Source organism: Mesorhizobium sp. M0029 (assembly GCF_040323735.1).
In the GTDB taxonomy this organism is placed as follows: domain Bacteria; phylum Pseudomonadota; class Alphaproteobacteria; order Rhizobiales; family Rhizobiaceae; genus Mesorhizobium.
The window spans coordinates 560758-617057 of record NZ_JAMYVF010000001.1; the positions used below are offsets into that span (position 1 = coordinate 560758).

At 60.9% G+C, this 56300-nt stretch carries 57 protein-coding genes (2 of these 57 only partly in view); 27 read left to right on the top strand and 30 right to left on the bottom strand.

All coding sequences use genetic code 11. From position 1 onward, the window contains the following. On the top strand, nt 1–399 hold the 3' end of the coding sequence (locus NKJ76_RS02745; protein ID WP_023681048.1) for a type I secretion system permease/ATPase. Its footprint begins 1314 nt before the window's first position; only the last 399 of its 1713 coding nucleotides appear in the window; its start codon lies off the left edge, out of view; it ends in the stop codon at nt 397–399. Nucleotides 400–470: 71 nt separating this feature from the next. Continuing rightward, nucleotides 471–1766, top strand: a complete 1296-nt coding sequence (locus NKJ76_RS02750; protein ID WP_352536764.1) for an HlyD family type I secretion periplasmic adaptor subunit — start codon at nt 471–473, stop codon at nt 1764–1766. 289 nt (nt 1767–2055) lie between these two features. Here the strand turns inward: NKJ76_RS02750 and NKJ76_RS02755 are convergent, their stop codons facing one another. Then, entirely contained in the window at nt 2056–3486 is a 1431-nt protein-coding gene (locus tag NKJ76_RS02755) for a coiled-coil domain-containing protein (RefSeq protein ID WP_352536733.1), read from the bottom strand. Between the two features lie 481 nt (nt 3487–3967). Between NKJ76_RS02755 and NKJ76_RS02760 the strand changes: the two genes are divergently transcribed. Next, complete coding sequence (locus NKJ76_RS02760) at nt 3968–4255, top strand: aminotransferase class I/II-fold pyridoxal phosphate-dependent enzyme (RefSeq protein WP_084013535.1); 288 nt, start codon at nt 3968–3970, stop codon at nt 4253–4255. A gap of 14 nt (nt 4256–4269) precedes the next feature. Continuing rightward, nucleotides 4270–4437, top strand: coding sequence for an aminotransferase class I/II-fold pyridoxal phosphate-dependent enzyme (locus NKJ76_RS02765; protein WP_352536734.1), 168 nt, complete (start codon nt 4270–4272; stop codon nt 4435–4437). 1134 nt (nt 4438–5571) lie between these two features. Here NKJ76_RS02765 and NKJ76_RS02770 read toward each other — a convergent pair. Next, nucleotides 5572–6084 (bottom strand): response regulator, encoded by a 513-nt coding sequence (locus tag NKJ76_RS02770; RefSeq protein ID WP_352536735.1) that lies wholly within the window; start codon nt 6082–6084, stop codon nt 5572–5574. 96 nt (nt 6085–6180) lie between these two features. On the opposite strand from NKJ76_RS02770, the gene NKJ76_RS02775 reads away from it, so the two are divergent. The 9 genes from NKJ76_RS02775 to NKJ76_RS02815 all read left to right on the top strand — a co-directional run bounded on the left by NKJ76_RS02775 (nt 6181) and on the right by NKJ76_RS02815 (nt 16968). Further along, nucleotides 6181–6561 carry an ATP-dependent DNA ligase gene (locus tag NKJ76_RS02775; protein ID WP_050596043.1) on the top strand — a complete coding sequence of 127 codons (381 nt, stop codon included), beginning with the start codon at nt 6181–6183 and terminating at the stop codon, nt 6559–6561. A 68-nt stretch (nt 6562–6629) separates the two neighbouring features. Next, nucleotides 6630–6779: a hypothetical protein gene (locus NKJ76_RS02780; RefSeq protein ID WP_245260474.1), complete on the top strand. Its 150-nt coding sequence runs from the start codon at nt 6630–6632 to the stop codon at nt 6777–6779. Between the two features lie 1503 nt (nt 6780–8282). After that, the gene (locus NKJ76_RS02785; RefSeq protein WP_156942341.1) at nt 8283–8426 is read left to right on the top strand and encodes a hypothetical protein; all 144 of its coding nucleotides are present in this window, start codon (nt 8283–8285) and stop codon (nt 8424–8426) included. A 1531-nt stretch (nt 8427–9957) separates the two neighbouring features. After that, the gene (locus tag NKJ76_RS02790; protein WP_023739588.1) at nt 9958–10674 is read left to right on the top strand and encodes a pentapeptide repeat-containing protein; all 717 of its coding nucleotides are present in this window, start codon (nt 9958–9960) and stop codon (nt 10672–10674) included. Nucleotides 10675–10818: 144 nt separating this feature from the next. Beyond that, a complete protein-coding gene (locus NKJ76_RS02795; RefSeq protein ID WP_023739587.1) occupies nt 10819–10974 on the top strand; it encodes a hypothetical protein in 156 nt (51 codons plus the stop codon). A gap of 202 nt (nt 10975–11176) precedes the next feature. After that, nucleotides 11177–12364: a magnesium transporter gene (locus NKJ76_RS02800; protein WP_352536736.1), complete on the top strand. Its 1188-nt coding sequence runs from the start codon at nt 11177–11179 to the stop codon at nt 12362–12364. A 531-nt stretch (nt 12365–12895) separates the two neighbouring features. Then, nucleotides 12896–14113, top strand: a complete 1218-nt coding sequence (locus tag NKJ76_RS02805; protein ID WP_352536737.1) for a tetratricopeptide repeat protein — start codon at nt 12896–12898, stop codon at nt 14111–14113. After that, complete coding sequence (locus tag NKJ76_RS02810; protein WP_352536738.1) at nt 14110–14934, top strand: FecR family protein; 825 nt, start codon at nt 14110–14112, stop codon at nt 14932–14934. The genes NKJ76_RS02805 and NKJ76_RS02810 overlap by 4 nt, the downstream gene beginning before the upstream one ends. A 15-nt stretch (nt 14935–14949) precedes the next feature. After that, nucleotides 14950–16968: a CHASE2 domain-containing protein gene (locus NKJ76_RS02815; protein WP_352536739.1), complete on the top strand. Its 2019-nt coding sequence runs from the start codon at nt 14950–14952 to the stop codon at nt 16966–16968. 114 nt (nt 16969–17082) lie between these two features. Here NKJ76_RS02815 and NKJ76_RS02820 read toward each other — a convergent pair whose 3' ends face one another. The 4 genes from NKJ76_RS02820 to NKJ76_RS02835 all read right to left on the bottom strand — a co-directional run bounded on the left by NKJ76_RS02820 (nt 17083) and on the right by NKJ76_RS02835 (nt 20255). Then, entirely contained in the window at nt 17083–18057 is a 975-nt protein-coding gene (locus NKJ76_RS02820; protein ID WP_352536740.1) for a L,D-transpeptidase family protein, read from the bottom strand. A gap of 313 nt (nt 18058–18370) precedes the next feature. Continuing rightward, complete coding sequence (locus tag NKJ76_RS02825; protein WP_023699977.1) at nt 18371–18625, bottom strand: hypothetical protein; 255 nt, start codon at nt 18623–18625, stop codon at nt 18371–18373. 224 nt (nt 18626–18849) lie between these two features. After that, nucleotides 18850–19053 carry a hypothetical protein gene (locus NKJ76_RS02830; protein WP_023667962.1) on the bottom strand — a complete coding sequence of 68 codons (204 nt, stop codon included), beginning with the start codon at nt 19051–19053 and terminating at the stop codon, nt 18850–18852. A 290-nt stretch (nt 19054–19343) separates the two neighbouring features. Beyond that, nucleotides 19344–20255 (bottom strand): LysR family transcriptional regulator, encoded by a 912-nt coding sequence (locus tag NKJ76_RS02835; protein ID WP_023691455.1) that lies wholly within the window; start codon nt 20253–20255, stop codon nt 19344–19346. A 176-nt stretch (nt 20256–20431) separates the two neighbouring features. Between NKJ76_RS02835 and NKJ76_RS02840 the strand changes: the two genes are divergently transcribed. The 5 genes from NKJ76_RS02840 (at nt 20432) to NKJ76_RS02860 (ending at nt 26364) form a co-directional block, all read left to right on the top strand. Continuing rightward, nucleotides 20432–21682, top strand: coding sequence for an MFS transporter (locus tag NKJ76_RS02840; RefSeq protein ID WP_352536741.1), 1251 nt, complete (start codon nt 20432–20434; stop codon nt 21680–21682). A 250-nt stretch (nt 21683–21932) separates the two neighbouring features. Next, nucleotides 21933–22760: a transporter substrate-binding domain-containing protein gene (locus tag NKJ76_RS02845; protein ID WP_023691453.1), complete on the top strand. Its 828-nt coding sequence runs from the start codon at nt 21933–21935 to the stop codon at nt 22758–22760. 144 nt (nt 22761–22904) lie between these two features. Continuing rightward, a complete protein-coding gene (locus NKJ76_RS02850) occupies nt 22905–24185 on the top strand; it encodes an NAD(P)/FAD-dependent oxidoreductase (protein WP_352536742.1) in 1281 nt (426 codons plus the stop codon). Nucleotides 24186–24204: 19 nt separating this feature from the next. Beyond that, nucleotides 24205–25176, top strand: coding sequence for an amino acid ABC transporter permease (locus NKJ76_RS02855; protein WP_023712239.1), 972 nt, complete (start codon nt 24205–24207; stop codon nt 25174–25176). Nucleotides 25177–25800: 624 nt separating this feature from the next. Beyond that, the gene (locus tag NKJ76_RS02860) at nt 25801–26364 is read left to right on the top strand and encodes a sigma-70 family RNA polymerase sigma factor (RefSeq protein ID WP_023667968.1); all 564 of its coding nucleotides are present in this window, start codon (nt 25801–25803) and stop codon (nt 26362–26364) included. On the opposite strand, the gene NKJ76_RS02865 is transcribed toward NKJ76_RS02860, so the two are convergent. The 11 genes from NKJ76_RS02865 to NKJ76_RS02915 form a co-directional block, all read right to left on the bottom strand. Further along, nucleotides 26365–26541, bottom strand: coding sequence for a hypothetical protein (locus NKJ76_RS02865; RefSeq protein WP_023704587.1), 177 nt, complete (start codon nt 26539–26541; stop codon nt 26365–26367). A 142-nt stretch (nt 26542–26683) separates the two neighbouring features. Further along, nucleotides 26684–26881 carry a hypothetical protein gene (locus tag NKJ76_RS02870; RefSeq protein ID WP_352536765.1) on the bottom strand — a complete coding sequence of 66 codons (198 nt, stop codon included), beginning with the start codon at nt 26879–26881 and terminating at the stop codon, nt 26684–26686. A 78-nt stretch (nt 26882–26959) separates the two neighbouring features. Then, nucleotides 26960–27967, bottom strand: a complete 1008-nt coding sequence (locus NKJ76_RS02875) for a class I SAM-dependent methyltransferase (protein ID WP_245262843.1) — start codon at nt 27965–27967, stop codon at nt 26960–26962. Continuing rightward, nucleotides 27867–28844, bottom strand: coding sequence for a GNAT family N-acetyltransferase (locus NKJ76_RS02880; protein ID WP_352536743.1), 978 nt, complete (start codon nt 28842–28844; stop codon nt 27867–27869). The genes NKJ76_RS02875 and NKJ76_RS02880 overlap by 101 nt, the downstream gene beginning before the upstream one ends. Nucleotides 28845–28852: 8 nt before the next feature. Next, nucleotides 28853–29980: a glycosyltransferase family 4 protein gene (locus NKJ76_RS02885; RefSeq protein ID WP_352536744.1), complete on the bottom strand. Its 1128-nt coding sequence runs from the start codon at nt 29978–29980 to the stop codon at nt 28853–28855. Nucleotides 29981–30016: 36 nt separating this feature from the next. Beyond that, nucleotides 30017–30949: a glycoside hydrolase 5 family protein gene (locus tag NKJ76_RS02890; protein ID WP_352536745.1), complete on the bottom strand. Its 933-nt coding sequence runs from the start codon at nt 30947–30949 to the stop codon at nt 30017–30019. Beyond that, on the bottom strand, nt 30942–31703 hold the full coding sequence (locus NKJ76_RS02895) for a TIGR04290 family methyltransferase (protein ID WP_023687791.1): 762 nt from the start codon (nt 31701–31703) through the stop codon (nt 30942–30944). Before NKJ76_RS02895 ends, NKJ76_RS02890 begins: the two co-directional genes overlap by 8 nt. Before the next feature lie 3 nt (nt 31704–31706). Further along, nucleotides 31707–32510, bottom strand: coding sequence for a sugar phosphate nucleotidyltransferase (locus NKJ76_RS02900; RefSeq protein ID WP_352536746.1), 804 nt, complete (start codon nt 32508–32510; stop codon nt 31707–31709). Further along, complete coding sequence (locus tag NKJ76_RS02905) at nt 32510–33610, bottom strand: CgeB family protein (protein WP_023699986.1); 1101 nt, start codon at nt 33608–33610, stop codon at nt 32510–32512. The genes NKJ76_RS02900 and NKJ76_RS02905 overlap by 1 nt, the downstream gene beginning before the upstream one ends. 14 nt (nt 33611–33624) lie before the next feature. Further along, nucleotides 33625–34221, bottom strand: coding sequence for a histidine phosphatase family protein (locus tag NKJ76_RS02910; RefSeq protein ID WP_023667978.1), 597 nt, complete (start codon nt 34219–34221; stop codon nt 33625–33627). Then, on the bottom strand, nt 34218–35321 hold the full coding sequence (locus tag NKJ76_RS02915) for an inositol-3-phosphate synthase (protein WP_352536747.1): 1104 nt from the start codon (nt 35319–35321) through the stop codon (nt 34218–34220). Before NKJ76_RS02915 ends, NKJ76_RS02910 begins: the two co-directional genes overlap by 4 nt. Before the next feature lie 14 nt (nt 35322–35335). On the opposite strand from NKJ76_RS02915, the gene NKJ76_RS02920 reads away from it, so the two are divergent. Beyond that, complete coding sequence (locus NKJ76_RS02920; protein ID WP_352536748.1) at nt 35336–37222, top strand: hypothetical protein; 1887 nt, start codon at nt 35336–35338, stop codon at nt 37220–37222. An 8-nt stretch (nt 37223–37230) separates the two neighbouring features. On the opposite strand, the gene NKJ76_RS02925 is transcribed toward NKJ76_RS02920, so the two are convergent. The 9 genes from NKJ76_RS02925 to NKJ76_RS02965 all read right to left on the bottom strand — a co-directional run bounded on the left by NKJ76_RS02925 (nt 37231) and on the right by NKJ76_RS02965 (nt 46449). Then, nucleotides 37231–37416, bottom strand: coding sequence for a hypothetical protein (locus NKJ76_RS02925; protein WP_023667982.1), 186 nt, complete (start codon nt 37414–37416; stop codon nt 37231–37233). 94 nt (nt 37417–37510) lie between these two features. Then, complete coding sequence (locus NKJ76_RS02930) at nt 37511–38551, bottom strand: UDP-glucuronic acid decarboxylase family protein (RefSeq protein ID WP_023681096.1); 1041 nt, start codon at nt 38549–38551, stop codon at nt 37511–37513. A gap of 23 nt (nt 38552–38574) precedes the next feature. Further along, nucleotides 38575–39678 carry a CgeB family protein gene (locus NKJ76_RS02935; protein ID WP_352512445.1) on the bottom strand — a complete coding sequence of 368 codons (1104 nt, stop codon included), beginning with the start codon at nt 39676–39678 and terminating at the stop codon, nt 38575–38577. Next, complete coding sequence (locus NKJ76_RS02940; protein ID WP_352536749.1) at nt 39675–40769, bottom strand: CgeB family protein; 1095 nt, start codon at nt 40767–40769, stop codon at nt 39675–39677. The genes NKJ76_RS02935 and NKJ76_RS02940 overlap by 4 nt, the downstream gene beginning before the upstream one ends. Then, nucleotides 40766–41896 (bottom strand): CgeB family protein, encoded by a 1131-nt coding sequence (locus tag NKJ76_RS02945; RefSeq protein WP_352536750.1) that lies wholly within the window; start codon nt 41894–41896, stop codon nt 40766–40768. Before NKJ76_RS02945 ends, NKJ76_RS02940 begins: the two co-directional genes overlap by 4 nt. Before the next feature lie 2 nt (nt 41897–41898). Beyond that, nucleotides 41899–42999 carry a glycosyltransferase family 4 protein gene (locus tag NKJ76_RS02950; RefSeq protein ID WP_023681099.1) on the bottom strand — a complete coding sequence of 367 codons (1101 nt, stop codon included), beginning with the start codon at nt 42997–42999 and terminating at the stop codon, nt 41899–41901. Further along, nucleotides 42984–44276 carry a TIGR04295 family B12-binding domain-containing radical SAM protein gene (locus NKJ76_RS02955; RefSeq protein ID WP_023824775.1) on the bottom strand — a complete coding sequence of 431 codons (1293 nt, stop codon included), beginning with the start codon at nt 44274–44276 and terminating at the stop codon, nt 42984–42986. Before NKJ76_RS02955 ends, NKJ76_RS02950 begins: the two co-directional genes overlap by 16 nt. Continuing rightward, nucleotides 44273–45346 carry a GDP-mannose 4,6-dehydratase gene (locus NKJ76_RS02960; RefSeq protein ID WP_023691444.1) on the bottom strand — a complete coding sequence of 358 codons (1074 nt, stop codon included), beginning with the start codon at nt 45344–45346 and terminating at the stop codon, nt 44273–44275. The genes NKJ76_RS02955 and NKJ76_RS02960 overlap by 4 nt, the downstream gene beginning before the upstream one ends. Then, on the bottom strand, nt 45343–46449 hold the full coding sequence (locus NKJ76_RS02965; protein ID WP_023733216.1) for an NAD-dependent epimerase/dehydratase family protein: 1107 nt from the start codon (nt 46447–46449) through the stop codon (nt 45343–45345). The genes NKJ76_RS02960 and NKJ76_RS02965 overlap by 4 nt, the downstream gene beginning before the upstream one ends. Nucleotides 46450–46666: 217 nt before the next feature. Between NKJ76_RS02965 and NKJ76_RS02970 the strand changes: the two genes are divergently transcribed. Beyond that, entirely contained in the window at nt 46667–46942 is a 276-nt protein-coding gene (locus NKJ76_RS02970; RefSeq protein ID WP_023667991.1) for a hypothetical protein, read from the top strand. Nucleotides 46943–47157: 215 nt separating this feature from the next. On the opposite strand, the gene NKJ76_RS02975 is transcribed toward NKJ76_RS02970, so the two are convergent. The 4 genes from NKJ76_RS02975 to NKJ76_RS02990 all read right to left on the bottom strand — a co-directional run bounded on the left by NKJ76_RS02975 (nt 47158) and on the right by NKJ76_RS02990 (nt 50485). Continuing rightward, nucleotides 47158–47484, bottom strand: a complete 327-nt coding sequence (locus tag NKJ76_RS02975) for a low affinity iron permease family protein (protein ID WP_023681103.1) — start codon at nt 47482–47484, stop codon at nt 47158–47160. Nucleotides 47485–47594: 110 nt separating this feature from the next. After that, nucleotides 47595–48077, bottom strand: a complete 483-nt coding sequence (locus NKJ76_RS02980) for a DUF2269 family protein (RefSeq protein WP_023733215.1) — start codon at nt 48075–48077, stop codon at nt 47595–47597. After that, a complete protein-coding gene (locus NKJ76_RS02985; RefSeq protein ID WP_352536751.1) occupies nt 48077–49363 on the bottom strand; it encodes an SDR family oxidoreductase in 1287 nt (428 codons plus the stop codon). The genes NKJ76_RS02980 and NKJ76_RS02985 overlap by 1 nt, the downstream gene beginning before the upstream one ends. Before the next feature lie 165 nt (nt 49364–49528). Continuing rightward, nucleotides 49529–50485, bottom strand: coding sequence for an NAD(P)/FAD-dependent oxidoreductase (locus NKJ76_RS02990; RefSeq protein ID WP_031214590.1), 957 nt, complete (start codon nt 50483–50485; stop codon nt 49529–49531). Nucleotides 50486–50673: 188 nt separating this feature from the next. Here NKJ76_RS02990 and NKJ76_RS02995 point away from each other — a divergent pair, with 188 nt between their 5' ends. The 7 genes from NKJ76_RS02995 to NKJ76_RS03025 all read left to right on the top strand — a co-directional run. Further along, nucleotides 50674–51015 (top strand): DUF768 domain-containing protein, encoded by a 342-nt coding sequence (locus NKJ76_RS02995; protein WP_023696361.1) that lies wholly within the window; start codon nt 50674–50676, stop codon nt 51013–51015. A gap of 156 nt (nt 51016–51171) precedes the next feature. Continuing rightward, nucleotides 51172–52206: an ABC transporter substrate-binding protein gene (locus NKJ76_RS03000; RefSeq protein WP_031193032.1), complete on the top strand. Its 1035-nt coding sequence runs from the start codon at nt 51172–51174 to the stop codon at nt 52204–52206. Between the two features lie 10 nt (nt 52207–52216). Continuing rightward, nucleotides 52217–52984: an ABC transporter permease gene (locus NKJ76_RS03005; RefSeq protein ID WP_023741839.1), complete on the top strand. Its 768-nt coding sequence runs from the start codon at nt 52217–52219 to the stop codon at nt 52982–52984. Further along, the gene (locus NKJ76_RS03010) at nt 52984–53655 is read left to right on the top strand and encodes an ABC transporter ATP-binding protein (RefSeq protein ID WP_023668000.1); all 672 of its coding nucleotides are present in this window, start codon (nt 52984–52986) and stop codon (nt 53653–53655) included. The genes NKJ76_RS03005 and NKJ76_RS03010 overlap by 1 nt, the downstream gene beginning before the upstream one ends. Next, nucleotides 53652–54827, top strand: coding sequence for a lanthanide ABC transporter ABC transporter substrate-binding protein PedA1 (locus tag NKJ76_RS03015; protein WP_352536752.1), 1176 nt, complete (start codon nt 53652–53654; stop codon nt 54825–54827). Before NKJ76_RS03010 ends, NKJ76_RS03015 begins: the two co-directional genes overlap by 4 nt. Then, complete coding sequence (locus tag NKJ76_RS03020; RefSeq protein WP_023729523.1) at nt 54815–55777, top strand: PQQ-dependent catabolism-associated beta-propeller protein; 963 nt, start codon at nt 54815–54817, stop codon at nt 55775–55777. Before NKJ76_RS03015 ends, NKJ76_RS03020 begins: the two co-directional genes overlap by 13 nt. Beyond that, nucleotides 55774–56300: the 5' portion of a lanthanide ABC transporter ATP-binding protein PedB/LutE gene (locus NKJ76_RS03025; RefSeq protein ID WP_023754472.1), read on the top strand. 199 nt of this gene lie beyond the right edge of the window; 527 of the gene's 726 nt are visible here — the first part of the coding sequence; its start codon is at nt 55774–55776; the stop codon falls past the right edge of the window. Before NKJ76_RS03020 ends, NKJ76_RS03025 begins: the two co-directional genes overlap by 4 nt.

The window sequence follows — 56300 nt, forward strand, 5'->3', positions numbered from 1 at the left end:
CTGCGATTGCCGAACGGTTTTCAAACACGCATGGGCGAGGGAGGAACAGCCTTGTCGGCTGGACAGCGGCAACTCGTAGGGCTTGCCAGGGCACTTTACGGCGATCCGTTTCTCGTCGTTCTGGACGAGCCGAATTCAAATCTGGACGTCGATGGCGATACCGCCTTGGCCGGCGCGATCCTGGCAGTGCGCAGACGTGGAGGCATCGTCATCGTAGTTGCGCACCGTCCTTCTGCCCTTACCAACATCGACAGGGTACTCGTAATGTCCAATGGGATGCTTCACGCCTTCGGCTCACGCGAGGAGGTCCTGGCCAACGTCATCCGCCCCTTTGCTGCGCCTGTTGAACGCCCGGCAGCGGCCGTCGCGATGCACAAAGGGGTGAGCGGTCACGCATGAGGAATATTTTTTTGTCTGAGGCGACGATGGCTCCATCGGCCCCGATCGGCAATGGGAGCCGGCGCAACGCGATGATTTCGGGCACGCGCGATGGAATCGGGGCCAACCTGATCCTGGGTGCGGCGGTCACGGTTATGTTGCTTGCCGGCGGCGGGCTCTGGCTCGGACTGACCAAGATTGCTGGCGCGGTAATTGCGCCGGCGACCGTGGTGATCGAGAGCAACATAAAGAAGGTCCAGCATCTGACGGGCGGCACGATAGGGGGCATCTTCGCGCAAGATGGGGATCATGTACGGGCCGGCGATGTGATGGCACGATTGGACGACACGCTGACACGGGCCAATCTGCAGATAATTAGCAAGGATCTTGATCGGGCAACGGTTCGGCTTGTGCGGCTGGAGGCAGAGCGGCAAGGCCTGTCGGAGATGCAGCTTCCGTTCAGCCTTCAAGCGCGAATGGGCGAGCCGGAGCTGGCTGCGCTGGTGGACGGTGAGCGCACGCTGTTCGACAGCCGCGCTACGGCCCTCAACGGGCAGAAGGCACAGTTGCAAAGCCGCTCAAAGCAACTCGAACGCCAAGTTGAGGGCCTCAAGGCGCAACAGACCGCGGAAGAACAATCCGTGGTCCTGCTGGATGGCGATCTTGTCGATGTACAGGCGCTTTTTACAAAGAAACTGGTGTCCAAAGAGCGACTTAGCAACATCAGACTGGATGCCACCCGGGCGCACGGAGAATCAGGGCGCCTCGCGGCGGCAGTTGCCGAGGCGCAGGCCCGGATCAGCGAGACCGAATTGCAGATTCTTCAGCTCGATGAACAAAGGCGTAGTGACGTGACGAGCGAACTTCGTGAAACGGAAGCCAAGCAAACCGAACTCAGCGAGCGCAAGGTTGTGGCACAGGACGAACTGGCCAAAACCACCATCCGCGCTCCGCAATCGGGAACGGTACAGGAATCTTCCATTCACACGATCGGCGGCGTGATTGCCGCGGGCGAGGTTCTCATGATGATTGTCCCTGACACCGGCAACCTTGTCGTCGACGCGCTGATTGCGCCGTCGCGCATAGATGACGTTCGTCCAGGTCAGCGGGTCTCGATCCGGTTTCCGGCTTTCGACGCCGGCACTACGCCTGCCTGCCAAGGGTCTGTCAAGCGCATCTCGGCGGACCTGATAAAAGATCAACAGCGCCAGCTTTCTTATTTCTCGGCGCGCATCAATGTCGAAGACAAGTCCACCTGTCTGACCGATGCCAAAGTGCTCAAACCCGGTATGCCAGCGGAGGTTCACATAAGTACGGACGAACACAGCGTCTGGTCTTATCTGCTGAAGCCGCTTACCGACCAGATGTCGAGGGCTTTCCGGGAATGACATGGCGGCTGTGAGCGGTCGACCGCGGGAACACGGCAGGCGTGCTTGCTGACATATTAGGGTAGGCGACGTGATGCCACAGGGGTGACGCCTGCGGCCGACGCGCGAGGCTCGTCTGGGACATTGTCCCGGCTACAAGGATGCCCCAACAGGATTTTCCTGGCCGCCTCACCAAGTCCTGCCCCGACAACAGCGTTAGTGTCCTGTCATCTTTTGCGCAACAAACAGCGCATACCGTTCCACGATCATCGAGATGAGCAATTGCCTCACGAGGAGAGGTTCTTTGCTCCTACGACGCGGCGAGGGCCCTGCGGCGGACACGGCGTGCGGCATGCACCGTTCGGTCTGCAGTCACCGCTACATTTGCCACGTCAGATGTATGCGGCAAGGCGTTCGCGCTTCCATGCGACCTCTTGTAGGGCAGCAATTCCCTGACCCGAGCATTGACCGAGGCAATTTCGACCCGCAGGTCCTCGCATTCCTGCCGTCTCACATCGAGTTCAATCTGATCGGACGCCTGCTGCATGGACAGCTGTGCAAAATCTGCGGCGATCTTCGAAAGGTTCACCTTGTTGGTTTCGGCCTCCTCGGTGAGTGCGGCCAACCTTTCGTCGGTCACCTGTTTTTCGGCCAGGGCGTCGCTCCATTGTAGCTGGAGCCTGGCGATCTCGGCCGCGGCCTCGTTGTTTGCGTTTGAGGCGAGTTCGAAGCGCGATTGGAGACTTTGAATTTCTGAGCGCAATCCTCGGTTCTCAGCCTGGCAGCGTTTAAGCTCGCCATCCATGTCCGCCTGCATAATCCTGGCTGCTTCGGTCACCTCCCATAGCTTCGCCTGCGCAACCTCGAGTGAGGTGTGCAATTTGATTGCCTCTTTTTCGCTCTTGCCGAGCGCACTCAGCATTTCGGAATTTCGCGCAGCTTCGTTGGCATGGATCGTGGAGAAGGCATCCAGCCTATGCCGTGCCTCTTCCTCCCGCTTCATGGCCTTTTCCAGGTCAATAGACAGGCTCACATTCTTTTCACGCAGCTGTTTGTTCTCTCGGGAGCGCCTGTCGGCCTCGACATTTGCGGCGGCAAGCATGTTCGTGAGGTCGCCAAATTCCGCTTCGTTCTTTGTGGTGGTGTTCGCCGCTTCGACCAGCTCCAGCCTTGCCGCGGCCAACGCGCCACGGAGCACTTCACACTCCTGAACAAGGCTTGCCTGGCGCTGCTGCAATGTCTCGATGGTGCCTTGACGCTCACAGTACCGTCTGTTCAGGTCATTGAGTGTTTCCGACAAGTTCCTTTGATCTGCGATCAGATTTTGATTCGCCAGCTCCAGTTCGTTCGCACGGAGAATGTCCGCGTGAAGGATGTGAAAAAACTCGAACGTCAGTTGACATGTGCCCGTAATTTCGGAGATTTTTGCGTTGATCTCCTCGAAATGGAGCTTGGCATCATGGAACAAGCCGTTGAACGAGCTCACGGCAGCAATTCGGCTCTGCGTGTGTGAGGTCAGCCGATGCGCTGGTATCGGCGAGCTATCATCGTCGTCGCCGGCACCGCCCTCACTCCGTACGCTGTCATCCTGTTCGTTGTTGTCGCCTGCCATGTTTGGCACGTCGGCCCCATCCTCCAAATCGAGGCACTGGTCGACAGCGTTAGCCAAGTCAGCTTCGAGATCGTCGAACGACCTCTCCACATTGTCCTCGGCGCGTCTGATCAAATCCCTGAACTTCATGACTTCATCCCCTGCAGCCGCATGCCCGGAACCATTGAGGCACGAGGACTGAGATGCTTTTGTATCGAGAGCTCAACTCAGCGTCTTCGTTCAATCAAACGATGCCAGGGCGCCGGCGTCGCGAGGAGCCGAGAGCTGCGATTGGAAGGCCCTACATCGGTCTAGGTGCCTGCTGACTTATTCTTGAGGACTGCGCGACTCCCCTTCTTGCCATCGTCTTGGCGTCAATGGTGTGTTGCCTGGGCACATTAACGCTCAGGTGCAGAAGCCCCGACGAACGGCCCGGCACAGCCTCTTGTGGGGCGCATCAGGCGGCCGGGCCTAACCGGCGGTTGAGTGTTTTGGTTTGCCGGCTGACTCACCATGCGACCTTGGCGAGGCAAGCGCATCATTCGAACGAATTGGGGACCGGCCGCCTGGCCGCCCAATCACACTAAGCTTCCGTTGCCGGAGCTGGCGACGAGGTGCTTTGCCTTGAGCCTTGGTATCTACATACGAAGCGGCAATACGCGCCGGTGGAGCAGTGGTCCGACCCGTCAAACAATCGCTGCAAAATGCACGACAGAAAATATCCGAGTACATTCTCAGTGCAGCGGTAGGAGATCGAACGCGGGCGATCTTGCTGAATTCCCCAAACAATTTCGGCGGATATGAGTTCGGCAGGGACGATCTGGAAACAATTGCCACATTTGCCGAGCGGCACAATCTATGGATCATCAGCGATGAGGTTTACCGCAGCACAGTGTTCGACGGCGAGTTCCCTCAATAGCATCCATTCCCGGAATGAGAGAGCGGACGATAATTGTGAACAGCCTGTCGAAGTCTCATGCAATGACCGGCTGGAGGCTAGGGTGGACGTTGGGCCGGTCTCGGCATCAGGTCATTTGGAAAATCTTGCGCAATGCATGCTCTTCGGATCGCCGACCTTTATTCAAGATGCCGCAGCGGTGACTCTCGATGAGGCGGTGACGCAGATAGGCGTTTCTTTTCGGACGCCCTTCTGCCGTTGATGTTGACCATTGCTGTGCGGATGTTCGCCGGGATATGCGTGAACCTTATCGTCCGCTGCGGCGCTCAATTTGCTTGGGGTTCTTGGAACCGTTCCGAACTTTCTCCTTGCGCCTCCGATCGAGTTGCGCGTGCTCATGCGGGGCGCTGAGGTGTCTCGATCCGCAGTGGCGCGGCCATTATGCGACGAAGCCTATTAGCTTAGTTGAAATTTGTCCCCAGCGGACGGGAACGACGCTTGGCCGTGTTAGTTGATGTGAATGGAGCAGCTAAGAAAAGATCTGGCATTGCTTACGCGACCCGGCTTCTGGATAGCTTTCGGCATTTTGTTGCTGCTTTACGGGATTCAGGTCTTTTTTCTAATTCGGGCATGCCAATGCCTTTAGCCTGGAACATCGATCGCCCTAGCTGGAACGCGGTCTGTCCATCTCCCGGCGGCTGCGCCGATAGCGTTGATCAACGATATATTTATTTATAAGCCTGCTATTCCCGGGGATGCCGAGGTTGGCAGCGCCTGCATCGTTGATTACGCACGTGGCGCTCCCCTCAAGGTAGGTGGTTACCATTCTCGCGCTGCCGGTGAGCATTGGAGCCCCGCACTGTGTTCGACGTGCGCTCATGCGTCGGGAAATTTCTTATAGACAGGGGAGGGTCTGTCAGGCTGGAAAATCACAAGCTGCCCCGCGAATGAGGAAGCAAAAAAGGTGCAAGACCAGATCGATTTCTTCCGGGCAACTCGGTCCTCGCATCATCGCCGATCAGCGGCCGTGCCGTCGAGAACCAAAATGCGCACGATCTCAGCCGGTCGGCTTCGACAAAACATGCGGACTACCGGACGGGACAGTCGGTGCCGCGTCCCGTTCTGTGGCCGGCGCTATGCTGACGCTCCTACGGTATCCCGTTCACCGCCCGCGGCAGGAAGGCGAATTTCCTCCGTCCTGCGCGCGACAACCGTCCACTGTTGCGGCCGCACGCAGGACTGCGGCTTATACGCCGTTCTTCCTTTGAGCGGCGTCCAGTTCGCAGGGCTAAATCACCATTGGTATGCAGACGAGCCTCTCGGCGTCTGGACAGAGATCAATTGCGCTTTGCACCAGGGTTCCTGGATCGTAAGCTCCAAACACGCTGCAGTCGCCTGATATGGTCCACTACGTTGGCCGGCTCATACGGCTTCGCAAGGTGCGGGCCTTCCTGACAACGGTCGCCCGCCGCGATCGCAGTTCGTTCTACTGCGGCAGAAAGCACTATTTTGACCTCGGGCTTGTTCTCGCGAACCCACTTCGACAGTTGGAACCCGTCCATGTTGCCCGGCAGGTCAACGTCACACAAGACGGTGTCCACACCGAACTCCGCATAGTTCAACGCTTGTTGCGCCTCACGTGCGAAATGGGCCTCAATCACCCTGTAGCCACAGTGGCGGAGATAGTCCGCGATGACGCATCGGGCGATGACGTCGCCGTCAACCACGAGGATCGTTTGGCTCTGTTGGTTCGGGGCTTCCATTGACGGAGAACGGTCAGCAACCGGCAGGGTTCCACGCATCATGACCTGCGCGGGATGCCGACCGAAGATCGCGGCGAGATCCTGCACGAAATGATCCCTGCCGGCGGGCGCATTCAATTCAGAGGAGCGATGCCGCACTGGTGACGCCGTTTGCCACCTGGTCGACGAGACGGGCTAGAAGGCATGGTCTCGAAGCTCAAGGGGCAGTCCATATCGCAGCGGCAAACGAGCGCTTGGCGCAAGATCAAGTGCTTTGAGGAAAAGGAAATGCAAATCATCGGTGCACAGCGCGAGCGCGGCAAAGCTACCCAGGTGATCATGGCTGAAAAGGGCCTCTACAAAGGCGGCGCACTCGTCAACTTCAATGCCGCTGAGCGGCAAGCGCTTTGGGATCGTGTCCAGGGCAAGGTTGGCGGCCCGGTCCCGAAGGGACATAAAAAGGAAAAGGCCGAGTGGCTGAAGCCCGGACTGGTTGGCTGGGTCGAGACCCTCAAAGGCGAAGAGAAGCTGCGGCACGCAAGGCTGCTGGATTTCCGGGAGAAGAACGGAAATGGCCGTAGCTAAAAAGGACCAGGAGCGCGTCACCTATGCATGGATGTACGGTGCGCAGTCGCGCAAGGATGGCAAGGAGCGTGAGGTGCCATTACTGGCAGGAATATGCGGAAGCATGGCTGCAGGGCTTTGACGGTGTGGCGATGGACGGTTTTGGCAAGACCAAAACCGTCAACGACGAGATGGAGGCCGAGGTCGACGAAGCCGCCGTCGAGCGGCCCGACGAATAGCCATTTTGCCATGTGCCGTATGTTCGTTTTTGATTGAAGAAAGGGTTTCGGCGGGCCTATAAAGATTGCGTTTACCATTGCCTTTTTTGGGAGGATGCGATGGTTGCAACGCCCATAGATATCGCTCAAGCGGCCACTGCGACTACGGCTACCTTGCTGAAGTGGCAGAAGTCCATGGAGGAACGCGCCACGTTTCGCCAGAAATGGATCAATCGCGCAGGGCGATTCAAGCCTCACGCGATTTGCTGAAGCGCCTTCGCCAACGTCATCGCGACGACATGGCGGAAAGTTCGGAAAATGCCGACCCGTCTACTGCGCCGATATCGCAACGCGCCGGCAGCTAGCGGGAGGCGACCAGAGCCGATGTGATGGGGAAAGTTTCACTGGCCGTTCCTTGGGGGGCAGGCAAGTTAAACTTTGTCAACGAGCGGCCTTTTTCGCGCTCGCGGAAGCGCCACGTGGCTTTCGACCAGGCGCACGTGCTCGGCCTCGACAGTCACCAATGGCCGGAGGCTGACGGTTACCTTGTTCCCGTCGATGCGTGTATAGGGCCGATCAATTCCATATGCTGGCCAATCACAGCCTTCGAAGCCGAATCGACAACAGAATGCGGGAAGTCGTAGGAGGGGATCGTGACGCTTATGCGATCGGGCGTCACCCGGCCGCGCACAATCGCCGTGACTGCGACCTCGTCGCCAACTTTGATACTTCCCCGAGCCATGCCCAAGACTTTGGAGCAGCCGGCACCGGCGTCAAGATGAGGGGGAGCTAATAAAACCCCTCCGCGCCGCGATTGTGACGCGAGGCGATCCGATCGCTGCCAGCGACTTAGCAGACCAATTGACGACGGCGGCCGAGAAGCCTGGCATCCCTGCCGACCAAATCAACGGCGAAATCGAAAGCGTCTTCGAACTGCTCTTAGAGGTGATGCGGCGCGAGAGTTGCGCGAGGACAACCAGCCCGGAGGCTTCTCCGGGGTTGTGCCGGTCCTGTCCCGTTCCAGCGGATGAACTGCGCCTTCTGGCCGGTGACCGTCTCAATCGACTTCAACAGGGGTCCATGGGCCTCAGGTAGAGCTTGGCAGTGCTCCCTGTGGTACGCCAGGAGCGGCCCGGCGATGCTCTTGTGCAGCGCTTCGGCTGCCGCCAGGAAGCGCTCGATTTCAGCCCGGGAAAGCTGTTCGGAAGGTTTGTTCTGGCCATTGGCGCTCTCCATTGAGGGCGTCGCCGCGACGAGGACCATAATCCTACATGCCAGGCCGTCTGACAAGCGCCTCGCCGGCCTTACCTGAAGGAAGACGCAGGGCCACGGCGCCAAGCGGAGCCATCAGGAGCAACCCGCAAAGATGAGCAACGGCAGGCCCGGCGACCTCCTTTGGCACATGGGACAAACAAGAAGGGCGCCGAGCCTTACCGGCGCTGCTTTGTGAGGGTGACGACGCCGGATGATGAGAGTATGCGATAATGCTAATGTCTGCGAACCATGCGAATGAAGGAAAGCCGCGTGGCAGTGCCAATCAACGACATTGAGACCAAGGTCGGCGGGTGCGATCAGGTTCGGACCATGATGACGGGCTGGTGGGCCTGCACATGGTGGTGGCTACCGCGCTACCGCCTTGCTTTGCGCCAGCCGGCGGCCCATGCCTAGCCTCGCTGCACAACCAGCGCTCGCTGTACTGAAACTGATCGTCGTCTGGCAGTAATGCTCCTGCCCTGGAACGTGATAAATCGCTCGTCGGTACTGGTGGAAATGTTGCCCTTGATATCGCAGCTCCCCGCGCCGGCCGTGCGGGTGCCACTCAGCCAGCCAGCTGGGATGAGCCCGACGAGCTTGTCGAGAGCTTGGGTTCACTTTGAAAACCGGTCAGGGAACCATCACCAGCGCCGGCAGATATTGCCGTCGCCACATCCACCGCCCCTTTGCGTTCTTGCGCCAGCGGTCGGCCTGATCCGCACCTTGATGACGCTGGACTTTGCCCACGCCCTCTCCCCCGAGTGCAGAATGCTTCCAAAGCGGTAGCGAGTCCAGACCGAAACATTAGCGCCGACTAACGGTTATTTCGGCAGTGTTCCGAACCGTGATTGGTAGAGCGTTGGTGGCGCCCTCCTAAAATATGTGGTCGGACGTGCTTTAGAAAGCTTCGCCCCAGCAGGGGCGTGCTTGACGATTTCGGCGAACAGAAAAAGTCGCCGGCTCCGCCCGACCAGGCCGGGAGGCGGTCTTCATGGACAAGCCTAAGGCCATGCGCGAAATGATCTTGCGCGAATGCAATGACGCGGCAATGAGCAAGCCCTACGCCGAGTTCTGCGCCGACGTGAATTCCCTCCGCGGAATGCAGTAGGTCATTCACGGCGCCGCGCAGTTTGACGACGATGGTGGGCAAATTGCCCTCATCACAATGACTGTCAGCTTCCGCAGGCAACAGCGTAGCCAGCGGTGACCGACGCCGGCCCAGAGACTCCCCAGGCCGCTCCTCGCCAGCCTACAGGCGAGCAGGCCGGCATCGGTCAGTAAGGTCCCGTAGGTGTGCAATATATCGTTCACGCCACGAATTGCGGACGTTCGAAACCGGTGATTGGCCATTTCGTGTGACCAAATTCCGCGACTGTTTACTTGCGATCACAAGGCCCCGCAACCTGGAGGTTCCGAAGCGCCATACTGGAGTACCATTGGCGTGGTCACGCGATTTGAACCCGACAACGGTGCTTGAACCAGACCAGGTTAAACATCCGTTATCGTTTTGCGCCAGAAGCGGCCAGTCAGCTTCCGGCCAAATGCGGCAGCGCTCATATTACCATGGTCAAATACAGCTCGCATGAAACTAGTTGTCTTCTTGGTCCTTTGGTTCGCCAGACCATACGAGAGAATACGAGAGAAACGGCTTGGCGAACTATGAAATCCAACGGATCTACGCTCCCCGTCATTTCCTTCGCGAGCGTCAGACGCTCCTCCAGGCGCTGCTCACGCTCCGTTCGTGCACTTGAGGCGCTCATGCGCGTCTGCGAAAAGGCACTCTGCCGTCAAAGCCTTTCCCCACTCTCGATAATTTCCGCAAGCTGCCGCTGGCTATCGGCGGTTCGTTGATGCGCAAACTGTGACGGCGGTCGTTACCGTGGCTCGAGTGTCAGCAGATGTGGTAAGGCTGATTGTCGACGAGTAGCAGAGGGGTCCAGCAACAATGACTTTGAGACGAACCAGAGCTTACGGCGGATCCGGCTTGGTTCTGGCGGTTTGCACTGTATTGGCTTGGCAAAACGCCTCCGCCGCTCAAGATTGCTACGCAGCCGCGACGCCTGGCGTCAATTGGCAGGAGTGTGACAAAAAGCTTCTCATCCTAGAAGGACAGGACCTGAGCGGGGCAAACCTGTTCGGTGTTGATTTCACTTCGACCGACCTCAGGAACAGCAATCTCCTTGCGGCAAATTTTGAGAAGGCAACGCTTGTGCGCGCTTCCCTGGCCGGCTCGACCGCCAAAGGCGCCCGGTTCGACAAAATCGAGGCTTACAGGACCGACTTCAGCCATATGGACGCGCAGGGCGCTGTGTTTGCGGGCGCGGAAGTGCAGCGCTCGAATTTCCAGGACGCCAATCTGGTCAATGTTGATTTCACAAAGGCGGAATTGGGGCGTGCACAGTTCCATGACGCCGATGTCAGCGGCAGCCACTTTTCGTTTGCCAATCTCGCGCGGGCGGACTTCCGAGGAGCGAAGTTCACCGCACCGATAGACTTTGACGGCGCTTTTTTCTTTCTGACCCGTATCGAGGGCCTCGATCTGTCCAATTCGGCGGGTCTGTCCCAGTGGCAGCTCAACATGGCTTGCGGAGACGCCCGGACCGAGTTGCCTTCTGGCATGACGAGGCCAGAAGATTGGCCCTGTCAATTCCAGCAGGAATAGCCTGCCCGTCCGCTTCCGGCCCAAAGGCTGCCGGGCGGCAATGCGCCTCAATGCAGTCCTCGGCCGCGGGTCAAAGCACGACACTGCGGGACATTTCCGGCAATCTCATTTACCGGCGAACGACAACGACCAAATGGAGGACGGATGCCCAAGGTCAAAGGTGATACCGCTCTGGACAAGGAGCGCGCCAAAACAGAGAAGCTCCTCAAAAAGGTTGGATATACAGCCTTGAAGGAGGCCGGTGTGTTATCCAAGCGACCCGACCTCCCAGATCTAAAGATTGAAAAGCGAGGGAAATAGCGCGGACACTCGCGTGCTGACCTGACCGAAGGCACGCCCAAAATGTAGACGTCTGCTTTGCCTTCTCAAGCTAGGAGGGTGCAGGCGGCGCTTGCGAGAACCACAAGGCGGACTGCTGGGCCGGAAGAAGCTGTCGTATTTCCGCCCCGGTGCGATCCGACACTTCACAACTTTTTCACTTTCAATTGGGGGGCCATATCATATGAACGAAGAGACCGGCGTTCAGAAGTTGGTGCGCACGCTGCGTGCTCGAGCACCTGATGACGCAGCTGAATTGCTCGCTAGAGAGTCTCCCGAGTTCATCCGCGACACACTAAAACTGTTGCCTGACGGGCACGCCCGTAAGGTGGCCGAGCATTTGCCACTGCATATGCGGCCCATCAGCTCTCATGATGGTGACATGGGTTTCGCGATCCCCGAGTCGCTCGTCGAGGTGATGGACCCGATCCCCGCCAGCGTTCCTGTCGGGACGACGGTTGCTGCCGCGGTGGAAGCCGTCAGAGGCGCCCAAGTGCCGACCGAGCTCACTTATCTCTACGTCACGGACGAGGGTAATAAACTGGTTGGCCTGGCGGTCCTGCGGGATCTGATGCTGAGCGAACCGGACGCGGTTGTCGATCACATCATGCTGCCCAGGCCGTTCGCTCTTGATGTCGGTCTCTCTTTGAGTAACGCATGCAAGGCGGCGGTACGGCGTCACTATCCTGTCTATCCGGTGGTGGATGCGGAGAACCGGCTGCTCGGGCAGGTTCGCGGCTGGCGCTTGTTCGAGCAGCAAATCATCGAGATTTCCGCCCAGTCTGGCCAGATGGTCGGCCTCCAGAAGGAGGAGCGCTCTTTTACGCCGCTGTTTTCAGCCTTCCTGAAGCGCCATCCGTGGCTGCAGTTGAATCTCCTGACGGCCTTCATGGCCGCATTCGTGGTCAGTTCGTTCACAGGCACGATCGAGAAGATCGTCGCCCTGGCGGCGTTCCTCCCGGTCTTGGCCGGGCAGAGCGGAAACACCGGCTGCCAGGCACTGGCTATGACGCTGCGTGGCCTTGCCCTGGGGGATGTGGACAAACGACCGAAGCTGCACTTGGTGATGAGAGAGGGCGCGCTCGCGGCCGCCAACGGCGCGCTCGTCGGCGTTGTTGCGGCTGCGGCGATGTGGTTCTATGCCTCGAGGCAACCGGCGTCGGCGGCGCAGGCGCCGATGCTGGCACTTGTGATCCTGCTTGCCATGTCCGGATCGTGCCTCATGTCCGGCATCTCCGGCGTGCTGATCCCGTTGGGCCTGCGCCGGGTAGGCGCCGATCCGGCGGTCGCCTCGGCGATCTTCCTCACCACCGTGACCGATATTGTAGGCATGGGCCTGATGCTGGGGCTGGCAACCATGCTCGTGCTCTAGCAAGCTGCGTGCGGTGACGCGTCCCTGGGAGTTGGGCAATGAGCTGACCTCGCGTTCAAAGAAATTGCAAGACCCGGGCCGAATCGCACACGCGTCGTGAGAAGCACCTTCCGGCAGCTCTCCGGCCCCTTGCGAAACGCGACGGAAGGCCTTTGGAGACCGTGGGTGACCTTGAAGCCTGGTGACCAGATACGCAGAATCGCCCACCCAATATTAATCTTGTCGGCTGTGCGATCCACTACTGATGAGATTTGAGTTTGTTAAGCCTTGGGCCAAATACTTCAATCACGTGCAGCAATGTCGAGAAGAGTTTTTGACAATCAGCGCAGCCGAAATAGGAATAAACCCGATATCTTGTTGCGCAGCTGCAACAGCTGCTGAGGACTCGCATAAGTCCGGCGACCGTTCAGTCGCCTTTTTCTTGCAGTCCTGCTAAATCCCTCGCACTAGTCGGGTTTGGGGTGGGTTCTCGGCATGCAATCTTCGTTTCGAACGATCTTCGGCGTCGCCGCAGCGCTGCTTTGTGCCGGCGTGTTGCCGGCCGGCGCACAAGGTCTTTTTGGGGCCTATGACGATGCGTTTGCGGCCCGCATCGCCAGTCCGGCCGACAACGGAACGCTCGCCCAATTCGTCACGGTTGCGGTCAATGCTGGGCAATACGATCAGGCGATCTCCTCGATCGAGCAGTATCTGATCCAATACCCGCGCGATGCGCGCGCCCGGCTTGCGGCCAGCCGGTTGTATTATCATGTAGGGTCCTATGAATTGGCCCGGCGGCAGGTGCAGTACGGCATCGAAGTCGGAGGTCTGACCGCAAGTGAGCAACAGGAAGCTGTTCGCCTGCTCGCCCGCATCGAGCGCGCGTTGCGTGGCGTCACCTGGGAACTCGCCCTGACCGGCGGCGTATTCAGCGCATTCACCGATTTTGAGCCAGGCGGGGCGCAGGACGACGACAGCTTCGTCTCGCCTTACGGGCAGGCGGAAGGTTTTGTGCGGTGGGACCTCGGCACGCCAAGTGCCGACGCGCTCGTTCTTTCGGGGTCGTTGGCCGCGAGTGAGCGTCTTTTCACGGAAGACCTGTCGGTTCCGGGTGGCGAGAAGACTTTTATCCACGGCAACGCAGCGATAACCTGGGACAAGGGACTGCCCAACAGCGGGATCGATTCGCTGCGCCTGCTGCTTTCCGCGTTCACCGTTACGGATCGTTTCGACAGCGACATTTACGAAACCGGTATCGGCCTCAGTGGACGTTTCGTCGTTCGCCCGACGGTCGAGACGACGCTCTTCGCCGGTGGCGGCTACATCGATCTAAGCGCCTCGCAAGGCATTTTCGCCGATAGCAGGGTCTTCTATGAGGCAGGCGGCAGCTACCGCTTCCGCAATGGCCAGGCGCTCGGCTTGCGCTTTGTCGGCTCGAATGACTTCGCTTCCGGATCGGGCGAAATCAGCCGCAGCTATACGGGCGAGGTCCGCTATGGCGGCCTGTTGATGAACGTACCGGATTTTTTCGCATGGTCGCACCAGATCGCCTTATCGGCCGGCCACAGCGACACTCCCGATCTGTCCGTCGGCATCGGCACAAATATCAAGAGCGACTTCTGGCGCATTGCCTCGGAAAGCGATTTTCAGCTGACGGAAGCGCAGAAGATCAGCGTCGATCTCGCCTACCGCAAAACCAACTTCGCCCTCGCCAACCGCGACCGAAAATCGTTCGAAATGCTCATGAGCTATACGTTGACGCTCAATTGAAAGAGGCCGCGATGAGGTATCATCAGATCGTCATTTTTATCGCCTGCCTCGCCTTCGCGGCACCATCCGCTGCTGAGACGGTCGGGTCGATGACGGCCTATCAGACCATCATCGTCCGCAATAACGGCGGGACGATGAACGTTGGCGCCGGCGTCGAACTCGGCGACCAGTTGCGCAGCAATCCCACCGGTCTCGGAATGCTGGTGTTCCGGGATGAATCGAGCGCCAAGATTGGTCCGAACACCAGCCTGACGATCGATGAGTTCGTCTACAATCCGGGCTCCGGGTCGGGAAAGATCGACATCGGGATGAACAGCGGCCTGGCCCGTTTTTATGGCGGCCAGGTTTCGAAAGGGGGCGTCATGCAGGTTGCGACGCCGCACATGGTGCTCGGAGCGAGAGGCGGCATTATCGAAGTGCTGGTGGCAGCCGGCCAGACCGCCGGCATATTGCGCGCCGGCCGCATGACCTGCACGATCAATGGCAAACGGCTGGTCATCACGAACCCGGGCTACGCCTGCACGTCGGACGATGGCAAGCTTCTGGCCGGCTACGGCGGCATCGACGCCTTCCCGATCTTGGACAGTATCGACCGGATAGCGGGAACCGGCCTGCCGGGCGCACCGGGTCCTGGGTTGGACGTAAGCGCAATTTGTGCGTCGGCTCTAGGCTCCTCGCTCAAAGTCTGCGGGTCCAGGGACGGCGCACTGCCAGGAGTGGTCATGGAATTCCCTGACAGCCCAACGCCACCTGCGGGCAGCGGGGGGCGGCGGGGCGAGTGTGAGGGTGAGGGTTGCTGCTACTACTACAACTGCGATTAGGCCTGGCTGCACGAGATGAGCCACTCGGTCGGTAGGCGCTGGGCTGATTGGCGGCAAGCCGGCAGGCGCAAAATATCCGGCCTTTTGGTCGTGCTCCTGCTGCTCGCTTGCCATTTGGCTTTTGACGGGCCGTTGTCGCGCCTGCGTGAGCGGACGTACGACTTTTATCAGTTTCTCGCCCCACGCCAGGCGACGAGCAATCCTGTCGTGATCGTCTCGATAGACGACGACAGCCTCAAGGCACATGGGCGATGGCCCTGGAACCGTGGCCTCTTGGCCGATCTGGTCGATGGCATCACGCAATCCGGCGCGGCGGTGGTCGGGCTTGCGCTGGTACTCCCCGAGGCTGACACCTCGCCTGAGGGCATGGCCGGAGACAAGCGCCTGGCAGCGGCGCTGTCCAAAAATCGAACGGCGCTTGCCGTCAGCCTGGGCAATGAAGCGACGGTTTCAGAAGCAGAACCCAAAGCCGGCTGGTCGATCGTCGGGCAAGTACCCGATACACTTCCCGGCTTCACCGGTCTTACCGGGTCGCTTGCCGAATTCTCGAACGCCGCCGCAGGCCTAGGCGTGATTCGCACCTTGCCCGATCCCGACGGCGTACTGCGCCATGTGCCGCTGCTCTGGCTTCGCAACACCCCTCAACGCGCGCAGCTGTGGCCGTCTTTCGCACTCGAGCTCCTGCGCCTTTACGCTGGACAGGACGGTTACACAGCCCGGATGAATGCAGCCGGGTTCGACGCACTCAGGATGGCAGGCGCCATTGTGCCGCTCGAGCCGGAGGGGAGCATCCGCCTCTGGGAAACCGCCACCGACACGCCTCGCCTGTCTGCCAGCACTATCCTTTCGGGCCATGGCGATCCGCGGCTGCGGGACGCCATCGCCATTGTCGACCTGTCGGCTGTGGGCCTGACGCAGTACCTGCCCACGCCGACGAGTCCAGCGCGACCAGGAGCGGAGATCCACGCCGATGCGATCGGCCAGATGCTTGCCGGGCGCTTCCTGGCAGAGCCAGCGCACGCGCGTATGCTCGAGCGGCTCTGGTTTCTCCTCAGTGCCGTCGTTTTCATCGGGGTTTCCGGAGTGCTCGCCGGGCGTGTCGTGCTTGGTGCCCTCTCCCTGGCGCTGCTGGCCGTCACGCCGTTCGTGTTCGGCGCTCTCGAGTACAGCCTGCAGGGTGCACTCTATGACCCGCTGCAGCCGGCGCTTGCAACCATCATGGTTGCGGGCTTCGAAGGCTATGTCCTCTACAGGCGCAGCGAGCAGCGCCGGTCCACCCTGACGCGACAGTTCTCCCAATATCTGTCGCCCTCCGTGGTGCAGCGCCTCGCAAGCTCGGACACCGAGGCAATCCTGTCCGGCGAGAAGCGCGAGATCACCATTTTGATCAGCGACATACGTGGCTTCACGACCATGAGCGAACAGCTCGACACCCAAGAGATCGCCAAGGTGGTCAACCATTTCCTCGGCATTGCGACCGATGAGATCCTCAAGCGCGACGGCACCATCGACAAGTTCATGGGCGATGCGGTGCTGGCCTTCTGGAACGCACCGCTAGATCAACCCGATCATCGTGAGCGTGCGCTCGACGCGGGCCTGGCCCTTATCGAGCGGGTGAGGCGCGAAGACGCCGCCTTCACCGCGGATGGCCATCGCTCCATCGAAATCGGCGTCGCCATCGAGACCGGCATCTGCTCGGTAGGCAATTTCGGCTCCGAACGGCGCTTCGATTACACCGCGATCGGCTCCCCCGTGAACCGCGCGGCACGGCTCGAATCGACGACCAAGAAGTTGGGCATCCCCCTGGTGCTTGGACCCGGCTTTGCGGCAGGAGCATCGATGCCGGTCGTCCAGGCGGGCGCCTTTGAGCTCCAGGGTTTCAAGGGCGAGGTGCCGGTTTTCACCGTTCCGGAGATGCAAGCTGCTCAACAAGGTATGAGCCGCGAAGTAGAGAGCCAACGTGGTGAGCAATCTGGCGCCCCCGTCATGGTGGTTGGTTCGCCGCCATCCGTGCAAATGGCGCCGCTGACCTGACACCCCGAACCCGGAGCATCCGCTGATCGGATCCAGCGGATCGCAAGATGCGATTGTCACGGGCACAGACGGACATCTCGTTTCGGCGACCATCGAGGGATGCGACGGCTTGCGTCACTCGTCCTTGAAAGTCACCTTCATATGTTTGTGCACCATTGAGGCGAGGTCCTCGGCATCCCAGTTCGTTAGCCTAATGCAGCCGTGAGAGAAGGTCTTCCCGATCTTGCCGGGTTCGGGCGTGCCGTGAATGCCGTAGCTTTCGATGGAGAGGTCGATCCAGATTGATCCCACGGGATTGTTAGGGCCGGCAGCAATGGTGAAGGGCCGCTTGGTTTTGACTCCCTTGAATGCAAAATCGGGATCGTAGTGATAGGTCGGGTTGTGCACCACCCTTTGGATCTCTGCCTGCCCACTTGGTGCCGGCTTCTCGTCGCTCCCGATCGAGGCAGGGTAGACGGCAAGCGCTTTATTGGAGGGGTCGAGCACGCGCACCTGATGAGCGCCTTTGTCGACTTCGACGCCGGCAATGGTGGCGGGAGGTTCACCCCGGCCAACATCTGGTACCAGCAGCGTGGTTCCAGCTTTCCTGAATCCGGTGCCTGGGTTTAGCCTCCTGAGCAATGGTTCGCTCACATGGAAGCGCTCCGCCAGCTTCTCGATCGAGTCGTGATAGCCAAGCCTTCTCAGGCGAGCCATCCTCTCCATGCGCCCCGGAATGCGTTTGGTGAAGGGGCCGCGTACATCTTTGCGGGTCAGTTCATAGGTGATCAGAGCTGGGCTGGTGGAGGTTGCCATCAGCTTGTCCCAAGTCGCCTGGGTGAGCTTGCCATCTGGCGCCAGTCCGTTGGACGCCTGGAAGGCCTTGACCGCCTTGGCGAAGTTCTCTCCAAGGCGGCCGTCGATGAGCCCCGGTGAGAAGCGCGCACGATCCAAAAAAATTTGCGCCTTCAGCACGGCAGGATCGAGCCCTTTCGGATCGCCGGTGGAGAATTGCGCCTGATTTACCGCGGCTAGGTCCAGCTTGGCCGCCTCCGTCCCGCCGCATGCGAAGGCGAGTGCAATGGCGAGGAGGAGAAGGAGCCTGATCATCGATTTCACTCCTTACGTTAAATCGCACCTGATCTGCTTCTATGACGCGCTGTGGCAGATCTGGTTCCATTCGCCGGTAGGGGATCATAGGCAACCAGCCTTACGCTGCCGACCGGTCCGAGACGTTTGATGCCCATGCCTTGCCCCTCACGAGAGGCGTTGCTGGCCGCGCAGATCGGCAGTGTAAAAATGGTCTGGCCATGTTGACGTGAGCTTCTACCTTCAAACTGCCCACTACCTGGACCGGCAGTCAAATGGTCTCAGGGCAGCAAGTGAGGAGATGCGCTGGGAACCGGCTTATCGGGCGGGTATTCTATTGATCTTCGGTATCGATAGATCCATGTTCCGTCGTCACTGTGATCGCGTTGTCGCCCGCGATTGCTCTAGCGTATTCGAAGCGCTCCAACTTCTGTTCTGCCGATAGGCCTTTGAACATCGCGGTGGCCGAGTTCGTGATTTTGAAGTCGCCGCAACTCGGACAGCGAAACTCCCGGATGTCACCAACTGTCTCCGAATTAACGAGCGCCTGCTCATCTGTAATCGGGCAAATTGCGGCCATCCAAGCCATCATGGTCCTCCGTCCTAAGGCCGTCCCCGATTACCCAAAAGGCATCGTCGAGTGCAAAATCCATTTCTGCCGACGCTCACCCCACCTGGAGTACTCCACCGAGTAGATTGCGCTCTCCACTCTCCAACCCAGAATGTGGATTAAAGCCAGTTCCTCGGCGAGCGATTTGCTGGTGAGCGGTAGGCGCTCTCGCTCTGGAGCCTCTCCCAAACGATCGGAGATGTTCATGTAGCGTCGGGCAGGACCGAAGGGCCGGAACGTGGCGTTTTCATCTCTTCGGCAATCACCAGTAGCGCCTCCAGAGCGACGGCGATCCCCGACATCACCGTACTTATGTCTGCGCTGCCGCCGAGCGTCGAAAGTTCGGCCGCTCGCGTTTGCATGCTTTGGCTCAGCTCTTGTAACTTCAGGCGCAGCTCGTCATCCATGGTATGTTCTCCAAGCTTGACGCTGGAGGAACGCGCCTGCTTACAACCCGTTCCGCCGGTGGCCGCAGAGAACCAGAGACACCGCAGATGCTACAATTTGCGCTTTGGCGGCGCTTAGGATGGGCGGTGGATTGAGCCTCAGCGACTGACCGTCGGCAAATAGCGGATGCTTCAGTCTCGAAAAGGTGCTGGACGGCTCGATATGCACCGCCCCTTGGCCCTGGGTGCTGGTCCCATGCACAGTAAGGCCGTGCAAGTGCGCGCGGCCTCTGGGCTCAACATTCCAGTCGTCATGGTCCAAAGTTGTCCCAAGGTGGGTTCTCACCAAAGTGGGCGGCGAGAAGCGTCACGAAGCTTTGAACTTTGGCGGAAAGATGCCTTCTTGACGGGTACATCGCGTAGATCGACCGGCTTACCGGCTTGAACTGGGGCATCACTGTCTCCAGTTGGCCCGAACGAATGGCTTCTCCAACAAGGAAAGTGGGGCAAAGTACTATGCCTGCTCCACCCAGCGCCGCATCGCGCAGGAGCTGCCCGTTCGTTGCCGTCATCCGTGCAGTGATTTTTACCGCCACTTCCCCCTTTGGTCCGTCGAACCGCCATTTTCCGCGGCTGGCGCGCAACGCGTAGTCCAGACAATCATGGTCGTGGAGATCCGACGGCTTTGTGGGACGCCCGCGTCTGTCCAGATAATCGCGCGAAGCGCAGACCACCTCGCGTGACGGCGCGATTCGGCGAGCAACCAGATTGGAAACCGTGAGTGGAGCGATGCGTACCGCGACATCCAGGCCCTCTTCCACGATGTCAACCACACGGTCGTCCAACACCAACTCAACCGACACCTCCGGGTAGACCGCGAGATATTCTGCAACGACTCTCCCAAGGTGCATCGCGCCGAAGGAGATCGGCGCGCTGACACGCAGTGAGCCGGTCGGACGTGTCTTGCTCTCGGCCGCGCTCGTACGAACTTCCTCGACATCCTCGATTATGCGCAGACTGCGCTCGTAGACGGAGGCGCCGAGCTCTGTCAGGCTGATGCGCCGGGTCGTCCGGTTGAGAAGGCGTGCGCCAAGCCACTCTTCCAGCATTTGGACATGCTTGCTCACGGCCGCTGGCGATAGTCGCATCCGCTTGGCCGCTCCAGCGAAGCTGCCTTCACCGACGACGTTGGCAAACACGGTCATGCTGGTCAGCCGGTCCAACTGCAATCACCTCTTTCATTCACGTTTCGTGAATTCACCATCCATATCTCCCTCGATTATCAATCCGCAGTGGACAGATTATCTGAAACTAGGCCGGGATCAATTGCCCGATCCGTCTCTCTAACGTTTGCCCGAAACGTTGGCGTCGAGTGCCTTCTCGCGGGCTGGAGGTGATCATGTCTCTGACCAAAGCAGCCCTTCGGGAGAAACAGGGAGCCACTTTTCGCATGTGGCTCTCCGTGTTCACTGTATCGCTGGGTATTTTTTCGATGATCACTGCGGAGCAACTCCCTGTGGGGCTGATTCCGGCAATTTCTTCCGAGTTGAATGTCTCTATTGGGAGTGGCGGTCTCACGGTGACGATACCCGGCGTAATTGCGGCGTTCGCTTCTATCGGTTTGCCGTTGGCAGTGGGGAGGCTCGACCGGCGTATTCTGATGGCGGGCCTGCTCGCGGTAATGGCTGCAGCGAGCGTGATTTCAGCGCTCGCAACGAACTTTCCCGTTCTGCTCGCGTCCAGGCTGCTCGTCGGGATCACCATCGGTGGCTTTTGGGCGATAGCCGGGAGCATCGCAGTACGCCTTGTTCCTGGACCGTCCGTGCCGCGCGCCATGACTATTGTCTTCGGCGGTGTAAGTGCCGCTGCGGTGCTGGGCGTGCCGGCCGGCACGATCATCGGTGATCTAGTCGGCTGGCGCGGCGCGTTCTGGTCTCTCGCCGGCCTGAGCTTTGCCACACTGCTCGCCGCCCTGCTTGTGCTTCCGAAGCTGGAGGCGGCGCAGCCTGTGGAGGTGAAAGCCCTGCGTGCGCAATTGCGCAATCCCGCCCTTCTGGCGGGCGTGGTTGCGACCGCACTGCTGGTGGCTGCCCACTACGGTGCCTACACCTTCGTGAGCCCGGTGTTGCTGGAGGTCTCGGGCGTCACTGCAGGGAGCATAGGCTGGCTACTGTTGGGGTATGGCATTCTCGGAATGATTGGCAACGCCGTCGCAGGCGTCTGGGCCGCAAAATCCGTCGGTCGCACATTGGCCTGCGTCGTCATTGGGCTCGGGGCCACGCTGGCTCTTTTCCCGTTGCTCGGGGTCACGCCGCTCACAGGAACCATCCTGCTGCTGGTGTGGGGCTTCGCGTATGGCGCGGCGCCCATTACGCTGCAGACGTGGGTGCTGAGTGCAGCATCAGAAAGCGCGGAGACCGCGACGGCCATCTACTGCTTCACTTTCAATCTTGCCATCTCCGTGGGTACCCTAGCGACCAGTCAGATCGTCGACACGATGGGCGTGAACAGGGTCCTCTGGGTCGATTCCGCCATTATCCTGCTGGTGCTGCTGCCGGTGTGCCGCGCATCCATGCTTAACCGGAACATCGGAAACCGTAGACAGCAAGCCATCCTGTGCCGCCCATCTGGCAATGATGTGATAGGTTGAAGTAGATCTTCGTTTCCTCTGTCTTGAAAGTCACGCGCGTCACATCAAACGCGGGTTCCGCCGCACCGTGCGGGTGCCGATGCTTTGCGCCCCCGGAGGACAACTGGCTATTTGAAAAAGGACTTGATCCCCTCGTCGATATGTGTGCTGATATGAGATCGATCTCATGCCGCGCTCTCAATTGCTGTTTCTCTACGGGAGCGCGCTCTGGGAAGCATATGTCTGAATGACGATGAAGAGGGAGGTTCAAGTGAGGAAATTGATCGCGTGGCTGGCCTTGGCCACTACCACGCTCGCGTTCGCGTCTGCGGCCTCGGCGGGTGAAACCATCAACCGGGTTACCTCGAAGAAGGCAATGGTGGTCGCCACAAACAGCGGTTGGCCGCCGCAGAGTTTCCTGGACGACAGCAATCAGTTGGTCGGCTTCGACATAGACGTCTCGAAAGAGATCGCAAGGCGCCTCGGTGTCGAGGTCAGTTTCGATACGCCGGACTGGGCGACGATGACGGGCGGCCATTGGCAGGGACGTTACGATCTGGGTGTCGGCTCGGTGACGCCGACCAAAGCGCGGGCCAAGGTGATCGATTTCGAAGGCATCTATTATTATAGCCCCTACGTTTACGTGGTTCACAAGGACAGCCCGGCCAAATCGGTCGCCGACCTGAACGGAAAGATCATCGGCGTCGAGACCGCCACCACGTCGGAGGATTTCATCCGTAGACAACTCGAGATCGATGCTCCCGGCCTGCCGCCCATCGAATACAAGCTGGAGCCCGGTGAGATCAGGACTTTCGCTGACTCAATGCTGCCGTTCGACGATTTGAGGCTCGGCGACGGCGTGCGCCTCAACGCGGTCATCGCACCAGAACAGACGGCTCAGAACGCGATAAAGAACGGCTACCCGTTGCGTGTCCTGGAAGGCGGCTATGCCTTCCGTGAGCCACTGGTGGTGATCGCGGAAAAAGGTGATGCCGAGTGGAATGCCAAGATCGGCGGCATTCTCGACGAGATGAAGAAGGACGGTACCCTCGCGAAACTGACCACCAAGTGGTACGGCAAGGATTACAGCTCTGACTGAGAGGCATCGTGGATAAAGCTTGAGCGGGGTGCATTCAATTGAACATCCCGCTCCATCTGTTTTGTTTCAGCCGCATTTCCACGACACCGGGCGGCTCCGCCTGCCTGCAAAATGCTCTAGTGCCGCCACCTTATCGTATTGATCATGACATGTCCTGACACCTATTACCGACGCACGCTTGCCGACAACACCATCAGGCCGCCGCTGAGCGGCGTTTCCGAGTGCGAGACAGTCGTTGTCGGCGGCGGACTGGCCGGCCTGACGACGGCGTTGCAACTGGCTCGCGCCGGCCAGCAGGTCGTCGTGCTTGAGGCGCAGCGGATAGGATTCGGCGCTTCCGGTGGCAATGGCGGCTTCGTCAATCCCGGTTTCGCCACCGGCACCGACAACATCGCCGCGATGGCCGGCGTCGACGCGGCACAAAAACTGCACCGCCTGTCCATCGAAGGCGTCGACTTCGTGCGGCAGACGATCCGCGATCTCGACATCAAGGCGGCAGAGCCGCGCTCCGGTATATTGAGCGTGCTTCGCCACGATGGTGGCGCCGCGCTCAAGGCATATGCCGAGCAACTGGCGCGGGATTTCGACTATCGGCTCGACTATCTCGATCGCGACCAGGTGCGAGCGGTGCTGCATTCGGATCGCTACCACCAAGGCCTGCGCGATCCCAGCGCCTTCCACATGCATCCGCTTAACTATCTGCGCGCCGTTGCTGGCGAGATCGAGCGGCTGGGCGGCAGGATATACGAGAGAACGGCTGCCGTTGAAGCCAACCTTGACGGCGCCGAAAAGATCTTGCGTACCGACAGCGGCGAAGTGCGCGCCCGCCAGGCCGTAGTTGCCACCGGCGGATATACGGGGCCACTGGTCAGTCGGCTGCAGCGGGCATTCCTGCCGATCGCCACCTACGTTATGGTGAGCGAGGAGGCGCCTGACCTCATCGCCAAGGCGATTACGACGACCGACGCCGTCGGCGATAACCGTCGCGCAGGCGATTATTACCGTGTTGTCGAAGACGGCAGGCGGCTGCTCTGGGGAGGGCGCATCACCACCCGGGCAGCCTCATCGGGCGTGTTGGGGAGGCAATTGCGCCGTGAGATGGTCACCACTTATCCGCAGCTCGAACACCTCAAGACCGAACTCGCCTGGTCCGGGCTCATGTCTTATGCCCGGCACATGATGCCCCAAATAGGCCCGTTGCAGCCGGGCGTCTGGTACCTCACGGCTTTTGGTGGCCATGGCATCAACACCACGGCGATCGCCGGCAAGTTGATCGCCGAAGCCATACTGGGACAATCGGACCGCTACCGGCTGTTCACACCCTTCGGCCTTGCCTGGGCGGGCGGCCCGGCTGGACTTGCGGTTGCGCAACTCACCTACTGGAAGCTGCAGGCGCAGGATTGGTGGCGCGAGCGGGCCCGCTGACCGCAGGGAGATCGAAGACGTGATCGGCCGACTATTGCTCAACCACCCGGACGCGGCGCGCCGCGTTGGCGTGTTCTTCGTGCTCGCCGCCATCGCCGCCGGCCTGTATGGGCTCGGCATCAAAGCCAGTTGGCTCGGCAAGCTCGTTCCGTGGTCCGTCGAGTGGCTCGCCGCCAACCCGGACGTCGGGCGGGCGGTCTCGGCGGTGCTGATCGCATTGATCTTGGTGGCGAACTGGAACGCGCTGCGGTATCTCAGCCGCAAACAGCAGATTGTGGCAGTCTGGATAGAGCTGTTCGTGTTGCTAATGTTGTTTTTCTATTCCTTCGACTTGTCCTTCGCGTTCATCGCCAAGAAGATCGGCTTCCTCGTCTCGAAGGGTGTGGTGACGACCCTCTACATTTCGGCCATTTCGATCGCCATTGCCACCCTCATCGCCTTCGTTGGCGCCATCGCCAAACTTTCCCGCAACGGCGTGGTCTATGGCTTGGCGACCTTCTATACCTCTCTGTTTCGTGGCTTGCCGTTGCTGATGCAGATCTACATCATCTATCTCGGCCTGCCGCAGATTGGCTACGTGATCGGCGCCGTGCCGGCCGGTATCATGGCGCTGTCGCTCTGCTACGGCGCGTACATGACCGAGATCTTCCGCGCCGGCATCGAAAGCATCTCGCGCGGCCAGACCGAGGGTGCTACGGCACTCGGCCTTAGCGCTAACCAGACGATGTTCCTGGTCATCCTGCCGCAGGCGATGCGCGTCATCGTGCCGCCGACCGGCAACCAGTTCATTGCGATGCTGAAGGATTCTTCGCTGGTCTCGGTGGTCGGGGTCTGGGAGATCATGTATCTCGCACGCACGCAGGGCCAGACCGAGTTCCGCCACATCGAGATGCTCATCACCGCCTCGATGATCTATTGGCTGCTCTCGATGGGGCTCGAGTTCCTTCAGTCGCGGATCGAGGACCGGTTCGGGCGCTCACTCAAGCGCTGATCGTCATCCGTGATCTTCGCCAAAGCGAGTTGCACAGCACCGCAACAGCCAGCTTCGGAGAGCAGCTGCAGATTGTACGCGACAGCATGCCTTTCGGCGACGTCGTGAGGGGTAAATCAACCCGGTATTTCATCGGCTTAGCCCGATCGGAGGGCAGAATAGAGCAAGTGCTGGACGAGCATGTTCGTTGGCCGACTGCCCGGCAACTACGACCGATTGCTGGATTTCACCCGCGCCAATAAGTTAACAAAATTAACGACTTTAACATGTCTCCGGGCCAACCATTATCGCTATGTATCGATGGAGCCGAGTTCGCCACGTGGTTCGCCAATAGGCTTGTCAGGCAGTGGTTTGCGCGTTACCAGCCGCACGACTCGGTCCATACCCTGCACAGCCAAACGCACCGGCGAGGCTTCCCGGGAATGAAGCTCGGCATGGTGTTTCGTTCCTTTGAAGTGGGCGTGTTTGGGGGAAGACCGTAGTCGGCGTGTTCGCGCCCGGTGGAATTTTCGAAGAGTTGTTTCCAACGGCGGGAACGAACCAAACTTCCATGCATTTAGCTCTGGCTTCGTTCATTCACTCTTTCTTCTGGGAGCTGGACCATTGTCATCCGGAGGCTATCTCTTGGCCGACCAACAAACCAATGACGTTTCCATCGTTGATCTGATACCTGCCCTGCGGGCTTTCGCGCGCACCTTCTGCCGCGTTCCAGACGATGCCGACGATCTGGTGCAGGAAACGTTGACCAAAGGGCTCGCCAACATCGACAAGTTCGAACCCGGTACACGCATGAAGTCGTGGCTCTTCACCATCATGCGCAACACCTATTACACCCGGATCAAGATCGCTGCACGGGAAGCGCCAGGCCTTCTCGACTGCGCGTCTTCGAGACCGATTTCGGAAGCTACCCAGGAATGGACCGTTCAGAGCAAGGAAGTTCACGGCGCCATCCAAAAGCTGCCCGAACATCAGCGCGAGGTGCTGATGCTGATTGGCGTTTTAGGAGTGGGCTACGAGGAAACCGCCGAAATCTGCGGCTGCGCGGTAGGGACGGTCAAGAGCCGGCTGAACCGTGCCCGCGCCAACATCCTTGAGCTACTCGGGGAGAGCTCGTTGCAGACATTGATAGAAAGGCGAAATCAGCTGTCGGATGGTCAGCTCGATATAGAGGTCGACAGCCGCAGATAATCAGCTCTTCACGTCTCGCCGACGCTTCTCGACGAGAGCGTTTTGCAATTCGATCGCCAGCTTGGACAGGCGGTCCGGTATCTTTTCCTGCTCTATGGCGGCCAGCAGGGAAGCAATCTCCCGATCCACTGCCATCTCGACAAGCAGATCCGTGGTATCGTCGCTCGAATGAGACATCACGTTCTCTTGATAGCATCCCTAGATCCAAGTCTGATGATGAGCGCTCGGCACTACAAGGCGTTGTCGACCGCCGAGAGGCTCACCGGCGGCCCTTGCACAGTTTTTCCTCCGTGCCGCGGCAAGACGCGGCGCGGTGGCGTCAGTCCTTCAGCAACCGGTTTGCGGCGTGATCCTGAAATTGATCGGACTTGATTCGATTGCCGTCCAGCCCGCGCTCTCGGCTATGTTGCTTCCTGTCGCGGTTGGACAAAACCGCGTTTTCTTCGATCTTGTCCTTGTCCAAGGTGGTCATTGCGCCGGCGCCGGCACCTTTGCCTTGGCTGCCTTGCCGCCGGATGCCATGATCTCCTCCTTCGAATCCAGGACACCGATCGGTGCCGACGCCCGAACCGGCATCGCGCTGTAATGTTCCGTCTCACCCAGCAAGCAGGAAGGCGTCGCCATCCCATGACCGAAACGGCTTCTCGCCGTCGATGATGACCCGCAATTGGTGAGCTTGCGCAAGACGGCCGATGTCGGCCCGGTCCAAAGAAAGCGATCCGCGATAAGAATAGTTCAGCAATGCGAGCCGGCCCGGCCGTTTGAGAACGCGCGCAATTTCATCGAAAAGCCGCTCAGCCATGCCGGCCAGGACCAGGTAGGGAAAGCTGTCGACCGCCAACACGCAATCGAAACTGTCGTCGTCGAAGTCGGCCAGATCGAGACCGGAGGTTTGGCGCAGTTCGACATTGCCGAGCGCTGCGCATTGCTCGGAGGCGATAGAGATCATCCGCGAAGATATGTCGATGCCGACCATCCGCTTGAAGGAATTGAACAGCGCGCGCTCGAAACGTCCGATGCCGCAACCGATGTCGAGAATGTCTCGTTGAATTCCGGTGAATTCTCGCGCCTCGAGCCATTCAACGATTTCGTCGGTCATGGCTGTCAGCCGCTCGTCATCGCCAAGGGATCCTAACTGGACACTTGCCGCGGTCGAAATTGCTGCCGCGGCATCAAAACTCGAGGCCAGCCTCCTGACCACGGCGATATCCGTCTCGCCGTTACCGCGTTCATGCCGAACGGCGCCGCCTGTCGCTCGCAAAGTGGCAAGGACGCCCGGTTTGTGGCGCAGCAGTCCAGCGACCTTTCGCAGTCTTTCAGCATCGCCGGTATTCGCCGGACGGACTTTCAGCACGACCTCCGCCAATTCCGCCGCTTCAATTGTGGGCGGCAGGTGAAGCGCCAGCCTGACGAGAACAGCTTCGGCGCAGGCACCATCGGCCACACAACCTTCGACCGCCCGTCTGACCGATGTCCGGCGCTGCGCGTGCACACTCATGACATCAACTCCGCGTCCAGATCCTCCGCATCGTCCACCTGTCGACGGCGCCCCAGCCATATTTGTAGGCTTCCTGGCCGCGCAGGAAGTCGAACTCGCGCGCATCCTCGCGGATCGACTCCGCGATCGCGTGGCCGATCAGGATCGCACCTGGGCTCTCCTCGGCATAAGCAGGATCGAGGCCGCCGAGATAGGCATAGGCGCGGCCGCGGTGGTGAAATCCGTAATAGGCGGCGACAGTCGTGCCATCGATCGCGAGCAACCAGCATCGGACCAGACCGTGAGCATCGAGCAAGGGAAGTGAAAGCCCATGGAAGTGCTGCACGGCGGGGTCGGCCAATACACCACCTCCATGTCCAACCCAGCGTGCATGGTGCAGGCGGATCAATTGGTCCAGGAAGTTCTGATCGCCCCGGGCTGACGCCAACGCGAGCCGGCCGCGTCTGGACGCCGCTTGACGCGCCCGGCGCAACTGGCGCCTGCGCCGAGCGGGAACGCAGCCGGCCAACGTTTCGTCGCCGGCAACAGCAAGCACGGGGCAGGCTGCATGAATTGCCGGCCTCTCGACCGTTAAACCGGGATGCGCGATCGTAAGACCGGCACTGTTTTGCGGCAGATCAGACAAGATCCATTGTGACCACCCGACCGAGCAGATCGTTTCGGCAATGGTGGCGACAACCGCCGCCTCGATATCCTGGACAGCCAGGATGTCCAGATAATCACTGAGCGAAATGCCGACCGGAAGCAGCTTCGAACCGGCCGTTCCATGCTCGAGATAGAGTGGCGCCAGCCCGACCAGATCGCCGCCACGCCAGACCGCGACTGTCGCCAGTTCACCGGGTGCGAATGCGCGCCACCATGGCACCAGCCAGGCGGGGGATTGGAACGGCGTCGCAGAGGAACTCTGCTCCCACAGTTTCCACCAGTGCGGTGTCAAGGCATCGAATTTTACGGGGTCATCGATGATTTCGCTGCGCAACACTGCTTTTCTCACGGTGCCGCAGCGAAGCGCCTGCGATCGGTGCCAAGTTGTGCCAGGGCCTGATAGGCAGCCATATACGACGAGATCATCCGTTCCAGCGAAAACCGCCGCCGCGCTTCAACCCGGCACGCCTCGGCGTCCAGGCTGGGCGCCGCAAGAATGGCTTGGGCCATCTCGTCGACTGTGTTGACGAGAAAGCCCGTCCTGCCGTGCTCGATGACATCCGCAAGCGCACCATTCGGGAATGCGACCACCGGGGTACCGCAGGCGAGGGCCTCCATGGCGACAAGCGAGCTTGTCTCGGCGGCGAGGCTTGGAATGACCAGACAGCGGGCTGCGTTGAGAAAGCGCCTCTTGGCGTTAAAACCGAGCGGGCCCAGGAAGCGGCGGCGAGCATCAAGACGGGATTGGACCTCGTCGCGAAAGTAGCGCGTATGTGTTTCGTAGGGATAGACCTTGCCGCCGATGACCAGGGGCACGCCCGCCTGTTTGGCCGCGTCCAGGGCCAGGTGAATGCCCTTTTCCGGGCAGACCCGGCTGAGAACCAGGGCAAAGTCTCGCTTCGGCTGCACCAGGTTCAATGATTCGATGTCAACGCCGTTGGGAATCGGCGCCACCAGTCTGGCCCCTGGTGGCGCCGTTTGCTGCTGGGTGGACGAGACCGCATGGAGCCACAGGTCGTCGCGCGTCGGTCGCAGAGCCTCGGCCGGATACCAGTCCAAGGGCAGGTGGAGGCTCACCAGGGTCGGGCCATCGTCGGGCAGATAGGCATCGAAATCGATTCCGTGCAGATGGACCACATCGACCGGCCATCGGGCGCGGGCAGCGACGATCGCTTTGCGATGAGCCTGCTGCGCGCGGCTCTTCGCCGCCTCGTCGAGCACGCCGTCTTCAGCCGGTATTTCCACAAGGGTACCGCTCGCGCTGGAGCCGTGGCAGCCAATGACGATAGAGCGGTGGCCGGCGCGAACCAGTGCCCGATCGAGCATCGACAGAACCTGTTCGGCACCGCCGACAGCATCGGGTCCGACGGGCGCGAGAGGGTAGGCGACATTGAGGACAGTGAGCGCCGCGGCTGGTTGCGCCTCGGTCCCGTATGCCGCACCACCTGTCGATGATGCCGCTAATTCGTCCAATGTGTCAGGCGTCTGATGCATGGCAGCATGACACTTTCACGTTGCCGAGGCCCGCCGCGTCGGGAGCGAAGCGGACGTCATGCCGGGCGCATAGCGGCGGATCATGGTTGCGCAGAATTCCGCGAACTCCTCCGGCGCCAGTGGCGGGCTGGTGTGGTGGGGCATCATTCCCCGATGCTGCGGTGTAAAGCAAAAGGTGACCGTCACGTCGAAATCGGCGAGTGCCTCCATCTGCCGGTCGAACCAGTCCAGCGCGTTCGGCCGGAAGCTGTCTGCCCAGGAAAGCCCCGTTCGCATATTGGTGACGCCCAGCCGCTTCATCCAGGCGACGGCATCGTCCAGCCGGGGGTCCTCGAAATGAAACCACTGCACCAGCCCCATTGCGGGCGTGTAGCGCAGGAACTCCTCCAGCGCAGGTTTTGGCGTACCGTCCTGGCGCAGCAGCCCCATGTGGAAATGTCGATAGTAAGAAGAGCCCTCCGCCTCGCGATGCCGCGTCGTTGCTTCCCATTCGCGCGGAAGATCGTAGAGGCTGTACCACTGGATGCGTGGTGCGTTGCCGATCAGCAACTCGGCGGTGCGCTTGAGCCCCCAGACCTGGATTTCTTCCGCGCCGAAGGTCGATACGCCGACTTCGCTGACCCAGATGGGAAGGTTGGTGACGGTCGCGATCTCGCCGATCTTCTGTGGCCATTCGTGGATCTGCCACAGGTTCCAGTCGAGCGGAAAGCCGTGCACGGCGACGGCATCGACATGGTCCAGCACGCCGAATTCCTTCATGCGGGTGATAAAGCTCGGATCTATCGGCGAGATGCCACCGAGTACTTTCGTCAAAGACGGGTTCTCCGACGCGATTGCGTCAGCCGACAAGATCGCCATCCTGGCAAAGCGGCTCCAATCGGGATCGAGCTCTGGGTCCCAATGCGATTTGTTGTTGGGCTCGTTCCAGATCATGGCGGCTTCAATCATGGAGCTGTCCTTTCGAGGGGTAGATGGCGCCGCCGCCGGCCGGGTCCCCGGCTGCGCGGCAGAAATAGACCTCCTGCTCGGGGTGCAGAACGATCTCGAAACCGGCGCTGCGCAGCATCGCTTCGGTGCAGGCGCGGTTTGGAATCCACCAGTTGGTGGGATCGTCGGCATAGCGGTGCTCGATGAAATGCAGCTTGGGAAACTGCGGCTGGTCGAACAGGTCATGCGTCCAGAAATGATAGTTTTCTTCCAACTCGGGCAGATCCGCGCTGCCGCGCTGCATGGACTGGAAGATCATCAGGTCACGGGCGACATGTTCGCGGATCAGGTCGAGCGCGAGCAAGGGGTGGCGCAAATGGTAAAGCACCCCCATGAACAGCACGACATCGAACGTCTCGCGCAGCGACCCGACGTCGTAGACCGAAAGCTTCTGGAATTCGATCTCGCAATCGGCAACCTCGGCGGCAAAGCGAGCTTGGGCCAGATAGGCGTCATCGAAATCGATGCCGAGGACACGGTCAGCACCTCGCCGCTTCATCTCGATGGAGTAAAATCCTGCATTGCAGCCGATATCGAGTACCGCCTTGCCCGTCAGATCAGCAGGAATGGCATTGGCAAATTTGCGCCATTTTATCAGCGGGTAGTTGCCCAGAAAATGGTTGGGAGCGGTTTCGACGCCAGCAAGTTCCATGTTGTGGAACCACGGGCCGAGCGCATCGATGCGGCGGCGGATTTCGGCATGGGAATGCAGCATGGCTCAGGCTCCTTCGCCAGGAACGACGGGTACATGCGACTGCGCGCCGGGCATGATCATGGTGGGCCCGCGGTGCGCGGATGGGGCGTCGTTTTCAAGCAACCGCAGAGCTGTTCGATAGCCGTTGAAAGTGCCGACATCGACATAGTCCGACCCAGCCCTGACACCAAAAGCTGTACCGCCGGCCGCGATATAGGCGTTGACCAAAGTGCCGATATATTCGTCACTGCGCTCGCGCTCACGCCAGAGTGCCGCAAGCTGATGCAGGATATGGCCCGGCATCTTGAACGCACCCCAAACCCAGTTCGTGGCGGCATCCTGTCGCTTGACCTGGATTTCGATCACGCGCTCTTGGACGTCGATGACGACGGCGTCGAAGAATTCCGGCTGATCCACCGGGAAAAGCAGAAATGAGAGCTGATCGTCGGGCAAATGGCGGAAACCGTCCTCGGGAAACCAGATCGTATCGGGAAGGCCGACCAGGACGACCTCGTCGGGCGCGACGAGGGGCGCCGCCCGGAAGATCGCATCGCACAGACCGACGGGGTTCGGCTGCACCACGAAGAGAGCCGCCGCGTCACCGTAGCCGGCGGCGTAGTATTCAAGGATGTCGGATTTGCCCGATCCGATGATGAAGCAAATCTTGTCGACGCCGGCCTGCACCATGCGCCGTACCAGATACTCGCTCACGGCGCATGGACGCTCGGTCTGTCCATCGATCCGGCTACCGACCGGCAGCAGCTCTTTCGAGAAGCCGAGCGGCTGAATGCGGCTGCCGCGCCCGGCAGCGGGTACGATGCCCAACATCAGACCGCTTCCCTCATCGGTTCGCCGGGAGATCTTTGAAAGGCCTCGTTCAGGATGCGATCCAGTTCCGCCGCGCGCCGTGCGGAAGTGTGTTCGCCCAAGACCCGGTCGCGGGCACGCCTTCGAATGCCGTCGAGCTCGCGCTCCGGCAATCGCAATGCGGCGACCACATCATCGGTGTCATGCGCCAACAAGATTTCGCGGCCGGGTTCGAAAAATTCGGCCAGGCCCGGCCATGCATCGGTGACGATGGCAGCCCCACACGCGGCCGCTTCGAAGAGCCGTCCCGACGGGCACCAGCCCTTTTGCGCCATCGCCTCCCGGGTGACGTTCAGTGTCAGGCGAGATGATGAGAAGAAAGCCGGATGGTCGGCTGGCGGAAGATGCCTGACAAAGAAGATGTTGTCGCTCCATGGGAATTCCTGCGGATATTGCGCGCCGCCAATGATGAAACGGTGGTCGGGCAGGCGCGCGGCCGGGCGGACCAGCAGCTTTTCGACGCCGGCCTGGCGATCCGCCGCGTAAGTTCCGAGATAGGACAGATCACCGGCGAATTCGGCCCGCTTCTCTGCCGGCCGGTGTTGGTCGGGATCGACATGCCCATAGAGAGGCACCACGTGACGCGCGCCTAAAACCGACTTAAGCGCCTCGATCGCAGAGCCGCCGGTGTAACTCAAAACGAGGTCGAAATCGGCAAGACCCTCAGGTCCGAAATAGGGCGGACGCTCGCCTTGCTCGATGCGGGCAAGCGTGACCGGAGTGTCGAGATCGTAGAAGACACGCAATCCGCGACCTGTCTGCTGCGCCAGCCGCGAGGCCTCCACGGCGTCGGCACAGTAGGAGGTAACGACGACGACATCCGCTTGCTTCATTGCCCGCTCCGCAACGCGACGGATGTCTTCCCAGTCCGGATAAATGACGACGTTGCCGCCATCGAGCCGATCGAGATCACGCGTCCCGGCATAGTAGGGGGTATCGCGTTCGAAGAAGGTGATGGACCATCCCAGCCGACCCAAGGCGCGGATCAGTCCGCGCCAGAGCGTGGCATGGCCGTTGCCCCATGATGATGTAACGGTGAGACCGAAAATGACCATCTGCATCCGGAAAGTCCTCGTCAGGCAGCTTCGTTCATTCGCAGGAGCTTGGAGCCCCAGTCACCCGACACGATCGTCGTGATCGAGGCTGGATCGATGTCGAAGCGGAAGCAGTCGCCGACCGGCAAGCCAAGCACCTTGCAGACGGCGGCCTTGATGACGTCGGCGTGGCTGACCAGGGCGACACACTGGTTCGGATGCCGCTCGCGCACTGCGTTCATCAGTGCGACGATCCGCTCCTGGACATCCAGCATGGTCTCGCCGCTCGGTGTCCTGGCCTCCTGCCGCTGGTCGTTCCACGCCCGCCAGCCGGCGTCGCCGTTCAACTCGTCGAAGGTCTTTCCCGACCAATCGCCGAAATCGATCTCGTCGAGTTCGGCGCAGATCGCGATTTCACCGACGCCGCAGGCAAGCGCGATCGGCACGGCCGTCTCTTGCGTACGCTCACGCGGGCTGCACAAGATGGCTTCAATCGGCTCCCGGGCCATGCGGCCACCAAGATGCGCGGCCTGCGCCTTCCCAGCCTCGCCAAGGCAAACGCCGTCCATTCGTCCTGCAAGATAGGAGCCGACATTGTCGTGCGCTGCATGACGGATCAAAAAGAACGTTGTCGTCATTCCGCGGCATCCAGCAAAGGCTCGTCCTTGCCGGCGATGAAGGCGAGCGTGCGCTGCCGCGCTTCGGCGTCGGTGAACTGTTCGGGAGGCGACTTCATGAAATAGCTGCAGGGGCCGGTCAGTGCTCCCGCTATGCCGCGATCGAGCGCAAGCTTGGCGCAGCGTATCGCATCGATCACCACGCCGGCTGAATTTGGAGAATCCCAGACTTCCAGCTTGAGCTCGGCGTTGAGCGGCACGCCGCCGAAGGTCGTCCCTTCCACCCGGATATAGGCCCATTTGCGATCAGTCAGCCACGGTACGTGGTCGCTGGGTCCGACATGAATATTGCCCGGCTCCAGGGGGACATCGAACTGGCTGGCCACGGACTGGGTCTTGGAAATTTTCTTTGATTCCAGCCGCTCGCGTTCCAGCATGTTGAGGAAATCGGTGTTGCCGCCGAAATTCAGCTGATAAGTGCGATCGATGCGCACGCCGCGCTCGCGGAAGAGATTGGCCAGCAAGCGGTGAACGATGGTCGCGCCGACCTGGCTCTTGATATCATCGCCGACCAGCGGCAGCCCTCGCTGCTCGAAGCGCCGGCGCCATTCCGGACGTGAGGCGATGAAAACGGGTATGCAGTTGACGAAGGCGCAGCCGGCCTCGAGCGCGCATTCGGCGTAGAAGCGCGTCGCCTCCTCGGAACCCACCGGCAGGTAAGAGACCAGCACGTCGGCGCCGCTGTTGCGCAGGATTTCGCTGACGTCGGCAACCGGCTCCGGCGCCTCCTCGATTTCGTCGCGCAAGTATTTTCCGATGCCGTCAAGTGTCGGTCCGCGCTCGACGCGAACGCCGTTTGCCGCCGCATCGGCAAAGCGGAACGTGTTGTTGGGGGCGGCGTAGATCGCTTCAGCGACGTCGAGGCCAACCTTGCCCCTGGCGACGTCGAATGCGCAGACAATCTCGATGTCGTCGACATGGTAACCGCCGAGGTCGGCATGCATCAGCCCTGGGATTGGTTCGTTGCTTTTTGCGTGACGATAATAGGAGAGGCCCTGCACCAGGGAGGATGCGCAATTGCCGACCCCGACGATACCGACACGAACCTTTTTCGATCCCACGAAACTGCCGCCCTATGCTGTTCAAAGGTAAGTTCCTGCCGCCGAACCACCAGCGTGCCGGAATGTTCCTTGGCCTGCCGAAAAATTGCGCAAGACAGCATGGATCGAAGCAGCGCTGGCTGCGTTGCCGCAAGGCAAAGCATTGGAAAAACCGGTCGATGATCGTTTACGGCGACCAGAAGCGGAGGCAGAGCGCAGAACGGCTTCGCGATGCTGCGAGCGAAATTGCTCAAAGTCTGGACCGCATGGCTCATGGCGTCCGACGCCATGCCGCGTTGGTCGGCCTATTCATCAGCGTATCGGAACTGGTTCGCGCGCTTGCCGATGTCGATTTCGAGAACAGGGGCATCGACATCTTTTCGCCGCGGCAACAGCAAGGCGCCAGATTGCTGGTTGGTCTTGCGGCAGAGGTGGCGAAGTCGTGGCGAAGCGGTTTCGCCGTGGGCGGTGGCATCGAGCCGGGACTTCTCCAACTGCTGGACGGGTTGGATTGCGAGGCTGAGGTTCTGACCGGTTCTGCCGAGGGTTACGCGCATTACGCGCTTTATCCCGAAAGCTATTTGGGAGCGGCGCAGGAGTCAGGTCTCGATGCGAACACATGCGTGATCGGCATCCGCAGCATCGGCCTGGGGCTTGCCGCCATAGTGGCTGCCGCGATTGGCGCGCCGGCGCCTTTCAGCGTTCGTCCGGTCGGCCATCCTTTCCGCAGGCACATCAATGCCGATCCGCGCTCGATCTCTTCCTGGAAGAACAATCCATCGGCACGCTTCGCCGTTGTAGACGAAGGTCCCGGTCTGTCCGGCAGTTCGATGCACGCCGTCGTCGCGTGGCTGCGGGAACTGGGTATTGGTATGGACCGCATTCACCTGTTTCCCAGCCATCCTGGCAACCCGGGCATCGAAGCGTCACGGGAGGCCAGGGAGACATGGTCGCGCTGTCCGAAACATGTGGCGACGGCGCTCGAATGCACCTTCCCCGAAAGCTCGAACATTCCCACGCTGCGCGACTGGGTGGCCGAGGCGGTCGGCAGCCCCGAATTACGCCTGACCGAACTGTCTGGTGGCGAATGGAGGAGCGTCCACTACGTCGACGAAAAGCATTGGCCGCCGAGCCCGCGCGGCATCGAGCGGCGCAAATTCCTGGCGTCCGCGGGGTGTGGTCGCTGGCTCGTCAAATTCGCCGGCCTCGGCGAAACCGGACGGCGTAAGAGACGAGCCGCGGAAATGTTGGGGAAAGCCGGGTTCGGATCGCAAGTGGTCGGGCTTTGCCACGGCTTTCTGGTCGAACGGTGGATTGACGGCACCACGATGGACCAGGCGCCGCTGCCCAGAGGAAGGCTGCTCGCGGAGTTGGCGCGCTATCTAACCTGGCGGGCGCTCAATCTCCGAACCTGCGAACCGGGTGCATCATTGCTCGCACTCGCGGAAATGGCTGTTTCCAATACATCTGAAGCCCTGGGCGAGAACCGAGCGGCGACGTTGCGCGGTTGGCTCTCGAAAAAAGCCCCTGCGCATGTTCTGCAGCCGGTGGAAATCGACGGAAAGCTTCACGCGTGGGAGTTTCTCGTTTGTGCCGACGGCACGGTGCTCAAGACAGATGCCGTCGACCATTGCCGGGCACACGATTTGATTGGCTGCCAGCCGATAGAGTGGGACATTGCCGGCGCCCGTGTCGAATATGGACTATCCGACAGCGATGTGACGACATTGGTCGAGGGGATGGGGCTCGACATTGACAATGGCCACATCGATTTTTTCGAACCCTGCTATTTGGCGTTCCAAATCGGGCTCTGGAGCACGGCTGCGCAATCCGAAAATGGCCAGGAAAAAGCAAGGCTGGCCGCGACGGCAGACCGATACAGGGCGGGGTTGATACGGTTCCTGGACGACTCTCAGTTGTAACGTTTCGATCAATCCAGCCTTCGCAGCATGTCTGCTTCCTGCTCGAGAATAGCGGCCACTTCCTCGCGCTGCAGATGCGTCATCATCAGGCTGACGCAGCACTCGAGATAGGTAATGGAGGAGCGCCGCAGATAGGCAGCCGCCTCGCGTTCGGCAATCTTGTCGACATCCTTCGCGGGTCGCTTGGGTTGCATGAGGATGATCCTCCGTATCGGGTCCCTCCCGCCAAACTACAAGGTTGGATGGATGTTCCGCACGATCTCCGGGCAGGTCCGCCCGCGGCCCACGTCATGCAGGAAGGTTCTGCAGCCCGCCTGCGGGTCTCCTTTTGGCAAGGCCTGTCATCTGATCGCCGATGCCGGTGCCTTCGAGCGCCGCGAAATAATCGATCGTCAGCTTGAGCCCTTCGTTGAGCGGCACTCTCGGCGACCAGCCGAGCAGCGTTTTCGCACGCGAAATATCAGGCTGCCTGCGCCGAGGATCGTCTTGCGGCAGGGGCAGAAATTTCAGATCCGACTTGGTGCCGGTCATCGCCTTCACCAATGCCGCCAGTCGCACGATGGTGAATTCTCCGGGATTGCCCAGATTGACCGGCTTGCCCGGATTGGGGTCGATGTTCATCAGGCGCATCAATCCATCAATCAAGTCGGAGACATAGCAGAAGGATCGCGTCTGCTGGCCGTCGCCGAATATCGTCAGCGGACGCTTCTCGAGCGCCTGCATGATCAAATTCGAGACGATGCGACCGTCGGCCGGATCCATTCTCGGACCGTAGGTGTTGAAGATGCGCGCGACGCGGACGTCGGCCTTGCCGGCCCTTAGATAGTCGAAGCAAAGCGTTTCGGCGGTGCGCTTGCCCTCGTCGTAGCAGGCGCGTGGGCCGGTGCAGTTCACATGACCGACATAATCCTCCCTTTGCGGGTGTTGTTCCGGATCGCCATACACTTCGCTCGTCGAGGCCTGCAGCAGTCGCGCGTCATTGCGGACAGCGAGTTCGAGCAGGTTGAGGGTTCCGATCACGCAGGTACGCGTGGTGTGTATCGGGTCGGCCTGATAACGCGGCGGTGAGGCGGCGCAGGCCAGGTTGAAGATGTGATCCACGGGCTCGCCGAGATCCAATGGCCGGCAGATGTCCTGCTCGATCAACCGGAAACCCGGCCGGTCCATGATCGAGATGATGTTTTCCATGCGCCCGGTCAGAAAATTGTCAACGCAGATCACGCGCCAGCCGTTGCGGAGCAATACTTCGCAAAGATGCGAACCGAGGAAACCCGCGCCGCCGGCAACAAGCACCGTCTTTGCCCTGTGCGCCTTTCTTGTCTGTCGCATCGCTGTTTTCTCCTGTCTGCCGTTCATGCTGCACTTCCAATGTCGAGATCGAGGGCCGTCGCCCTTGGTTGGGTCAGCGCCGCCACGAATTCGCGAGCCCTGGCCCCACCGGTGTGGGAAGCGAGGACGAGTTTGCGAGCCCGGCCGGCCATGGCCAGGCGTGCGCGCTCGGACTCGCCAACGAGGATATCGATGACTTCGTCCGTCTCCGCGGCGGTGTGGATCGCCGATGCGGGAAAGAAGCTGTCGAGCCCTGGCCAGCGGTCGCTGACGATGGGCGTGCCGCAAGCCGCCGCTTCGAACAGGCGCACGCTGGGCGACCATCCTGCGGTGATCATGGAACTGCGTGTGACATTCAGCGTGTAGCGCTGACGGCTATAGAACGCGGCGTGATCGGCTGGCGGCAAATGTTCGATGCGTTCGACATTGTCCGGCCAGATGATGTCGGATGGATATTGGGAGCCGGCCACGACGAAACGGAGGTTCGGCATATGCCGTGCGGGCTCGAGCAGCAGAGCGTTCAGCGTTGTCTGCCGGTCCATGCTGTAGGTGCCGAGATAGCCGAGATCCCAGCGGATCGGATCTCCTGTCGGGTGATGCCGTTCTGGATCGACCGAACAATAGAGAGGTTCGGCATGGCGCGCGCCGAAGTCTTGCGCCAGATGGCTGAGCGTTGGTCCGCCGGTGAAGGAGAAATAGACATCGAAATACGGAATTTGCCGCGAACTCAGATAATCGCAATCGTCGGCTGAAAGCTTGGCCAGGGTCACCGGGGTGTCGATGTCGTAAAAGCAGAGCTGCCCCTTGCAAAGCGAGGCGACGATGTCGATGACCTGGCGTCCTTCTGGAACAAAGGATCCGATGACAATGATGTCGGCCTGCTCCAGGCACTGTGCGTAGTCGCGTTGCAGCTCCGCAGTGGTTTCGTAGTAGCGCAAGGCGCAGAACTCCGGATCGCGCAGATCGCGGTGATTGGCGTACCAGGGCACGTTGCGCTCCAGAAAAGTCACCCGGTGACCGAGTCCGTGCAAGCCTTTCAAAAGACCCCGGAAAGTCGTGGCGTGGCCGTTTCCCCAGGATGAGGACAGCGACAGGCCGAGAAAGACGATGTCCAGTTTCTTGGTCATTCCGCTGCCTCCACGGCCCCGTGCTCGAAATGACGTTTGAAGACGGCATCCGCCACATCCGCCCGAAGCGCGTAGGTATGGTCCGCCAGCACGCGGTGAAGTGCGGCTTGGCCGATTGCCTTGGCCCGCCCGGGGGTCAGCGAGCGCATTATTTCGGCGACATCGCCGCCGTCACGCGCGACCAGGATCTCCTCGCCTGGTTTCAGGAACAGTTCCACGCCCAGCCATGCATCCGTGATGAGACAGGTGCCCGCGCCGGCCGCCTCGAACACTCGCGTGGCCGGTGAAAAACCGTTGGCGGCCATGCTGTCGCGGCTGATGTTCAACACGGCTTTTGGGGTGACATTGAAGGCGTTGTGATCGCGGGTGCCGACATGGCCGAGCCAGCCTACATTGGTGGGGAGCGGCTTGTCGCCCCAACCCGAGCCTCCGAGCAGGAAACGCTGTTTCGGCAGCTGGCTGGCGGGATCGAGGAAAAACGATTCGACACGCGCTTCACGGTCCGGCAGCCGGTTTCCGAGGAACGCCAGGTCGCAGGCAAAACGCGCTTTGCTGGCGACCGGATGGTGCGTTTCGGGATCGAGCGCATTGTAGATGGGCACGCACTCCTTGGCACCCATGGCACGATAGGCCCAGACAACGGGATCGCCGCCACCATAGGTCAGCACGAGGTCGATCTCCTGCAGTGCACGATGGAGCGGGTGGTCCGGCTCGTCGCGCAACTGGGCAAGCGTGGCTGGCGCATCCACGTCCCAGAATACGACAAGCGCGTCGCTGCGGGCGTGGTCGAGAACGGCGCGAAGCAGCGCCTCGTCTTCGAAACCGACGCCACTCGCCTTGACGACGATGTCGGCGCCGGCGGCACGTGCCGCGACCTGCATCAGCGCATGCTGGGTCGCCTCGTAAACGACGACAGTGCACCAGTCGGGAGCTTCGATGTCGCGGTTCTTCTGCCGGTCGTAGACATCGGGTTCGTAGAACGTGATCTCGTAACCCAATTGCGAAAGTGCCTTGAGCAAACCGCGATAGTACGTCGCGGCACCGTTCCAGTAGGACGACAAAAGGCTCGATCCATAGAATGCGATCTTCATGCGACGGCTTCCTTTGCGGCTGTCGGGACGGCGGTGTGTCGGTTCGCGCATTGCGTGAGCACGCCGAGCAACTCGTTGACGCGGTGGCGGCAGGTGTGCCGCGAGCGGATGGTCTCGAGACCCGAGGTCACCAGGGAGGCCGCAAAGTCCTCGTCGGACAACACCGTCCGAAGCTGTTGCCGCATTTGCGAGCCATTCTCGGCAAACAGGAAGTCGACACCGGGCCTGAAAAGCTGCTCGACATCGGACCATGGCGCTGAAATCAGCGGAATGCCGCAGGCGAGTGCCTCGAACATGCGGATCGTCGGGATTCCGGGCAACCTCTCGCGATAGGGGCGCCGTGGGATGTGAACGGTGACACGATGCGCGGCGAAGGCCTTCGGCACGTCGGCATTGGCGATCCACCCCTCATAGCGCAGTCCTGCGGTGGCCAGATCCGAAAGTGCGGTCTTGGGGTAGCGTACGCCGTGAACAGCGGCATCAAGGCGGAGATCGTGCACCGGCTCGATCAGAAACTCCTTGAGTTCGGCGGTCCGCTCATCATCGCCCCAGTTGCCGATCCAGACCAGATCGGAGGTGGGGTGGATCTCCGGGTGCGGCTTGAACAGGCGATCGTCCGCCGCTTCATGCCAAGTGAAGACGCGCTTGCCCCAGCCGGCGCGCAGATAGCTCTCGCGCAAGGTTTCGCCAAAGGCGAGAACGCCGTCATAGTGCTCCAGCCGGAGCGCCGAGAGTGCCTCGGTCGCAGACACGGCCCGGTGGTGGGTGTCGTGAAAAAGAAGGATGAAGTTGCCGCCGGCGGCCCGGGCACGGCCAATACGTGCGACAAGCTCCGGATCCGTCCACTCATGAACGATCACAACGTCGGCCTCGGCAATCCAGGCTTCGTGATCAAATCCGGCATCGTAGGTCACCGGCATCAGTTCGGGAAAATCCTTGCGGAAGCGTTCGATGGCGAACGACCCCTTCTCAGCCAGCAGATTCGACCGGCTCCAGCCATTCGCCGGCTCCAGCGCAATCGCCTGATGCCGGCGCTGGACCAGCTCTCGCATGACACCGCGCAGGAAATGGGCATTGCCATGGTTCCAGTCGGAAACGACCGAGTGGGTGTAGAACACAAAGCGCATGATCAGCGCTCCGCCATCGCTAAGGCCGCTTTGTCGTACACGCCGCGCATAGCCGCTGTCTGCTTTGTCAGCCTAAACCTGCGGCTGCGTCGGATGGCTGCCTGGCCAAGCTCTCGCCGGAGCTCGGCATCGCTGGAGAGACGGTTGAGGCAGGCAGCGAGATCGTGCGGATCGCGCGCGTCAAAGAATATCGCGGCCCCGTCCCATAGTTCGCGATAGGTGGCGATATCGGAAAGCACCAGGGGCGTAGCCGACATGGCGGCTTCCAGCGCGGCCAGGCCGAATGGCTCGTAGAGCGATGGCGATACGAAAATACCCGCGCGAGCCATCAACGAACGCACCTCATCGGACGGCACTGCTCCCAGAGGAACAGCATGGCTGAAGCTGACATGCTCGCCGTTTGGGCCGTTCGTCGAACCGGCGGCAAACAGAGGCCATCGCGTCAGGGACGCCGCCTGATCGACCACCGCCGCATTTTTGCCCTCGTCCCACCAGCGGGCAGCGGCGAAGACGAGCGGTTGATGCTTTTCGGCCTTCGGCAGAGGACGGGCACCATTTGTGACCACACTCAAGCGCGCGATCGGGCCGTAGCAGGTCTCTAGCATGTCGGCATGGCTGCGGCTCGGCGCGATGACCGCGTCGGCCCGATCCATGCCGCGTCTGTTGCGCTCCTTCTGCCAGGCCCATGCCCCATCCGCCGCCTGTCCTCTGACCGCATGGAACCAAGTCGTCACGCAGGAATGGGAGACCACCACGACCGGGCATGGCGCGTCGAATCCCGCCGCCTGCGAAGGCGCGTTGAAATGGACAAGGTCGATGGCGTGGTCGCGCATGGGCGCATGCAACTCCCGAGGCAGCGCGTCGAGATCACCGCCGTTCCGGGTCATCCAATCCGGCGGCGTGTTGAGCCAGATCAGCTTCGCGAAAGCCTCCGCCTCGTCGGCCTGCTGCCTGGACGGTGGCGGACCGAGACCGGCAAGCACCACGCTATCGCCGCCATTGACAAGTTCCCTGGCCAGGTCGAGCGCATAGCGCCACACGCCGCCCACGGCGTCGACCGTCATCAGGATGCGCCGCGAGCGCGGCGTCAGTGTCCGCAACATGTCGCCTCCAGTTCCGCCAGCGGACGCGGGCGCCTTTCCTGGATGTCGCTGAACTTCTGGAATGATGCGAGATAGTGATCATGGGCGCGCTCCCAGGCGAGGTCGTCGGGTTCGCCCCAAAGCTCGCGATAGCTTGGCGAACTCGGATATGGATAAAGCGGTACGGGTTCATTGGCCCACACGCCGTTGTCGATCAGGTGCGTTCGCCAGTAGTCCACAAGGGCAGGGTCATCCTCGACGACGCCGATCAGATTGGCCTGTACGAACGGAACGTGACGCCTGGCATTGACGAGCAGCGCGGCAAGTTCCTCGGTACCCAGCCGGCAGCGTTTCGCCAGCATCGCTCGACCTTCCACGGTCAGGCTTTCGAGGCCGGCCTCGATGGAGACGCAGCCAGCCGCACCGAGCAGTTCCAGCAGATCGGGTTTCCAAAGGTCGATGCGGGTCTGCACACCGAACTTCACGTCGCGATCGATCAACGCTTCCAGCAGCGCTTTCTGCGGCAGGAAGATTTCATCGATGAAATAAATGTAGCCGACGCCCTGGGCAATCAGCCCATCGATTTCCGCTATGACCGCCTCGTGGTTTCGGCGGCGATAGGCATCGCGGAAATCGATCTTGGCGCAGAAGCTGCAATTGTAGGGACAACCGCGCGATGCTTCGACCTCCGCGCCGAACCCAACCTGATTGTCATCGAACCTGTGATGGTGATGCGAATGGGCAGCGATCCAGTCTGATGGCCATTGGAGTGGCGGATGATCGACAAACGAGCTGGCGTGGACGCCGCCGGTCAAAACCACCTTGGCCTCGCGCAGGTAAGCGGTCGAGGGCACCGCGCTCCAGTCGTCGCGCCGGGCAAGTTCCGCGACGATTTCCTCGCATTCGCCGCGCACAACAATGTCGACGCCAAGCTTGCGCAAGGTTGGCGCGGGCGTAGCCGAGCCATGCGGCCCGACCGCGACTGTGCGTCCACCGCGCCCGGCGAGACGGTTGAGGAAATCGGCCGGCACGCGCAACTCGGGTGGTGCGCAGCGCCAGAACAGATAAGTCGGGGCGGTACTGACGACCGTCATTGCAGGCGCGAAATCAGCCACACGCTCGGAGAGGTCCGAGTTGTCGAGCTTCTGCAATTGCCCATCCAGCATCAACACCTCATGGCCGGCTGTTTCGAGCAGGGATTTCGAATAGCCGAGTTCCAGCGGGAGATGTGGTTGGCGGCAGCCGAAATAAATGCTGTCGTCGTAGGTCCAGAACGGGTTTACCAGGGCGATTTTCATGCGACGTACCTCACGACTTCGGGGCGAGGCTGGAGCCGGTGTTGTTGCAGCCAGTCTGCGAGATCGCGAATGCCTTCGCGCCATGAAACACGAGCTTTCCAGCCAAGCATCGCTTTGATCTTGCGGGTGTCGGCGACGAAGAAGGGCTGATCGCCGGTGCGTTCGCCATCATGGCGGATCGAAAGCTCACGGCCGGTCAAGCTACGGATCTCGCTCAACAGCATGCGCAGGCTGATCGCATTATCGGGGCCGCCGCCAAGATTGAATGCCTGGCCTTTGGTCGTCTCGATACGATCGAGCGTGGCCCTGTAGGCGGCGACCGCATCGGAGACGTGCAGTATGTCGCGCACTTGTCTGCCGTCGCCGTAAATGGTGATTGGACGTCCCGTCAGCGCACTCAGCAGGAAGTGCGCGACCCAGCCTTGATCCTCGGTTCCGAACTGGCGCGGCCCGTAAATGCAGCTCATCCGCAGCACCGCCGTCGGCATGCCGTAGGATTTGGCATAGTCGAGCACATATTGGTCCGCCGCGCCTTTGGAGCAGCCATAGGGCGTGCAGAAATCCAGGCCGTGGGTCTCGTCGATGCCATTCGCTTGGATGATGCCGTCGCAAGGCAGGTAACGATCGCCGTCCTCGCGAACCGCGACGTCTGGCAGGCTGCCATAGACCTTGTTGGTGCTGGCGAAGACCACCGGAACAAACTCACTGCTCAGCCGCGCCGCCTCGAGGACATTGAACGTTCCTCGAAGGTTGATGTCGAAATCCTCGTCCGGTTGGACCAGGCTCGTTGTGACGGCGGTTTGCGCGGCCAGGTGGAAGATCGCCTTGGAACTCTTCAGAACGGGCGCAAGCGCGTTGGCGTCGCGCACGTCAATCGTTTCGACCATGAGGCGGCTTCCGTGTTTCTGCGCCAGCCATTCAAGGTTCTGTTCGACGCCGGGGCGGCTGAGATTGTCGATCACCAGCACCGGCTCGCCATCCGACAACAGGCTGTCGGCCAGGTTCGATCCTATGAAGCCGCTGCCGCCGACAATGGCGACGGGCGCGTCGCGTCGATTGCGCGTATTCATGACACCAGCCCACGTTCTTCAAGCTCGCGTTTCATGTCGGCGCCGCGGTCGATGGCGGACGAGTTGCGCACCCAGGAAACGAAATCGGCGAGCGAATTCTCCAGTTGTTGCCTCGGCTCGAAACCGAGCAGCTCACGGGCCTTGGAAATATCGGCGAAGCAGTTGCGGATATCCCCGGAGCGCGCCTTGCCGAGCAACTCTGGCGAGCGGTCCGGCGTTCCCATGGCCTCGGCAAGTACCCGCGCGACGTCGCTGATAGCATAGGCTCGGCCGCTGCCGATGTTGATGACGTGACCCCTTGCCTGGCGTTGCTGCAGCGCAAGACGAAAGGCGCGGGCGACGTCATCCACATGGACGAAATCGCGTTTCTGTTCGCCATCCTCGAAGATCATTGGACGTTGGCCGTTGGCGAGACGCGAAGCAAAATTGGCCAACACGCCGGTATAGGGGTTCGATAACGCCTGGCCGGCGCCGAAGACGTTGAACAGGCGCAGCGCGACCGTATCGATGCCATAGGCTTCGCCGAAGATCAGCACGGCGCGTTCCTGGGCGTATTTCGTCAGTGCATAGATAGAGGCGAGATCGACCGGCTTTTCCTCGTCCGTCGGCAGGGGGGAGAGGGGCTCGCCTTCCGGCGACAGCGGATTCCACTGCCCGTTTTTGATGTCGCTCGCCTTGCGCCGGGCATTGTCGATGCGCCGGCCGTCCGATGTAGCATAGAGGCCCTCGCCATAGACACTCATCGATGAGGCGACGACAATGCGCTCGACCGGATGTTTGATCAGCGCCTCGAGCAGCGTCGCGGTGCCGAGATCGTTGGTGCCGACATAGCGCGCGATCTCGTACATCGACTGTCCGACGCCGACTTCCGCGGCCAGATGAATGACCGCGTCAACGCCTTCCAGCGCCTTGGCGACCGCCTCCCGGTCCCGAATGTCGCCCTTGATCAGCTCGGCCCCGGCGGGAAGGGCGACTGTTTCGCCTGCGTGCACCTGCTCCAGCAGCACATCCAAAATGCGAACCGAATAATCCTGCTCGATCAATTCCTGGGCGACATGCCGGCCGATGAAGCCGCAGCCCCCTGTAACCAATATCCGTTTCACGACCACTCCTCAGACAGGTAATCTTGGCGACCCGAACTTTTCGGCAAAAGGTTTGTTCCCTTGGCTTCAACAAAGTTCCTTTGGCCGGCTTCGTTCGGAAGCAGCCACATCGCGCTCGCCGCGCCGTGCCGGAACATTGCCGCCCTTGTGCTGTTAGGACGCCGGCAGCCCCGACGATGCCCGATTTTGGCAACGCCGATGATCAAAGGAGATTTCAATGTCCCAGTCGCAAACGACCACCAATCACGACGAAATCCGCAAATGGGCCGAGGAGCGGGATGGACGGCCGGCAGTGGTTCGCACCAAAGGCGCGGGCGGCATCCTGCGGATCGACTTCGGCAAACCCGAGGAAGCATTCGAGCCGGTCGAATGGGACGAGTTCTTCCGCATATTCGACGAGAACGATCTGGCCTTTCTTTACCAGTCCAAGACTGGTGACGGACAAACCAGCCGTTTCAACAAGTTCGTTGAGCGCAACCAGAAAGGCGAATGACGCATTTCGAGCCGGCCGATTTGCCCGACCTGGTTCTCGGGCCAATTTTTCTGGATGCGGTGGAACAATAGGGGCTCCGATCCTTCCGTCGCTGAACCACAGCCGCAGCAAGGATCGAAGGCCTTGGCCCTGAGCTCAGGAGGCGGCGGGGCTGGATAGGCGTCAAAAGCTGGAAACCCGCTACTCGTCCTGCCGTGAAACCAAAACGCCGCTCATCAGTCGTCCTGCTGCCTGCGGTGGCGGTGTTTTTCGATTTCCTCGGGCTCTTCATCGTCGATCCGCGTGATGTTCGAGGCATTGTGGTCTGATCGCAGGATCTCATCCAGTTTGGCGTGAATGGCCTGAGTGTCGCGGTGCTCGGCACGCTGGATGAACAGCGTCATGGCCCACGTAAACAAGGTAGCCGCTCCATGCCAGTCCAGGGTCTGTCGCTCGAAGATCATCCAAAGGATTGCGTAGACCAACAGGATCAGGAATGCCGCGGGGCGGGAGGTTAATGTGCCGATTGAGGTAAGCACGCCGGTGACGGGATGATTGGCCATGCGAAAGAACTCGCGGCAGTGACCGTGGTTCCCGACCGCAGTGCATCGCGCCGGCACGAGCCAGCTAGGCGCGACGGATGAATTCACGGCGCAGTGCTTGCCGATCGCAGCTACAACGATGACCACACGATTGCCGGGCGCGCAATCATCAGCCAGAAAATGGCGAGCACGGCGCCGAAAGCTGGGAAGCCGAAGACAAACCAGCGTCTGAACAGCTGATGGTAGCGCTCGGGAGGAGGTTGGTTGGAGAGTGCGGCCTGTGTGGCTAGATTTCGCATCTCGATCTGTATCCACACGACAGGCAGCCAGAACAGGCCCGTTAAGATGTAGAGCAGGATCGAGAGAACGATCCATCCTTCGGACAGCGAATACCCCGCAACCCTAGCGAGGCCCAGTCCGGTCAGAGGTTGTGCGACAACGGCCGTAGCCGTGAACAGGAAATCAGCCAGCACGACAATTCGGGCGACAGCTGCGATCGTCGCGGCATTCCCGGTCCGGTGTGCCAAAAGCATGAAAAAAGCAATGCCGGCACCAGTTCCGAGCAGCACAGCAGCGCCGATCACGTGCAGGTATTTAAGCACGAAGTACGTCATCAGCGTTCCTCCAGAATGGCCAGCGCTGCAAAATGCAGAACGAGGATCGGGAGGATTTTGATCAACGGCCCGAGTGGCTCAAGCCAAAGATCCGGCCGCAGAATGCTCCCAGCGATCGCATAGAAAAGCGATACCGCGATTGCGCCGAAAAGACCAAGCCGGCTGGTTGGGCGCCAGGCGATAAGCGCCCCGACGGCGATGTCAGCCAGCGCGCCGGCGACTACCGCCGGTTCGGCCAAGGGGCCGGCAGCAGTGCCAATCAGCAAGTCAACTCCGCTGCGCCAGCCGGCAGTGAGGGAAATGATGCCCGTCATGATCCAGAAGAGCGGCAAGATGACAAAGAGCGCCGGCTTGACGAAGTAAAGACCGGCGAACCATCGCTCCTGCACCGTCGCAGCGTTTAAACGCAGTGCAGATGTAAGACTTGATGGTTGAATGCCGGTCGCCGTCATCCAGGGTTGGGGATCGCCGACAGCGCCACGGGCAATCTCTTTTGCTGCATTGCTGCGCATCGGCGGGCGCCAGCCCAGCTGAGCCGCGGCATCCCCGAACCTGTACAAGATAGCTGCGGCCCAATTCGGCAAGATGAACTCCCGAGCACTGCTCCATCCGAACCAGCGGCGATAGCGACCCACGACCTCGCTCATCGAAAGTGCCTCGGGCCCAGCCAGGTCCAGCGTGAGGTGCGATGGGCTGCCGGGTTTGAGGAAGAACAGGACGGTGGAGATGACGTCATCGAGTTGGACGACTTGGAGACGGCCCGTGCCGGGCATCAACGGCAAGAGCGGCAACGCCGCGAGGCCGCGAAACAGTGCACTTGCGCCGAAGGCCGGCCTTCCCAGTACTACGGAGGGGCGCAGGATGACCCAGTCAAGGCTACGTGCCATCAGTGCCTCATCGCCGGCGAGCTTGCTGGCGGAAAAGGCGGACGGCTGCTGGCGATCGACCCCGATGGCAGAAAAGTGGATCACCTTGTTCACACCTTCTTGCTCACACGCGGTGAAGAGAGCCGAGGCGCCGGTAGAATGGACATGCCGGGTGTTTTCCCGGGCACTATCCTGCAGGACGCCGGCACAGTTTACGACGGCGTCCACACCGGCGAGGTAGGGGGTCCAGTCCTGAGGTCGCAAGCCCCGCGCCATATCCAGGGAAACGGTTTGGATCTCCGGGTGGACGCCAGTGTCTGCGTGGTGAAGCACGCGAACCACTTCATGACTCTCGCCGGCCAGGCGCGCGCAAAGCGCGGCTCCAATCAGACCTGACGCGCCGGTGACGAGAATTTTCATTCCTTCCTCCAGCCGTTCGCCAGCGCGTGCCCGTCCATCAACCCAGCGGCTGCGCCTGGGACAACTCTAGCAAAGCCGAAGCCGGTAGTCTCACGCCGGGTGGAACAGGTTCCGGGCATCAACGCAGCCAAAGGTGAGCCGGTACGGTGCGTTCGCATCTGCAGGTCAACTTCGCCGGAAGTTCGTCGCCGGCTCGGCGCAATCGCGGAGGTCGTTATGAATGTGAGTTGCAGCCTTGGCGGCGTCTCCGAACGCAACAGCAATTTGATTGAGCCCCTCGGCCACGTCGCCAATGGCATAGAGTCCTGGCGTTGAAGTCTCAAGGTGTCGGTTGACCAGGACATAGCCTTCTGCGTCACAGTTAGCCCCCAGAGCAACCGCTAGTTCGGAGCGTACGTCGCTGCCCATCGAAGGGTACACCACATCGATGTTGCGCATCGGGGCGCCCTCGGCCATGACGACATCGAACCCGGTTCGTCGAGGGATCAGGTCATCGACAGCGTCCCAGATTTCAACTCCGCCTGCCAAGGCGGCGCCGCGGGCAGCTTCGGAAACATCATCCTGGTTATTGGCGAGCAAGGCGACCTGACTGCCATATCCCTTCAGGAACAGAGCCTCCCTGACGGCGAGATGCTCCGGACCAACAACGCCGATGCGGCTACCCCGGGCCTCATATGCATCGCAAACCGGGCACAGTCTGACAATGCCGGTTGCGATCGCCTCCTCCAGTCTTTCAATGGGAGGTGCCTTGTCCACAATGCCCGTTGCCAGAATCACGCGCCTTGCTTGGACAATCCCGCAGGTGGTCGTCAGAACAAAAAACCCCTCGCGTTTTTCGGCGTGGCCTACGCAACCATGGACAAGGCTCGCGCCGTATAGCTGTGCCTGGGCTCGTAGGCGGCCGAGCAGTTCTTCCCCGCTGATGCCGTCGGGGAAGCCGGGACAGTTACGGGATTTTGGGATGAGCTTGGCACGCGCATGCCCCGCGTCGAGCGAGATCACCGAACGCAGAAACCTGGCTAAATACATGGCTGCAGCGAGCCCCGCGGGGCCGCCGCCGACGATGGCAACGTCAAAAACTTGTTCGCCCGAAAAACTTGGTTCGCCCGAAAAGCTTGGCATCGGGCCTAACTTCAACTCAACGAGCTTGTTCCACAGGGTCGAAATGGACGCAATCAGGATGCACACTGCACAATAAGAGTGAACTCCAATCGAGTCGTGAAGAGAAAGGCCACTGCCTCATCAAGCCTGCAAAAACCTCGTGGCTCCCAACGCTGTGAGTACAGCACCACTGGGAAAGTGAACGCATCATGGAACTTCGGCTCACCGTCGCGCTTAGTTTGGCGAAAGGGTGGTCTGAGATGAGCGCGACCAGAGAGTTTTTTCAAAACTGGCTACAGGAGAATGTCGGCACACTTCCTGGTCGAGAGGAAGTCAGCGTCGCGGTGCTCGCTCAGCAATTCGAGCAGGATGCCGAGGTGGCTGGTTATGGGCGTGAAGTAAGGGAGGACGAACTCGGAAACATCGAAGATGCTATCGTGCAAGCGATCGAGAACGCCGGGTCCGGGGTGCAGAGCCCGAGCTCCGAAAAGAGCGATCCGGCACCTGTAATGGACGCGTTGGAGGTCGATGATGCCAAGAGCGGACCGTAGCCCCTGACACCTTCTTCTGTTCGCCTGAACAAGCCCCCGGACTGCCGTACGAGCCGAAAAACGGACCTTAGGTGCTTTCCCGTTAGTTCCATGCACCATCGAGGAACATTCCTGCCGCCACCGCGTTAGGAAAGTTCCTTCACACCCGGTGCGCCCGTGCTGACTGCTACCCTTCCAGGCGAATGGCTGACCCGGCATGATCAGGGTCACATCTCGCGGCGGGCCGCTCTTGCGGGTATTTGTTGCTGGCTATTGGGTGCTTCCGCTGAAGCCGCGCCACAGCCATCGCCGCTCGTGCGATTTGGCGTGCTGGGATTTGGCACCGCCGCCTGGGAAGTTGACGTCATGCGGCGACATGCGTTGGACGCTGTGCACGGCGTATCAATCGAGGCTCAGCGGCTTGCCGGGACCGAAGTCGGTAAGACCGCATTGCTGGCGGGCAGCGTCGACGTCATCGTTTCGGACTGGGTGTGGGTCATGCGCCAGCGCAGCGAAGGCGCTGATCTGGTGTTCTATCCCTATTCTCGTGCCGTCGGCGCGCTGGAACTGCCGCAAGGCTCGTCCATTCGAACTCTTGCGGACCTCAAGGGCAAAAGGCTGGGGATCGCAGGTGGTCCGCTGGACAAAAGCTGGATCCTGTTGCGCGCGCTCGGCCTCCGTCAGGTGAAGCGCGATCTTGCTGAAGAGGTGGAGCCAGTGTTCGGCGCGCCGCCTTTGTTGGAGCAGGAATTTCTGGCGGGGCGACTGGATGCACTGCTGACGTTCTGGAATTTCGCCGCTCGTCTCGAGTCAGAGGGGGCAAGGCCTCTGCTCAGTGTCGCGCAAATCCTGCAGGGGCTTGGCGTATCCGTGGACTTGCCGATGCTCGGCTACGTCTTCCATGAAAGCTGGGCGCGGGCCAACCCGATAGCCCTCGCGCGATTCACGAGCGCGACCGCGGCAGCGAAGTCGCTGCTCGAGTCTTCGGACGACGAGTGGCGGGTGCTCGCGCCTCAATTGGGCACGGACGATCCTCACCTACAGGCGGCGTTACGCGCCGCCTATCGAGCCGGAATCCCTCGTCGTTTCGGCAAAGACGAACGTGATGGCGCGGCCCGGTTGTTTGCAATCCTGGCCAAATTGGGCGGCGAGGATCTGGTCGGCAAGGCGACGAGCCTCGATCCTGGTGTCTTCCGGGCCATACCGGCTTGAGCTCGCGCCAATGACCGATGTCCCAGCGTTCCCCATCACAATGCAGCGTTGGCAATCGGCTGCGGCATTGCTGACCATGGTGCTCGTCTGGCAGATTGCATCATCGATCGCCGCCGATCGGCTGTTTCCTGGTCCGGTCCAGGTTGTTTCGGTTCTCCTGCACGAAGCGGTTCGGGGCGAGCTGCCATACCATTTGGGCATCTCGCTTGCGCGCGTCGTGGCAAGCCTCGGGTCGGCAATACTCATCGGCGCGGCCCTTGGCTACGCGGCAGGCCGCTCGCACAGAGCCGACATATGGATGAGGCCTTGGATCGTCTTACTCCTCAACATGCCGGCGCTGATCACGGTCATTCTAATTTATATCTGGCTTGGTCTTGCCGAGACCGCGCTTGTCCTTGCGGTCGCGCTCAACAAGATCCCCAATGTCGTGGTGACTATTCGTGAAGGCGCCAGCCGGCTGGACAAGGACTTTGCCGAAATGGCTGAGCTCTATCGCTTCGGGCGTGCTGCAAAGCTGCAGCATGTCGTGCTGCCGCAATTGGCGCCGTTCTTTCTCGTCACCCTGCGCAGCGGGCTGGCATTGACGTGGAAGATCGTGTTGCTCGCCGAACTGCTCGGCCGCTCCAACGGCGTCGGGTTCCAGCTACAGGTCTATTTTCAGAACTTCGACGTCACCCACATCCTTGCCTATGCGATCAGCTTCGGCGTTGTGATGCTTGCCATAGAGTATGGACTGCTTGTGCCGTTGGAACGTCGTCTGTTCGCCTGGCGACGCTGATGCTGAGGATCAGGATCGAGGACAAGACTTTCCCCGGTGACGACGGACAGCGCCGGACGATCTTTCGCGCGCTGTCGCTTGATATAGCCGACGGACAGGTCTGCGTCCTGACCGGCCCTTCCGGTGTCGGCAAGTCGACGCTGCTGTCGATCGTTTCGGGCGTCGACCGCGAATTTCGCGGCAGCGTGAGCGGACGACCGCTTCCGATAGGCATGCTGTTCCAGACACCGAGGCTGCTGCCCTGGCTCACCGCCTTGCGCAATGTAGAGATGGCCATCCCGGATCGCGCGCCCGATGCGGCCCGGTGGCTTGCCGCTGTCGGCCTGAAAGGCAATGAGAAGAGCTATCCGCAGCGACTCTCGGGCGGCATGGCCCGGCGCGTAGCGCTTGCCCGGGCGCTCGCCGTAGAGCCTGCGCTCCTGCTCCTCGACGAGCCATTCGCTTCACTCGACGAGGCGACCGCGCAAGCCATGCGCCGCCTGCTGCAGGATTGTTTCGCCAGTCGGCGGACTACCACGCTGCTGGTTACGCATGATCTCGCCTATGCCTCGTCGCTGGGTGATCGGGTTATTGTTCTGGAGGGATCGCCGGCGCGCATCGTGCGCGATGTCGCAATCTCTGGTGGCCATGAAGCGGGATCGTCGCGCTTTGGGCTGGGGGCGACACAATGAGACTGTTGCTGGGCCTTCTCTTTCTTTTGCTGATCACCGGCCCTGGCGCCACCGAGCAACAGACGATGGTGATCGGGTATATCGGCCAGGAGCGCAAAACGGCTCTGCCCCTGGGACCCCTTGATGAAACCGTCACTGACGGCGGCCTGCAAGGCGCTCGGCTGGGCATTGCCGACGACGAAAGCACCGGCCGGTTTCTTGGGCAGAAATTTCGGCTGGAGGAAAGAATATTGAAACCAACCGAAACGCCGGACGACGCGGTAAGACAATTCGCCGATGCCGGCATCGCCTTTGTCGTCGCCGATCTCGACGCCAGTCAGCTTCTACAGGCCAGTGCCGCGCCCGGTGCCGAGCAGATGACGTTGCTCAACAGCCGGGCGCCGGACGACGTGCTTCGCCAACAGGACTGCCGTCGGAACGTCCTGCACACGATCCCGAGCCGCGCCATGCTCGCCGACGGGCTGGCGCAATATCTCGCCTGGAAGCGCTGGCAGCGTTGGTTCCTGCTTGTGGGGCCGCATTCGCAAGATCAGGCGATGGCTGCGGCCTTTCGACGGGCGGCGGCTCGCTTCGGAGCCGAGATCACGATCGACCAGCCGTGGACATTCAGGCCCGCCAACGGACGTGCCGATACAGGGCATGTCACGCTGCAGACCGAAATACCGGCGGTCACGCAGGTCAGCGACTATGATGTGCTCGTGGTCGCCGACGAGGCGGATGAATTCGGCGCCTATCTGGAGGGCCGCACTGCGCTGCCGAGAATCGTCGCCGGCACGCAAGGGCTTGTCGCCATAGGCTGGAGCGCTGTCAGCGAGGAATGGGGCGCCACGCAACTGCAGGACCGTTTCCACAGGCAGGCAGGGCGCTGGATGTTGCCCAGCGACTACGCGGCCTGGCTCGCTGTGCGCAGTATCGGCGAAGCGGCGACGCGCCTGCACAGTCTCGATCCCGCGGCAATCGGCAGATATATACGCGGCGACGCGTTTCTTCTCGCTGGCTTCAAGGGGCAGGGGCTTAGTTTCCGTCCCTGGGACGGACAGATGCGCCAGCCCATTTTGATCGCCGGGCCTCGCCTCTTGATTTCCAGCTCACCGCAACCGGGTTTCCTGCATCAGCGCACGCCGCTCGACACGCTGGGCATCGACCTGGAGGAGAGCACATGCAAGTTCTGATGACGCTGTTGTTGGCGGCGTTCGCTCTTGCTGCTCCCGCCGCCGCCGAGACCATCTACGTTTCCAATGAGCAGGACAATACCGTCGCGGTCGTCGACGGCGTGACAATGACTTTGCTGGCGACGATCGATGTCGGCCGCCGTCCACGCGGGCTGGCACTGTCGATCGACAACAAGATGCTGTTCGTCGCGGAAGGCGACGACAACCGCATCGACGTGGTCGACGTCGCGAAGCGGCGGGTCGTTGGGGAATTGCCTTCGGGAGCCGATCCGGAATTCTTCGCAGTCCATCCCGATGGCAAGCGGCTGTTCGTCGCCAACGAGAATGACAATCTGGTGTCGGTGGTGGACATCGCCGCGGCCAAGGTCATCGGTACCGTGGATGTCGGCGTCGAACCGGAAGGAATGGCGGCCAGCGCCGACGGCCGCTATGTCGCCTGCACTTCGGAGACCACCAGCATGGTGCATCTGATCGACGCAGGCACGCTTGAACTCGTCGACAATCTGCTGGTCGATACCCGGCCGCGCGCGGCTTTATTCTCGCCGGACGGTAAGCAATTCTGGGTGTCCTCGGAGATCCGGGGCACTGTCACCGTCTTCGACACGGCAACGCGCGCGCAGACCGGCAAAGTCGAGTTCGAGGTGCCGGGTATACGACGCGAGGGTGTGCAGGCGGTCGGCATGGCGACGTCTCGCGATGGCACGACCGTCTATGTGGCGCTCGGCCCCGCCAACAGGATTGCGGAAGTCGATGTGAAAACGCTGGCGGTCCGTCGGCTCTACCTTGTTGGTCAACGACCCTGGCACGTTGCGCTCTCCGGCGACGAGAAGCGCCTGGTCAGCGCAAACGGGAATTCCGGCGATATTTCGTTTATCGATCTGGAAAACCAGGAGGTGGTGAAATCGCTGCCGGTAGGGCGGGGGCCGTGGGGCGTCGTGATCGGGCCATGAACGCCTTATCGGTCGAGAATCTGGGCCATAGTTTCGGAAGCCGGCGGGTTCTCGACGGCGTCTCCTTCTCTGTGGCCCAAGGCAGGATGTGCATCTTGCTAGGCCGCAACGGCGCCGGCAAGACGACGCTGTTCTCGCTGATCACCGGTCTTTATCACGCCCGCTCCGGCTCGGTGCATGTCTTCGACCAGGCGATGGATGTCAACCCGTCCGCCGCGTTGGCGCAGATGGGCGTCGTCTTCCAGTTGCCGACCCTCGATCTCGATCTGACAGCCCGCGAGAACCTGCGTTACCACGCGGCCTTGCATGGCCTTAGCCAGGCCTTGAGCAAGGAGCGCTCCATCCACGAACTCGGCCGGCTGGATGTGCTGGACAGGATCGACGATCCTGCCCGAGCGCTTTCCGGGGGGCAGCGTCGCCGTGTCGAGATAGCACGCGCTCTGATGCATAGCCCACGCCTTTTGCTGCTGGACGAGCCGACCACCGGGCTCGACGTGCCGGGCCGCCACGCGCTCGAGCGGCA

Bases quoted from the DNA above. Each gene is read 5' to 3' on its own strand.
- NKJ76_RS02750 (WP_352536764.1), top strand. From the start codon at position 471: ATGATTTCGGGCACGCGCGATGGAATCGGGGCCAACCTGATCCTGGGT.
- NKJ76_RS02755 (WP_352536733.1), bottom strand. From the start codon at position 3,486: ATGAAGTTCAGGGATTTGATCAGACGCGCCGAGGACAATGTGGAGAGG.
- NKJ76_RS02765 (WP_352536734.1), top strand. From the start codon at position 4,270: ATGAGAGAGCGGACGATAATTGTGAACAGCCTGTCGAAGTCTCATGCA.
- NKJ76_RS02775 (WP_050596043.1), top strand. From the start codon at position 6,181: ATGGTCTCGAAGCTCAAGGGGCAGTCCATATCGCAGCGGCAAACGAGC.
- NKJ76_RS02790 (WP_023739588.1), top strand. From the start codon at position 9,958: ATGACTTTGAGACGAACCAGAGCTTACGGCGGATCCGGCTTGGTTCTG.
- NKJ76_RS02795 (WP_023739587.1), top strand. From the start codon at position 10,819: ATGCCCAAGGTCAAAGGTGATACCGCTCTGGACAAGGAGCGCGCCAAA.
- NKJ76_RS02800 (WP_352536736.1), top strand. From the start codon at position 11,177: ATGAACGAAGAGACCGGCGTTCAGAAGTTGGTGCGCACGCTGCGTGCT.
- NKJ76_RS02815 (WP_352536739.1), top strand. From the start codon at position 14,950: ATGAGCCACTCGGTCGGTAGGCGCTGGGCTGATTGGCGGCAAGCCGGC.
- NKJ76_RS02820 (WP_352536740.1), bottom strand. From the start codon at position 18,057: ATGATCAGGCTCCTTCTCCTCCTCGCCATTGCACTCGCCTTCGCATGC.
- NKJ76_RS02825 (WP_023699977.1), bottom strand. From the start codon at position 18,625: ATGGCTTGGATGGCCGCAATTTGCCCGATTACAGATGAGCAGGCGCTC.
- NKJ76_RS02830 (WP_023667962.1), bottom strand. From the start codon at position 19,053: ATGGATGACGAGCTGCGCCTGAAGTTACAAGAGCTGAGCCAAAGCATG.
- NKJ76_RS02840 (WP_352536741.1), top strand. From the start codon at position 20,432: ATGTCTCTGACCAAAGCAGCCCTTCGGGAGAAACAGGGAGCCACTTTT.
- NKJ76_RS02850 (WP_352536742.1), top strand. From the start codon at position 22,905: ATGACATGTCCTGACACCTATTACCGACGCACGCTTGCCGACAACACC.
- NKJ76_RS02865 (WP_023704587.1), bottom strand. From the start codon at position 26,541: ATGTCTCATTCGAGCGACGATACCACGGATCTGCTTGTCGAGATGGCA.
- NKJ76_RS02875 (WP_245262843.1), bottom strand. From the start codon at position 27,967: ATGCGCGCGAGTTCGACTTCCTGCGCGGCCAGGAAGCCTACAAATATG.
- NKJ76_RS02890 (WP_352536745.1), bottom strand. From the start codon at position 30,949: ATGATTGAAGCCGCCATGATCTGGAACGAGCCCAACAACAAATCGCAT.
- NKJ76_RS02895 (WP_023687791.1), bottom strand. From the start codon at position 31,703: ATGCTGCATTCCCATGCCGAAATCCGCCGCCGCATCGATGCGCTCGGC.
- NKJ76_RS02900 (WP_352536746.1), bottom strand. From the start codon at position 32,510: ATGTTGGGCATCGTACCCGCTGCCGGGCGCGGCAGCCGCATTCAGCCG.
- NKJ76_RS02905 (WP_023699986.1), bottom strand. From the start codon at position 33,610: ATGCAGATGGTCATTTTCGGTCTCACCGTTACATCATCATGGGGCAAC.
- NKJ76_RS02910 (WP_023667978.1), bottom strand. From the start codon at position 34,221: ATGACGACAACGTTCTTTTTGATCCGTCATGCAGCGCACGACAATGTC.
- NKJ76_RS02920 (WP_352536748.1), top strand. From the start codon at position 35,336: ATGCTGTTCAAAGGTAAGTTCCTGCCGCCGAACCACCAGCGTGCCGGA.
- NKJ76_RS02925 (WP_023667982.1), bottom strand. From the start codon at position 37,416: ATGCAACCCAAGCGACCCGCGAAGGATGTCGACAAGATTGCCGAACGC.
- NKJ76_RS02930 (WP_023681096.1), bottom strand. From the start codon at position 38,551: ATGCGACAGACAAGAAAGGCGCACAGGGCAAAGACGGTGCTTGTTGCC.
- NKJ76_RS02935 (WP_352512445.1), bottom strand. From the start codon at position 39,678: ATGACCAAGAAACTGGACATCGTCTTTCTCGGCCTGTCGCTGTCCTCA.
- NKJ76_RS02940 (WP_352536749.1), bottom strand. From the start codon at position 40,769: ATGAAGATCGCATTCTATGGATCGAGCCTTTTGTCGTCCTACTGGAAC.
- NKJ76_RS02945 (WP_352536750.1), bottom strand. From the start codon at position 41,896: ATGCGCTTTGTGTTCTACACCCACTCGGTCGTTTCCGACTGGAACCAT.
- NKJ76_RS02950 (WP_023681099.1), bottom strand. From the start codon at position 42,999: ATGTTGCGGACACTGACGCCGCGCTCGCGGCGCATCCTGATGACGGTC.
- NKJ76_RS02955 (WP_023824775.1), bottom strand. From the start codon at position 44,276: ATGAAAATCGCCCTGGTAAACCCGTTCTGGACCTACGACGACAGCATT.
- NKJ76_RS02960 (WP_023691444.1), bottom strand. From the start codon at position 45,346: ATGAATACGCGCAATCGACGCGACGCGCCCGTCGCCATTGTCGGCGGC.
- NKJ76_RS02970 (WP_023667991.1), top strand. From the start codon at position 46,667: ATGTCCCAGTCGCAAACGACCACCAATCACGACGAAATCCGCAAATGG.
- NKJ76_RS02975 (WP_023681103.1), bottom strand. From the start codon at position 47,484: ATGGCCAATCATCCCGTCACCGGCGTGCTTACCTCAATCGGCACATTA.
- NKJ76_RS02980 (WP_023733215.1), bottom strand. From the start codon at position 48,077: ATGACGTACTTCGTGCTTAAATACCTGCACGTGATCGGCGCTGCTGTG.
- NKJ76_RS02985 (WP_352536751.1), bottom strand. From the start codon at position 49,363: ATGAAAATTCTCGTCACCGGCGCGTCAGGTCTGATTGGAGCCGCGCTT.
- NKJ76_RS02990 (WP_031214590.1), bottom strand. From the start codon at position 50,485: ATGCCAAGCTTTTCGGGCGAACCAAGTTTTTCGGGCGAACAAGTTTTT.
- NKJ76_RS02995 (WP_023696361.1), top strand. From the start codon at position 50,674: ATGGAACTTCGGCTCACCGTCGCGCTTAGTTTGGCGAAAGGGTGGTCT.
- NKJ76_RS03005 (WP_023741839.1), top strand. From the start codon at position 52,217: ATGACCGATGTCCCAGCGTTCCCCATCACAATGCAGCGTTGGCAATCG.
- NKJ76_RS03010 (WP_023668000.1), top strand. From the start codon at position 52,984: ATGCTGAGGATCAGGATCGAGGACAAGACTTTCCCCGGTGACGACGGA.
- NKJ76_RS03015 (WP_352536752.1), top strand. From the start codon at position 53,652: ATGAGACTGTTGCTGGGCCTTCTCTTTCTTTTGCTGATCACCGGCCCT.
- NKJ76_RS03020 (WP_023729523.1), top strand. From the start codon at position 54,815: ATGCAAGTTCTGATGACGCTGTTGTTGGCGGCGTTCGCTCTTGCTGCT.